The sequence below is a fragment of the Sporosarcina cascadiensis genome (assembly GCF_009650995.1).
GTDB lineage: Bacteria > Bacillota > Bacilli > Bacillales_A > Planococcaceae > Sporosarcina > Sporosarcina cascadiensis.
In genome coordinates this window covers 1-45853 of the sequence record NZ_WHVV01000021.1, presented here as the reverse complement: position 1 = coordinate 45853, position 45853 = coordinate 1, and the positions used below count along the sequence as shown (strand labels likewise).

Annotated in this window: 57 protein-coding genes and 1 riboswitch; of the genes, 20 read left to right on the top strand and 37 right to left on the bottom strand. The window is 45.6% G+C overall.

Annotated elements, in window-relative coordinates; translation table 11 throughout:
- The coding region (locus tag GDZ68_RS16410; protein ID WP_153722902.1) for a helix-turn-helix domain-containing protein at window positions 1-89 on the bottom strand (89 nt) is incomplete at its 3' end.
- 169 nt (window positions 90-258) lie between these two features.
- Between GDZ68_RS16410 and GDZ68_RS16405 the strand changes: the two genes are divergently transcribed.
- The 3 genes from GDZ68_RS16405 to GDZ68_RS16395 all read left to right on the top strand — a co-directional run bounded on the left by GDZ68_RS16405 (window position 259) and on the right by GDZ68_RS16395 (window position 1302).
- A complete protein-coding gene (locus GDZ68_RS16405) occupies window positions 259-492 on the top strand; it encodes a hypothetical protein (protein WP_153723397.1) in 234 nt (77 codons plus the stop codon).
- A gap of 123 nt (window positions 493-615) precedes the next feature.
- Window positions 616-816: a helix-turn-helix transcriptional regulator gene (locus GDZ68_RS16400; RefSeq protein WP_153723396.1), complete on the top strand. Its 201-nt coding sequence runs from the start codon at window positions 616-618 to the stop codon at window positions 814-816.
- Between the two features lie 60 nt (window positions 817-876).
- Window positions 877-1302, top strand: a complete 426-nt coding sequence (locus GDZ68_RS16395) for a hypothetical protein (protein ID WP_153723395.1) — start codon at window positions 877-879, stop codon at window positions 1300-1302.
- A gap of 88 nt (window positions 1303-1390) precedes the next feature.
- On the opposite strand, the gene GDZ68_RS16390 is transcribed toward GDZ68_RS16395, so the two are convergent.
- The 5 genes from GDZ68_RS16390 to GDZ68_RS16370 all read right to left on the bottom strand — a co-directional run bounded on the left by GDZ68_RS16390 (window position 1391) and on the right by GDZ68_RS16370 (window position 5015).
- Window positions 1391-2059, bottom strand: a complete 669-nt coding sequence (locus GDZ68_RS16390) for an ABC transporter ATP-binding protein (RefSeq protein ID WP_153723394.1) — start codon at window positions 2057-2059, stop codon at window positions 1391-1393.
- Window positions 2060-3130: an ABC transporter permease gene (locus tag GDZ68_RS16385; protein ID WP_153723393.1), complete on the bottom strand. Its 1071-nt coding sequence runs from the start codon at window positions 3128-3130 to the stop codon at window positions 2060-2062. It lies immediately after the preceding gene.
- 18 nt (window positions 3131-3148) lie between these two features.
- Window positions 3149-4024, bottom strand: a complete 876-nt coding sequence (locus GDZ68_RS16380) for a methyl-accepting chemotaxis protein (RefSeq protein ID WP_153723392.1) — start codon at window positions 4022-4024, stop codon at window positions 3149-3151.
- A complete protein-coding gene (locus GDZ68_RS16375) occupies window positions 4000-4431 on the bottom strand; it encodes a protoglobin domain-containing protein (protein WP_153723391.1) in 432 nt (143 codons plus the stop codon). The genes GDZ68_RS16380 and GDZ68_RS16375 overlap by 25 nt, the downstream gene beginning before the upstream one ends.
- Before the next feature lie 131 nt (window positions 4432-4562).
- Window positions 4563-5015, bottom strand: a complete 453-nt coding sequence (locus GDZ68_RS16370) for a hypothetical protein (RefSeq protein WP_153723390.1) — start codon at window positions 5013-5015, stop codon at window positions 4563-4565.
- Window positions 5016-5070: 55 nt separating this feature from the next.
- On the opposite strand from GDZ68_RS16370, the gene GDZ68_RS16365 reads away from it, so the two are divergent.
- The gene (locus GDZ68_RS16365) at window positions 5071-6027 is read left to right on the top strand and encodes a MerR family transcriptional regulator (protein ID WP_153723389.1); all 957 of its coding nucleotides are present in this window, start codon (window positions 5071-5073) and stop codon (window positions 6025-6027) included.
- Here GDZ68_RS16365 and GDZ68_RS16360 read toward each other — a convergent pair.
- The 7 genes from GDZ68_RS16360 to GDZ68_RS16330 form a co-directional block, all read right to left on the bottom strand.
- The gene (locus GDZ68_RS16360) at window positions 6024-7436 is read right to left on the bottom strand and encodes a cryptochrome/photolyase family protein (RefSeq protein WP_153723388.1); all 1413 of its coding nucleotides are present in this window, start codon (window positions 7434-7436) and stop codon (window positions 6024-6026) included. The two genes, GDZ68_RS16365 and GDZ68_RS16360, sit on opposite strands and share 4 nt — an antisense overlap.
- A gap of 214 nt (window positions 7437-7650) precedes the next feature.
- Window positions 7651-9345, bottom strand: coding sequence for a DUF2207 domain-containing protein (locus GDZ68_RS16355; RefSeq protein WP_153723387.1), 1695 nt, complete (start codon window positions 9343-9345; stop codon window positions 7651-7653).
- Between the two features lie 61 nt (window positions 9346-9406).
- Window positions 9407-9901 (bottom strand): DUF1648 domain-containing protein, encoded by a 495-nt coding sequence (locus GDZ68_RS16350; RefSeq protein ID WP_153723386.1) that lies wholly within the window; start codon window positions 9899-9901, stop codon window positions 9407-9409.
- Between the two features lie 17 nt (window positions 9902-9918).
- A complete protein-coding gene (locus GDZ68_RS16345) occupies window positions 9919-10305 on the bottom strand; it encodes a hypothetical protein (protein WP_153723385.1) in 387 nt (128 codons plus the stop codon).
- Window positions 10306-10400: 95 nt separating this feature from the next.
- A complete protein-coding gene (locus GDZ68_RS16340) occupies window positions 10401-11594 on the bottom strand; it encodes a class I SAM-dependent rRNA methyltransferase (protein ID WP_153723384.1) in 1194 nt (397 codons plus the stop codon).
- Window positions 11595-11734: 140 nt separating this feature from the next.
- Complete coding sequence (locus GDZ68_RS16335) at window positions 11735-12640, bottom strand: PhzF family phenazine biosynthesis protein (RefSeq protein WP_153723383.1); 906 nt, start codon at window positions 12638-12640, stop codon at window positions 11735-11737.
- A gap of 39 nt (window positions 12641-12679) precedes the next feature.
- Window positions 12680-13033, bottom strand: coding sequence for a hypothetical protein (locus GDZ68_RS16330; protein WP_153723382.1), 354 nt, complete (start codon window positions 13031-13033; stop codon window positions 12680-12682).
- A 163-nt stretch (window positions 13034-13196) separates the two neighbouring features.
- Here GDZ68_RS16330 and GDZ68_RS16325 point away from each other — a divergent pair, with 163 nt between their 5' ends.
- The 5 genes from GDZ68_RS16325 to GDZ68_RS16305 all read left to right on the top strand — a co-directional run bounded on the left by GDZ68_RS16325 (window position 13197) and on the right by GDZ68_RS16305 (window position 16193).
- Entirely contained in the window at window positions 13197-13934 is a 738-nt protein-coding gene (locus GDZ68_RS16325) for an MBL fold metallo-hydrolase (protein ID WP_153723381.1), read from the top strand.
- Window positions 13935-14336: 402 nt separating this feature from the next.
- Window positions 14337-14825: a hypothetical protein gene (locus GDZ68_RS16320; protein ID WP_153723380.1), complete on the top strand. Its 489-nt coding sequence runs from the start codon at window positions 14337-14339 to the stop codon at window positions 14823-14825.
- 13 nt (window positions 14826-14838) lie between these two features.
- Window positions 14839-15066, top strand: a complete 228-nt coding sequence (locus tag GDZ68_RS16315; RefSeq protein ID WP_153723379.1) for a hypothetical protein — start codon at window positions 14839-14841, stop codon at window positions 15064-15066.
- A 142-nt stretch (window positions 15067-15208) separates the two neighbouring features.
- Entirely contained in the window at window positions 15209-15727 is a 519-nt protein-coding gene (locus tag GDZ68_RS16310; protein ID WP_153723378.1) for a GNAT family N-acetyltransferase, read from the top strand.
- Between the two features lie 184 nt (window positions 15728-15911).
- Window positions 15912-16193, top strand: a complete 282-nt coding sequence (locus GDZ68_RS16305; protein WP_194841212.1) for a hypothetical protein — start codon at window positions 15912-15914, stop codon at window positions 16191-16193.
- A 163-nt stretch (window positions 16194-16356) separates the two neighbouring features.
- Here GDZ68_RS16305 and GDZ68_RS16300 read toward each other — a convergent pair whose 3' ends face one another.
- The 6 genes from GDZ68_RS16300 to GDZ68_RS16275 form a co-directional block, all read right to left on the bottom strand.
- Window positions 16357-17187 carry an undecaprenyl-diphosphate phosphatase gene (locus GDZ68_RS16300; RefSeq protein WP_153723377.1) on the bottom strand — a complete coding sequence of 277 codons (831 nt, stop codon included), beginning with the start codon at window positions 17185-17187 and terminating at the stop codon, window positions 16357-16359.
- Window positions 17188-17455: 268 nt separating this feature from the next.
- The gene (locus GDZ68_RS16295; protein WP_153723376.1) at window positions 17456-18088 is read right to left on the bottom strand and encodes a response regulator transcription factor; all 633 of its coding nucleotides are present in this window, start codon (window positions 18086-18088) and stop codon (window positions 17456-17458) included.
- On the bottom strand, window positions 18066-19106 hold the full coding sequence (locus GDZ68_RS16290) for a sensor histidine kinase (protein ID WP_153723375.1): 1041 nt from the start codon (window positions 19104-19106) through the stop codon (window positions 18066-18068). The genes GDZ68_RS16295 and GDZ68_RS16290 overlap by 23 nt, the downstream gene beginning before the upstream one ends.
- Entirely contained in the window at window positions 19103-19804 is a 702-nt protein-coding gene (liaF, locus tag GDZ68_RS16285; protein ID WP_153723374.1) for a cell wall-active antibiotics response protein LiaF, read from the bottom strand. The genes GDZ68_RS16290 and liaF overlap by 4 nt, the downstream gene beginning before the upstream one ends.
- 50 nt (window positions 19805-19854) lie before the next feature.
- A complete protein-coding gene (locus GDZ68_RS16280) occupies window positions 19855-20490 on the bottom strand; it encodes a PspA/IM30 family protein (RefSeq protein WP_153723373.1) in 636 nt (211 codons plus the stop codon).
- A 14-nt stretch (window positions 20491-20504) separates the two neighbouring features.
- Window positions 20505-20852 carry a lmo0954 family membrane protein gene (locus GDZ68_RS16275; RefSeq protein ID WP_153723372.1) on the bottom strand — a complete coding sequence of 116 codons (348 nt, stop codon included), beginning with the start codon at window positions 20850-20852 and terminating at the stop codon, window positions 20505-20507.
- Between the two features lie 127 nt (window positions 20853-20979).
- Between GDZ68_RS16275 and GDZ68_RS16270 the strand changes: the two genes are divergently transcribed.
- The gene (locus GDZ68_RS16270; RefSeq protein WP_153723371.1) at window positions 20980-21147 is read left to right on the top strand and encodes a hypothetical protein; all 168 of its coding nucleotides are present in this window, start codon (window positions 20980-20982) and stop codon (window positions 21145-21147) included.
- Window positions 21148-21157: 10 nt separating this feature from the next.
- On the opposite strand, the gene GDZ68_RS16265 is transcribed toward GDZ68_RS16270, so the two are convergent.
- The 5 genes from GDZ68_RS16265 to GDZ68_RS16245 form a co-directional block, all read right to left on the bottom strand.
- Window positions 21158-21619, bottom strand: a complete 462-nt coding sequence (locus tag GDZ68_RS16265; protein ID WP_153723370.1) for a DinB family protein — start codon at window positions 21617-21619, stop codon at window positions 21158-21160.
- Between the two features lie 60 nt (window positions 21620-21679).
- Complete coding sequence (locus GDZ68_RS16260) at window positions 21680-22030, bottom strand: hypothetical protein (protein WP_153723369.1); 351 nt, start codon at window positions 22028-22030, stop codon at window positions 21680-21682.
- 151 nt (window positions 22031-22181) lie between these two features.
- Window positions 22182-24392, bottom strand: a complete 2211-nt coding sequence (locus GDZ68_RS16255) for a sensor histidine kinase (RefSeq protein ID WP_153723368.1) — start codon at window positions 24390-24392, stop codon at window positions 22182-22184.
- Window positions 24392-24571, bottom strand: coding sequence for a hypothetical protein (locus tag GDZ68_RS16250; protein ID WP_153723367.1), 180 nt, complete (start codon window positions 24569-24571; stop codon window positions 24392-24394). Before GDZ68_RS16250 ends, GDZ68_RS16255 begins: the two co-directional genes overlap by 1 nt.
- Entirely contained in the window at window positions 24549-25238 is a 690-nt protein-coding gene (locus GDZ68_RS16245; RefSeq protein ID WP_153723366.1) for a response regulator transcription factor, read from the bottom strand. The genes GDZ68_RS16250 and GDZ68_RS16245 overlap by 23 nt, the downstream gene beginning before the upstream one ends.
- Before the next feature lie 288 nt (window positions 25239-25526).
- Here GDZ68_RS16245 and GDZ68_RS16240 point away from each other — a divergent pair, with 288 nt between their 5' ends.
- Together GDZ68_RS16240 and GDZ68_RS16235 are read left to right on the top strand one after the other, a co-directional pair.
- Window positions 25527-25715, top strand: a complete 189-nt coding sequence (locus tag GDZ68_RS16240; RefSeq protein ID WP_309296354.1) for a hypothetical protein — start codon at window positions 25527-25529, stop codon at window positions 25713-25715.
- A 248-nt stretch (window positions 25716-25963) separates the two neighbouring features.
- Window positions 25964-26539 carry a hypothetical protein gene (locus GDZ68_RS16235; RefSeq protein ID WP_153723364.1) on the top strand — a complete coding sequence of 192 codons (576 nt, stop codon included), beginning with the start codon at window positions 25964-25966 and terminating at the stop codon, window positions 26537-26539.
- A gap of 102 nt (window positions 26540-26641) precedes the next feature.
- Here GDZ68_RS16235 and GDZ68_RS18130 read toward each other — a convergent pair whose 3' ends face one another.
- Window positions 26642-26818 (bottom strand): hypothetical protein, encoded by a 177-nt coding sequence (locus GDZ68_RS18130; protein WP_194841211.1) that lies wholly within the window; start codon window positions 26816-26818, stop codon window positions 26642-26644.
- A gap of 160 nt (window positions 26819-26978) precedes the next feature.
- Between GDZ68_RS18130 and GDZ68_RS16230 the strand changes: the two genes are divergently transcribed.
- Window positions 26979-27209 carry a hypothetical protein gene (locus GDZ68_RS16230; protein ID WP_153723363.1) on the top strand — a complete coding sequence of 77 codons (231 nt, stop codon included), beginning with the start codon at window positions 26979-26981 and terminating at the stop codon, window positions 27207-27209.
- Window positions 27206-28696 carry a glycine betaine uptake BCCT transporter gene (locus GDZ68_RS16225; protein WP_153723362.1) on the top strand — a complete coding sequence of 497 codons (1491 nt, stop codon included), beginning with the start codon at window positions 27206-27208 and terminating at the stop codon, window positions 28694-28696. Before GDZ68_RS16230 ends, GDZ68_RS16225 begins: the two co-directional genes overlap by 4 nt.
- Window positions 28697-29435: 739 nt before the next feature.
- On the opposite strand, the gene GDZ68_RS16220 is transcribed toward GDZ68_RS16225, so the two are convergent.
- From GDZ68_RS16220 to GDZ68_RS16190, 7 genes are all read right to left on the bottom strand, one after another.
- The gene (locus GDZ68_RS16220) at window positions 29436-30725 is read right to left on the bottom strand and encodes an O-acetylhomoserine aminocarboxypropyltransferase/cysteine synthase family protein (RefSeq protein ID WP_153723361.1); all 1290 of its coding nucleotides are present in this window, start codon (window positions 30723-30725) and stop codon (window positions 29436-29438) included.
- Window positions 30726-30834: 109 nt separating this feature from the next.
- Window positions 30835-30938: riboswitch (SAM riboswitch) on the bottom strand.
- Between the two features lie 90 nt (window positions 30939-31028).
- Entirely contained in the window at window positions 31029-31811 is a 783-nt protein-coding gene (locus GDZ68_RS16215) for a sulfite exporter TauE/SafE family protein (protein WP_153723360.1), read from the bottom strand.
- 35 nt (window positions 31812-31846) lie between these two features.
- Window positions 31847-32074, bottom strand: a complete 228-nt coding sequence (locus GDZ68_RS16210; protein ID WP_153723359.1) for a sulfurtransferase TusA family protein — start codon at window positions 32072-32074, stop codon at window positions 31847-31849.
- A gap of 37 nt (window positions 32075-32111) precedes the next feature.
- Window positions 32112-33233 carry an MBL fold metallo-hydrolase gene (locus GDZ68_RS16205; protein WP_153723358.1) on the bottom strand — a complete coding sequence of 374 codons (1122 nt, stop codon included), beginning with the start codon at window positions 33231-33233 and terminating at the stop codon, window positions 32112-32114.
- Complete coding sequence (locus GDZ68_RS16200; RefSeq protein WP_153723357.1) at window positions 33230-33808, bottom strand: sulfurtransferase TusA family protein; 579 nt, start codon at window positions 33806-33808, stop codon at window positions 33230-33232. Before GDZ68_RS16200 ends, GDZ68_RS16205 begins: the two co-directional genes overlap by 4 nt.
- A 46-nt stretch (window positions 33809-33854) precedes the next feature.
- A complete protein-coding gene (locus GDZ68_RS16195) occupies window positions 33855-34334 on the bottom strand; it encodes a DsrE/DsrF/DrsH-like family protein (RefSeq protein ID WP_153723356.1) in 480 nt (159 codons plus the stop codon).
- A gap of 88 nt (window positions 34335-34422) precedes the next feature.
- On the bottom strand, window positions 34423-34686 hold the full coding sequence (locus GDZ68_RS16190; protein ID WP_153723355.1) for a metal-sensitive transcriptional regulator: 264 nt from the start codon (window positions 34684-34686) through the stop codon (window positions 34423-34425).
- A gap of 245 nt (window positions 34687-34931) precedes the next feature.
- On the opposite strand from GDZ68_RS16190, the gene GDZ68_RS16185 reads away from it, so the two are divergent.
- Window positions 34932-35153, top strand: a complete 222-nt coding sequence (locus GDZ68_RS16185; protein ID WP_153723354.1) for a DUF2187 family protein — start codon at window positions 34932-34934, stop codon at window positions 35151-35153.
- 136 nt (window positions 35154-35289) lie between these two features.
- Window positions 35290-36165, top strand: coding sequence for a LysR family transcriptional regulator (locus GDZ68_RS16180; RefSeq protein WP_153723353.1), 876 nt, complete (start codon window positions 35290-35292; stop codon window positions 36163-36165).
- Here the strand turns inward: GDZ68_RS16180 and GDZ68_RS16175 are convergent, their stop codons facing one another.
- Window positions 36166-37044 carry a DMT family transporter gene (locus tag GDZ68_RS16175; RefSeq protein ID WP_153723352.1) on the bottom strand — a complete coding sequence of 293 codons (879 nt, stop codon included), beginning with the start codon at window positions 37042-37044 and terminating at the stop codon, window positions 36166-36168. It abuts the gene before it with no gap.
- A gap of 146 nt (window positions 37045-37190) precedes the next feature.
- Between GDZ68_RS16175 and hutG the strand changes: the two genes are divergently transcribed.
- From hutG to GDZ68_RS16155, 4 genes are all read left to right on the top strand, one after another.
- Window positions 37191-38150, top strand: coding sequence for a formimidoylglutamase (hutG, locus tag GDZ68_RS16170; RefSeq protein ID WP_153723351.1), 960 nt, complete (start codon window positions 37191-37193; stop codon window positions 38148-38150).
- The gene (gene gltS, locus GDZ68_RS16165; RefSeq protein WP_153723350.1) at window positions 38147-39337 is read left to right on the top strand and encodes a sodium/glutamate symporter; all 1191 of its coding nucleotides are present in this window, start codon (window positions 38147-38149) and stop codon (window positions 39335-39337) included. The genes hutG and gltS overlap by 4 nt, the downstream gene beginning before the upstream one ends.
- Window positions 39338-39630: 293 nt before the next feature.
- A complete protein-coding gene (gene pepT, locus GDZ68_RS16160) occupies window positions 39631-40857 on the top strand; it encodes a peptidase T (RefSeq protein ID WP_153723349.1) in 1227 nt (408 codons plus the stop codon).
- Between the two features lie 4 nt (window positions 40858-40861).
- Entirely contained in the window at window positions 40862-41809 is a 948-nt protein-coding gene (locus GDZ68_RS16155; protein WP_153723348.1) for a DMT family transporter, read from the top strand.
- Window positions 41810-41849: 40 nt separating this feature from the next.
- On the opposite strand, the gene GDZ68_RS16150 is transcribed toward GDZ68_RS16155, so the two are convergent.
- The 4 genes from GDZ68_RS16150 to GDZ68_RS16135 form a co-directional block, all read right to left on the bottom strand.
- Entirely contained in the window at window positions 41850-42743 is an 894-nt protein-coding gene (locus GDZ68_RS16150; RefSeq protein ID WP_153723347.1) for a DMT family transporter, read from the bottom strand.
- Between the two features lie 299 nt (window positions 42744-43042).
- Window positions 43043-44113, bottom strand: a complete 1071-nt coding sequence (locus GDZ68_RS16145) for an ABC transporter substrate-binding protein (RefSeq protein ID WP_153723398.1) — start codon at window positions 44111-44113, stop codon at window positions 43043-43045.
- 40 nt (window positions 44114-44153) lie between these two features.
- A complete protein-coding gene (locus GDZ68_RS16140; RefSeq protein WP_153723346.1) occupies window positions 44154-44933 on the bottom strand; it encodes an ABC transporter ATP-binding protein in 780 nt (259 codons plus the stop codon).
- A 5-nt stretch (window positions 44934-44938) separates the two neighbouring features.
- Window positions 44939-45757, bottom strand: a complete 819-nt coding sequence (locus GDZ68_RS16135) for an ABC transporter permease (RefSeq protein ID WP_153723345.1) — start codon at window positions 45755-45757, stop codon at window positions 44939-44941.
- Window positions 45758-45853 lie beyond the last annotated feature (96 nt).

Here is a 45853-nt window from a genome sequence, read left to right as displayed (position 1 = left end):
AAACGACTACATCCAATGGTTTTAGCGATGAGGACTGCCTGTTCCTTGGTTGGATAGATACGAAACTTATAGGCTTTATTGACGAGCATTGTATTCACCTCACTTCATATAGGAATATACGTTCCTATTATATCACAATTGGAATCACTTTGGCTATTGCCAACCGGCATTCATCTCCCCTTTATCGTTGGGCTTTGCCCTTCACACGATTGAAGAGGGAGTCTTCTGCCGGGAAATGATAAAAAGGAGCCGGTTAAAATGAAGGAATTCAAAATCACCTATTTCTTTGACGAAATCCACTACATCAGGCGATTTGTCCATTTAAATTCATTCGAAGAAGCCCGGCAGCTTGTACAGGATGAACGCGGCGGCTACGTCTCATTCTGCGACAGCCGCGGCATCTATCACGAACTGGATACGCGCAATGTGCGTGTCGTGCAGATTTCCGAATATCACCGGACGGATAAGGATGCCGAGAAAAAGATAGAATAAATTCATTCAGCATCTCAACCGAGGTGCTTTTTTATTGCCTGTAAAATATCTTGATGTTATCTTGACTTAACATTTTGTATACTCTACTATACATACAAGAGGATATTCCGGAGGGGAAGTAAGTTGATAAATAACCGAGTGAAAGAGCTGCGGGCCCGGTTCGACTTTACGCAGGGAGAACTAGCAGAACGAGCAGGCGTTACCAGGCAGACGATCGCTGCAATGGAAAAAGGAAGCTACATTCCCTCCCTGCTGCTTGCGATGAATCTTTCTGAAATATTCGGATTGCCGATTGAAGAGATTTTCTGGAAAAGCGAAAAATGATTTTGCTTACTGGCGAGAAAACCGACAGATTACTACTATATTTACGGGGAGGAATCAGCAATGAAACTATTAACAAACGCCATATTATTGAGGATTCTCTTAATTCTCTCCTTTGCTTTAAACATGTATGGCACCGTGACGCAATCTGCCTACCATTTTTACTTTCAAAGTTTGTTCTACCTTGCCATCGTGCTCTTAGTCTTTGAAATGTTTGCACACAGGAAAAGAAATGACGGCCGGATTGTATTTAAAGGCAACATCATACCGGATCTTGCACCAAAAGATGAACGGGAAGTACAGATTGTCGGGGAAGCATACAAAATAGCCTTTTCTACGGTTTTTGTGCTGTCCTTTATTCTGATTATCGCCGCTGCATTCCTGCTCGTTTTCGGCCCTGTGCATCCGCTTATCGTCCTGCTCGGAATAGCTATTCTTCCAATCTCAGGCTTTATCGCCTTTTATCTGTCTTATCGTTATAATTATTAAAATGAAAAAATCCCCAACTCAAATAAAGATAATCGCATAAAAAAACGTGAATGTTTAAACATTCACGTTTGTTTTGCGCACAGGCACCCTATTGAAGCTCCAACACGCCGTCCGTCATTTGATACACCTTGTCAAAATACTTGATCAGCCGCGTATCGTGCGTGACGACAATCGTCGCTGTCTGCTTCGACTTCGTTTCATCGCGCAGCAGCTCCATCACTTCAAATGCCCGGTCCGAGTCTAACGAAGCAGTTGGCTCATCCGCCAGAATAATGGCCGGATTGCTGTATAGGGCTTTTGCGATTGCGACACGCTGGCGTTCCCCACCCGATAAATCAGAAGGATATTTTTTATGCAGTTTTGCGATTCCTAGATCTTCATACAACTGCTGTCGTTCCTCTTTCGGCATATTATTCTTCTTTACTTTATTCAGCAGCTCAAGCTGTTCATCGACGGACAGGAACGGCACCAGATTCGAGGCCTGTAAAATAAAACCAATTTCCTGAAGTCGAATTTTCGAGCGTTGTTTTTCATTGAGCTTCGATAGCTCGTTGCCGTTAATAATGACCTGGCCTTCACTCGGGGACTGTAATCCGCCCGCGATCGTCAGAAATGTACTTTTTCCTGAACCCGAAGGACCGATGACCGCAACCAGTTCGCCGCGTTCAACTTTGAAGTTCGTTTCCTTCATCGCTTCCACAAGCGTATTTCCTTCGCCAAACGTCTTCTTTGCATTTCGCAGTTCCAATACCATCATTTACCCTCCTATCGCTTCTAGCGGATCAATCCTAATGATCGTCCATACTGAGATGACGGCTCCTAAAATAGCCACCGCAATCAAAATCAAACCGTAAATGATCATCGTCGGCAAATCAAATTGCACAGGCACCGCGCTCGGCAGGAAGCTTCCAGCAAGCAGTGTCAGACCGAATCCCACAACAACCCCTATCAATGCCAGCATGAATGTCTGGGCAACCACGGATTTTGCCAAATAACTACTTGAAATCCCCTGTGCCTTCATTAAACCGAACATACTGATTTTCTGCACAGTCAGCACATAAAGGAAAATCGCTACGATCGCTGCTGAAATGACGAACAGGAAGTAGATCATATACGTCAGCGTCAGATTCTGCTCGGTGTAGCCAGGCAAATTCTCAATGAATGTTTCCATTTCAATGATCTCCATATCAGCCGGTACTTCCAAACTGTTCCAGCTCTTATCTTTAATGACCACCGCACTGACAATATCCGCGTTGATCTCTGCTGCATCACCGAATTTAAGCTGCTGCAGGTCTTCCAGATCCATATACAGCACTGGTGACGCATTAAAACGCGCTTTGTCAGTAAAGCCGACGATCTCCAGTTCTGTATCACTGGATGACAACTCCAGTTTATCGCCAATTTTAAATCCGTCATCTTTCAGCGCATCGGACGCGATGACTCCATTTTCCACTGAAAATTCGGCAGCACCATCGGTTACTTTGGGCATAACAAATTCCTCAGGATCTATTCCGAACATAATGACATTCTTTTTGACGTCCCCATTGTTTGCGATGGAGCCCATCTGACCGACTATCGCAGTTTCATCTGCACCGAGTGCATCGGCTTCCTCTTTGTTGAATGCAGACTGATAGAGACTCTTATCGGATTCCTCCGTCAGTAAAACTGCGTCGGCATCCCATTTATCCACTGCTTCCCGATTCATGCTCGCCAGTCCGTTTGCAAGTCCTGATAAAAAGAATACTAAAAATGACACTAATAATAAAATAGACGTAATCAATAAAAAGCGTAATTTATTGCGCTTAATTTCACTCCATGCTAAAAACATTCATCATTCACTTCCTTTTTATAAGATATTGATTGCTTCTTCGAGCTCATGTGAGGTAGAAACAACTTCTTTCGATACGTTCCCGATGGACGCAATCACTTCCTGCAGATTATTCATATGATCGGAGAAATGATTACTATCATCGATCGTCAAATGAACGGTGTCGGTAATTGTCTGGAACGTAACCTTGGTAGACTCCGTTTCTTTCATTCCCAGATCCGCATATTTTGTCACATGCTCAATTGCCTTATGCACTGCCAGCGTCTTCGCCTTAGACTGCGAGACAAGTTGGGCGATATTATCCGTCGACTGTTTCGTTTGATCTGCCAGATTTCGCACTTCATCCGCTACAACTGCAAAACCCGCGCCGTGAACGCCTGCTCTTGCCGCCTCGATTGCAGAGTTGAGAGCCAGCAGATTCGTCTGGTCAGCAATCGTTTTGACAAGCTGCACCACCTCTTCAATTTGGACCGACGCCCGGTTCAGCTCATCGATCAACACCGCCATTCCGGCCGTTTCCTTCACAATCGTTTCTGACGTATAAACAAGCTGGGCCATTTGTTCGATTCCTGACTGCGCCTGGTTCGCCGATGCTTCAGAACGCTCGATGCTCTTCTGAATCTTGTCGTCCAGTTCAGCCGACTGCTCAATCAATTCATTGACAACGGAATATGTCGATTCTGATTTTTCTTCAATTTCATGTGCAATGCTGCCGATCTGCTGCTTCACGCTGTCCTTCACTTCCTGCTGTTTCCGCTGCATTTCTTCATTTGTGCTCTTTTCAAAAGCTTCAATCACCAGCTGTTTCTCAAAATTCAGGATCTTGCTCAGCGCTACAATCATTTCCTGTTCTTCTGCACGGTCAAGTTTCAATTCGAATAAAATGTCCAGCATCGTTGCATGCAAGTTTTAAAATGCGGCTTGGGCTCAAGTCCGATACGCATATGCGCATGCGCCACTTTACTGCGATTTTCTAAGTACTTCTCATCTATCACACCATCAAACAAACCGCCCAGATGAACAGCCAGCATTTTACTCAGATAATCCGTATTGCTGTGCTGCCGAATCAGATGAGATAAATGAGGCACGGCTGTTACGCTGTCGTAGAATGCTTTGACAATATCATCGATCCGCGCATGCATCGGTTCTTTCAACGCCCGGAGCAGCTGCAGATCCCGCTCTCTTAATTTAATGGCGTCCAGCTGTAATTGTATTTCCCTTGTCGATACCTGCAGCGTAACAGGAACAGAGGAAGCAGGCTGAATTAATGACGGGGGTTTGCGCTTTTTTATGATCCACATAGCTGTAGTCTCCTTTTCCTTCCACTAAAGCAGCCAAACGGTGTTTCACTTTCTTGTTCATACTTTGTATAATGATTGTCGCAACTAAGTATACAGACGGTCTGTCGAAAACACCAGAAATAATCCTTAATTTAAATAGGTTTCTTTTTCACTGTCCAATTTTTCAGCATCCATCCAGCCAGCAACCCGTATAACGCATGCCCCGCTATCCACCAAAAAAGAGCCGGCATGTCTGCGGTATCTGGAGTACGATCAGAAAACGATGTGGTCGGGTACAGCAGCAAGCCAATAAACACATTAACCAGCAACGAAGTCCAAATGAATTGTTTCCTAATGACGCCTCGGCTGCTTTTATACAGAATAACCAGCAGTAAACAGAGAATAACCGAGATGATTAAGTGGAAGGATACTTCTGCAGCTTCAGGAAACTGAAACTCTTTTATAACCGGGATATAGTCGACGTTCAGCAACAGTGTATACACTTTGCGGCCTGTAACTGCCTGGACGCCTTTCAGGAATAGTGCTAATATTAGACCTGTTATTATACCGGACCATGCAGCTTTCCAAATAATCTTAGCGTTCATAGAGTCACCTTCTTTTACGATAAAAATAACAGATTTGACTTAACTCGTCAAATCTATGTATAATGTTAGATATCTAGAACTTAACGGAAAAAAGTACTCCATATCAGTCAGTACAGAAAGGTTGATTGCTGTGAAGCCGTCATCTGAAACCCCCTCCTATACAATTAAACAGGTTGCGGATCAAACAGGTTTGTCGAGGCAGGTCTTGAGGAAATGGGAAGAGCGCTACGATATTGTTGTGCCGCAGCGTCTGGAGAACGGCTACCGTGTATACCGGGAAGAAGACATCCGTCTCTATCTATTGATGAAGCGTTATGCAGAGGATGGTTTTGCGCTTGCGCAGGCCTCTGAGATGGCAAAATCCCAGCAGCATTCCGACTTTTCTTCTGAACCAGCAGAATCTTACACAGATCAGGCACTCCAGGAGCTTCTGCGCCATGGAAAAAAATGCGACGAACTGGAATTGAACTTTTCATTGCTGGCCGCCTATCATCGTCTTGGCCTGGAACGCTATCTGAAGCAAATCGTCATTCCATTCCTGAAAAAAGTCGGTGATAACTGGGCCACTGGTGAGTGGGACGAATACCAGGAGGCGTTATCAAGTCTGGTGGTGCGTGATCAGCTTGTTCAGCTGCGGCGCAACTTCCAATACCGGAATGATGCACCGCTCATTCTTGGCGCCTGTCTTCCAAATGAATCACACGAAATTCCTGTGCACATCATCCTGCTGCAACTGATGCTGAAAGGCTGGCGTACAGCGATGATCGGCGCATCGCCCGCTCCTGGAGCCATTCAATCCTTCACTGAAAGCATTAAACCTGCAAAAGTGCTGCTGTCCGCATCCACCACTACGCCATTTGAGGAAAATCCGATGCTGATGAAGGAACTGGATGATTTCGCAGGCAAGCATCCCGACACGGAATTTTACCTGGGCGGATATGGTGCGCATATTTGGGCAGATCAGCTGGAAATGAAATATATACGCCTGCTTGAGTCAATTGACAATATTTAATCATCGGCTGATTTCTTAATTTCTTCATAAGCAGCCAGTGCGAGCATGCGGGCTGCCCGGTGATCGACAATCGGAGCCGGATAGTCATCACCGATGTTAACGCCGGCCGACTTTAACACTTCTGCAGGTGCGTCTGCAGGCTGCCATATATACTTTACCGGCAGTTCTGCGAGCTCAGGCACCCACTTCTTCACATATTCCGCTGCCGAATCAAATTTTTCTCCCTGTATAATCGGGTTGAAGATCCTGAAATAAGGAGAAGCATCAAATCCGCTGCCGGCAACCCACTGCCACCCCATCGCATTATTCGCTTCATCCCAGTCCACCAGTGTCTGTTCAAACCACCTCAGTCCAACCCGCCAATCCACTAATAAATGCTTGATCAGAAATGAAGCGGCGATCATCCGCACACGATTATGGATAATACCGGTTTCCCAAAGTTCGCGCATTCCCGCATCAACGAGCGGATAGCCGGTCCGGCCTTTCTTCCACGCCTGAATTTGCTCCTCTTGGGGTTTCCATGGGAAGCGTTCAAATTCAGGACGCACCGGTTTTTCACTCATATCCGGAAAATACAGCAGCTGATAATGAGCAAAGTCCCGCCAGGCGAGCTGGCGCAAGAAAGCTTCTGCCTGTTCATCACCGGCTTTTTCTGCCGCAGTAAGCACTTCATACCAAAGCGACCGCACACTGATATTACCGGCAGCCAGGTACGGAGACAAACGCGACACAAAAGATTCTGCCGGCAAATCCCGTCCTTCTTTATAAGATGACAGTCCTTTTTCACTGAACAGCTGCCAGACTTTTATCGCGGCTTTTTCCCCCGGCTCCCAATGCGTATCGAGCTTTTTCGGCCAGACATGGTCAGGCAGCAGATTCCATTCGTCTGCATCCAATGAATCCAGTGTAACTGACGACTGAATCAATTCCGGTACAGGCAATGGCTGTGCGATCGGTTCCTGCCGCAGTCTTTTCCAAAACGGAGTAAATACTTTATACGGCACACCGGTTTTATTGAAGATTACGTCGGGCGGCACGAGTAAATTCCCCTGGAAAGAACGCACTTGTATTTCAATCTTTTCAAAAGAAGCTGCCAGCTCACGTTCCTGTTCTCTGCTGACCCGATCATACAGTTCGTTGAAAACGAGCTGGCCGGCCCCGCTCTCTTTTTGAATGATTTGCAGCTGCTCCACAGGATTACCTTTTCTAACAATGAACTGTATCTTTTGATCCGAAAATTTCTGCTGCAGCTCAAGCAGACTGTAATGCAGCCACCAGTCTGAAGCTGCGTGAGGTTTTTCAGGCAAAATGAAAACCGGCAGCACTTCCCCGTGTGCTGCCGCCTCTGTTAACGCCGGATGATCGTGCAATCGTAAATCCTTTCGAAACCAGACAATCGTTTTTTGCATAAGTTTCCTCCTTTTAGCGGCTTAAGTCAGCTGATTGAGCGGCAGTTTGCTGTTTTGGTGCGGCGCGATTGAGTTTTGGCGCGCTGCCCTTCAGGATTGGCGCTCTTGCCATGTGTTTTGGTGCGCTGCAGACAGTGATTGGTTCGGCTGCCTTTCTTTTTCGCGCGGTGACGGGCAGTTTTGGCACGTTCTGCCCGCCTGGTTTGCGCAATGATTAGAAAGCTCCCGATCCGCCGCCTCCTCCACCGGTTCCTCCGCCGCTGCTTGAACTGCTGCTTGGCGCATTGGACGATACATTTGAAGAAGCCTGGTTGAATGAGCCAGTCAGGAAGACCGGATTGTGAACATAGAAACCATCGCTGCCGTATTCCGAGCCGGATACCGATCGATGTGCCGCCAGCTGCTTCTGCGCCTCGGCAAACTCTTCGTAATACGCTTCCAGCTCAGGGTGCTGGATACCCACCCCGTAAATCAGTACACGGAAACGGTCATCGGTAGTCAAAGCATCCCATTTATTCGGCTCCATATTGTTCATCCAATCCTCCACTTGCTGCCATTCCTGAAGCATCAATGTGCCTACGTAACTTCGCGGGCTGTAAAAAATCGCAAACAGCAGAGAAAGTACCGCAAGAACTATAGCAAATGTCATCAGCATAAACAGCTCATATACACCGAAAAAGATCGCGAGCGTGATGCCCGCTAATGTGATTATACTAAATAGGGAACGAATACCTGCACTGGATTCCTTCAGATCATACTGCTTTCGTTCGTTCAACAGCAACTGGCTCCACATAGTAAAGGACTTCGACCACTCCTCATAATTCTTCTCTTCTTTCGTGTATGCTTTCAGCTGTGACAATGTGAAGCGCGTGTCATCGCCGACCTGGAAAAACAGCAGCTTGATCAATTCCTGTTCGTGGTCGAGCTCCGCATTGACGTCAATTAATTCGAATTCGTCATCGGCAATCTGGCGCACATTGCCTTTACGCACCAGATCGAGAAGCGCGGCTGACATAAGTTCAACAGTCGCTGCTCCCTTTTTAAATAAAATAGTCGCCGGCAGACTGATGTCATAAGACGGAACAAAGAAACCGCTCGATGCGATTTGCGCTTTCACTTCCCGAATGTAACGCTTTCTCCTGAGGCCGGCAAATAGGCTGGCCATTGCAACACTCAGTGCACTGACGCCAAGGACAATTCCCCCAATAAAGTTTGTCTTCTCTTTATTGGCCGCAAATTGCGCCCGCTCAATTTCCTGCAGCTGCAGATCCGCTCTGACAGCCGGCCGGACTTTTCTGTCCACCGCAGTCAGAGCAGGAAATAGCGATGGTTCATATACGACACGGATATCGCCATTCGTTCCTTCTGCGACTTCACCGAGTGCAAATAGTACACTTCCGTCATCTTGCAGGGATCCTTTTTCTTCTGCACTGTTATACCCTGCGAACAGCACATCATGAGCCCGATCAGGCGGCATAATTGTAATTGTCATATTGCCATAGTCTGTTTCATTACGTTTGTCGAAAAATGGCCAGTAAAATTCTGCACCGTCTTCATATTTTGTCATGCCATCCTTAATTTCATAACGCAGATCGAATACATACGTGCCCTTCTTCCCTTTCCGCTGCACCCGGTATTCATCTTTCTTCTTCTTAACATCTAACTTATTGCCGTTTTCAAAGGCCTCAAACCGCTCAATCGCCGACCCTTTTTTCGGCACAATTTCCCGAATAATCCCTTTAAATTTCGAATCAAATTCATACGTATGCTTCTCATTCACCCGCACTGTGCCGTCCTGCTGCAGCTGTGCATCTATCTGCACATCCGGTATGCTGAAGTCGACTGCTCCGGCCGGTGTCGGGAATAAAATAAGTACCAGCATCGCGACTGTTAAAAGTCTCCACTTCATGAAAATCACCTCTTACCATGTCTATACGGTAAGAGGTGAAGGATGGTTTCAACTATTCTGATTACAACTTCATCACACGATACATATAATAGCCTATTGAACCAAAAAGCAGCACCATAATCCCAATAAAAATGGGCATGTTCAGTGATTCTGTCAGTCCCAGCGCGATATCAGTCATTTGCCATATGATGAATATGAACAGCAAAGTACTGATGTTTTTTACGATATTCATGAAAATTACACCGTAGCGGTATTGGATTTCGACATTATCCGGCTTCAAGTTGATGTAGTTGTATACATGAGGATATTTTTCCAAAAACCATAAGCCGATCCACATCGCAACGGCTATAGCAGGCAGCAGCAACAATTCGAACCTGGAGCCGAATCGATCCACTTCCCCGTCGGCGCCAAAATGAGCTGGGATTTGTTCGGGCAGCTGATTCCACTGCAAAAACAAGTAAAGCAGGCATGAAGCGAATAACGCGATGATCAATAAATCGAAGACTTTCGCCATTACGGGTTTGGCTATATTCACTTTCGGCTTTTCAGTCTGCATACCGCTCCCTCCCCTGTTTATGAAGCAGGTTCACTCGTCATTTCGAACAAATCAAAGACGTTTTCGCGAATGTTCAGAGACATGATTTTTCCATTCTTCTCGTAGAAATGAATGGCTCCTCTGCGATCATCGACCCTCTCTGTCCAGCCCCATTCTTCAATCGTGCGCAAATAATGAGCTGGCGGATCTCCTTCTTCATCGCCGATTCCCTGAAGTTTATATTTCGCAGCCTTCGAAATTTCATCCGTACATTCTTCCGGTTTCACTTCATAAGCATTTTTCGGCACAGGAAACCCCTGATTGATCACCGCCATACGATAGCCGTCTTCCTGACTGTAAACATTGGAGCATCCCGCCAGAAGAAGCAGTCCCGTTACAGACAGCAGGGCCAGCAACTGTTTCATCTCATTACCTCCCGTTTCACAACTTGTTACTCCAAGCGTACTAGGAAATATTGTCACTGTCACCCGACGTTTCTGTGACGGTTTCATCAGGCTGGTTATCGAAGTTTCTTCACGATCACGACTTTCAGATAATTGAACTCCGGATAGTCTCGAGGCGTGCGGAAATCCTTCGGCAACGTGGATTCTTCAAGTACTTTGTAGCGGATATCCGTTTCTTTGAACGCCTGCTCAATGAAACCTTTAAACTTTTTCATACTGAAACTTGCGTTGTTCGTAGACGCTACGATAATTCCGTTTTTCTCCGTCACAGCAATTGCTTCTTTCATCAGCATCGGGTAATCCTTCGCTGTGCTGAACGTATATTTCTTGGAACGCGCAAAGCTTGGCGGATCCAGCACCACAAGGCCGAACTTCATGTCATGGCGCTTCGCATAACGGAAATAATCAAAAACATCCATCACTTTAATATCTTGCTGCTCATAATCAATGCCGTTGACACTGAACTGTTCAATCGTCTTCGCCACACTGCGTTTAGCTAAATCCACGCTCGTCGTTTTCGTAGCACCGCCAAGGGCCGCCGCCACTGAAAATGCTCCTGTATAAGAGAATGTATTCAACACTTCGCGGCCTTCGGAATAATTGTCGCGGATGGCCTCGCGCACATCACGCTGATCAAGGAAAATCCCTGTCATCGCACCGTCATTCAAGTCCACTGCAAACTGCATGCCGTTTTCCTTAATAATAATCGGGAAATCCCCAGGCGTCCCCTTAACAAAGTCATCTTGCTCCACGTACTGCCCTTGTGTATCAAAGCGTTTCTTTTCATAAACCGCTTTGTATTCTGCACGTTTATCAAGCACATTGTAAATATGGTGACGGAATGCATAGATCCCCTCACTGTACCAGCTGACCATATAATAACCATCAAAATAATCAATTGCCAGACCGCCGATACCGTCCCCTTCTCCGTTAAACAAACGGAATGCCGTCGTATCGGGATCCTCCATAAGCAAATCACGGCGTTGAAACGCAGCCGACATCTTCTGGTCAAAGAAATCAAAATCGATCTCTTCCTGTTCATTCGAAGTCAGCACCCAGCCAATTCCTTTATTCTGCTTGCCGTAATAACCCTTACCCAAAAATTTATGATAGCGGTCCGTCAATTTAATCAAACTGCCTTCTTCCGCATGAACATCACTCATCACAGCATCCTTCAAAATCAACGGATAGCCCTTCTTCAAAGCCACTGTCCCCTGTGCATTTAACTGTATTTCCACTAATTTACCCATATCGTCATCCTTAGAATGTATTTTCCTTATTATCGCATGGATGAACCAAAAGTGAAAGGTGGCGCTTAGAGGCGGCAGGCATAAGGCGAAGAGACGACTGATCTCTTTGGCAACGTGATGTAATGAGCAATATGCTGCTCTTATTCACCTTCTATTAAAACATCAAATTTCGTAACAAAAACAGTATTTCCTGATATTCCAACCTCATAGATCTCATCTCTTTTTGAGATATGCACCATTACCCTGCCGTCCTTCCCTATTTCCTGCCCCTGTTCTACGACAAGATTCATAGTTCCATCAAACAAATCCTTCTTTATATAGCTGGCAAAATAAGCACCCATCACGCCGGAAGCGGTTCCCGTAACGGCATCTTCGACGGTTCCTGAGTAAGGAGAAGAAAAATGCCTTGCATGCATATCGACAGTTGGATCATAGGTTTGTAGACAGAACGGATGAAGTGATGTCTTCGGCATTTCTTTTAGAATTGAAGGAAACTGCTGATTATTAGGACGCATTTTCTTAAAGCTCTCCAATTTCTTGATGGGGATCAACAATGTCCATGTGCCCGTGCTGCCATATAGTATGGGAAGACTGTCATCAATATCTGATGCCTCTAACCCGATTGAATTGGCTAAATCTTTTTTAGACCCGTTAAACGCTTCAAATTGTGGAGGCGCTTGTCTCATTTCGATCTGTATTTCATTTGCAGTAGAGGTATGGATGTTGATCGGTAAAATTCCGGCTTTGGTTTCTATGGTTAATTCTGTTTTATTGCCTAAGAGCCCTTTTGTTATCAATGCATAGATTGTTGCCATTGTTCCATGACCACATAAATTCATTTCATGCCCGGGAGTAAAGAAGCGGATTCTCAAGTCGGCCACATCAGACCTTATCGGAAAAGCCGTTTCATTAAAGCCCACTTTAAAAGCAATTTCTTGCATCTCTGTATCTGTTAAATCTTCACCATTCAACACGACCCCTGCAGGATTGCCTTTATTCGGCTCTTTACTGAATACATCGTAATGATGAACTTCTATCGATTTCATTTTACCATTCCTCCAACTAATAAATTCACAACATTTTCCTCAATCCACACCGCTGATCTTATCCACAACTTCCCCATTCGAAATATCAATATAATATTCCAAATCTCCCAGCATGCCTTCCATATACTCCCGGTCATCCGTCAGAAGCCGGACTGCCCACACTTCGACGTCTTGATCCAGTTTCTTCGAATAATGAAAAGCCTTCACCGTTTTCGTATCGTACAATGTAAATAATCTGGGGTTGCTGTAACCTTCCGCAGTTGCTGTATCAATGGCAATTTTTTCCGCTTGTTTTTTCGAAATTTCATTCGCATTTTCTTTCATCAAGATCGGAGAACAGCCAAATAAAATCAAACTGCACAGCATAAAACCTATGATTTTCACCTTCATCATTCTCTCCAGCCGGCTCCCCTCCAAACTGTTCGACTATTCAATACACTTCATTATACTTCTTCACACCATACAAGGAAACAGCAGGCCAGCATAAACTTCTGCGACTTTTGCATGCTCATCCCTTACAATAAAGGAATAATCACAAGGAACAGGAGGAATTCTCATGAACATCATTCCCCTCGGCATCTGGGGCGGCTATCCGAAAGCGAACAGTGCGACGTCTTCTTTTCTTATCGAACATGAAGGATTTCATTGCCTGATCGACTGCGGCAGCGGCGTGCTTGCATCCCTTCAGAACTATATCGCCTTGGAGCAGCTTGACGCCGTCGTCATCAGCCATTATCACGCCGATCATATCGCGGATATCGGCAGCCTGCAGTACAGCCGTCTGATCCAGTATTATCTCGGACAGCCTTCTCCCGTACTGCCGATTTACGGTCACGCGCGGGATAAACAGCAGTTCGCAAAACTGACCCACAGCCAGCAGACCCGGGGCATCGAAATTAAAGAGCAACAGACAAAACAGATCGGACCTTTCACCGTCACTTTCTGCCCGACTGTCCATCCCGTCTACTGCCTCGCCATCAAGTTTTCTGTAGGGCATCAGTCCGCCGTCTTCACCGCAGACACTGAATGGTCGGACAAGCTCGTTTCATTCGCAGAAGGTGCAGACCTGCTGTTCAGCGAAGCCAATCTTTATGAAGAACATATCGGCGTATCGCCAGGACATCTAGCCGGCAGCCAGGCAGGAAAACTGGCGAATGAAGCCAAAGTCGGACAACTGATCCTAACCCACCTCCCGCATCACGGCAACATAGAAGATATTTTGCAAGAAGCACAAAATGTCTTCAAAGGCCCCGCAGAGATTGCAGAGGTAGGGAAAAATTACTCTTTTTCATAACGGGTTCGGAACACGGGAAGAAAACATAAAATTGTATACCAACCGGGGACGCAATTCGCATATGAATTGGTGTCCCTTTTTTTGTTGCTGTATCAACGATGCGGTTTGAAATTCGAGCGAATCTGCAGTGCCAAGAAAAAAATAATTCACAACTTCCTATAATTTTTGTCTTGTTATAAATTAAAGTACTAATTGTAATGCTATTAAATATATTAATTGAAGATCGGAAAATTGTTTTGGAAATAACTAAAAGTATTAAAGAGGACAAATAGTTTTGTGCTAGAATAGGGGTAGTAAGAAGTGGGCTTGTTCAAGAAACAGGCCATTTAATGGAACACAGCCTTGCCACAATCGGAGCCTTTTATAGTCTGAAATCAGTAATCTGCTGGGGGGCAAAAAGAATTGAAAAAGAAAGTTTGGATATCGTTTTCAATTTTGACAGTAATTATTGCTTGCATTTACTTCTTTTTAAGATTCAATCCCCCATTGGAGATAGGTACACTTGCATCGAGTGGGGATAGTAAATCAGTTGTTGTTGGAGTCGGCAATAAAGGCTTTCAAAATGTAAAGATATTAGATGTTTTAGTGAATAACAATGACATTCCTGCGGAAACAAAAATACAAGTCAGTAATGCATTACAAGGGTTTGTCATAACGGATAACTACAACAATGAAGAGGCGAAAGAGTATAGATTTATGAATGTAAATGATGTAACTATCAAAGCAGGTACATCGTCTTCTTCTAATTTCGAAAAGTTGGATGATGGAACTGCATCTGAGAAAGATGAAATTTATGGCGTTAGTGTTTTTTTTGACAAAGAAATAAATGCGGTTACGATAAAATATAGCTATCTTGGAATCCCGTTTAAAGAGACTGTTGTACTCCACTAAAGGGGGCTATTAGTTGAACCATGTTGGACATCTGAAGCATCCGACTATAGAGGGAGGGCTTAATGATTTGAAATGGATCTTTGCTATACCATTTATTTTATTAGGGGCTTTTTTATTTTCATTAACCATTGATGGTTTGGGAAATGTAGGCAATATAATTATGAAATCTATAGGGTTTGGATGTATTTTCTTTGCTGGTCTCATTGTCAGAATCAAGAAAGAAAAAAGACGACCATCTTAAACCATCGGGGGCGATTGTCTTACAACGTAGTGCTGCAATCGGGCCATTATAAGGAATAACACTTATTGAGCAAACTGGGGTTGAAGAAAGAATGTAATAATAAATTTCATTATTTTACTGTTTTACATTGGAGGCACTTAACTTGGAAATTAGAATAGCAAGTAAAGAAGATATAAAGGGCTTATCAAGAGTTTATGTTGATAGTTGGAGGAATACTTATCAGGGGCTAGTACCAGCCGATTATCTGAAAGAATTATCGTACGATGATGTAGAAAAAAATTGGATTGATTTTTTAAATAACGAGATTGAACCTTTTATTTATGTTGCAATTAATGATATAGGGAAAATTATAGGTTTTGCATCAGGTAAAAGTATTGATGAGAAGAGTTTTGATGGAGAACTATATTCGCTTTATCTCTTACAGGAATGTAGAGGATTAGGTGTTGGTAGGCAGCTTGTTTCAGCTATTGCTAAGCATTTTAAAGAAAAAGGTATTTATTCTATGATGGTTTGGGTAATGAGACAGAATAAATCTGGACTTGGTTTCTATGAACGTATGGGAGGAAAAGAATATATTCATAGAACTAGTACGTTTGGAGGAACCGTAGTAGAGGATGTTGCGTATGGATGGAAGGATATTTCGGTATTATGTATTGAGTAAGAGCAAAAAAAGATTTACTCTTGTGGCTTTAGTAAAGTGTTCTTTTCGAATTTCATACTTTCGTTATTCAAGAATAGGGCGCTTTAACTGAATAAAGAAGTGCCCTGAATTGCATTATCGGAACATTATCTAGAGTGGATTAGTAAAGTAATCAATTTTTTTAAAAATGGAGGGATTGATTAGAATGATGATTTTAGCACCATTTCTTGGGGCTATTTTGTCGGGAAGCATTGTATTGTTGATTACTTGGGGCTTAACAAAAAAAGGTTTTTCTGTACTTGTAAGAAATCTACCGGGAGTCGCTACAGTAATAGCTGCGATAATCCTATTTCACTTCGGCTTTGTAACTGTTAGAGGATTTGAAGGTGCAGCGTATTTAATTCTTGCTCTCTTTTTAGTTGGTTTTGCACTAGCTGCTTTTGTAATGACAAACGTAATGACAAAAAAAGTGGTTATCACAAAGTAATAATAACTTTTGTCTTTTCAGGAATCGCGCGCGATTGCGGGAAAGCGGATTGCGTCCGTTCTGCAATCGGGTGATATTGAAGATAGAATTTACTCACTCTCTTATTAAATTAACGATAAAAAAACGACCTAGCCGCATACTAAAGGCCAGGTCGTTTCTTTTCTTATAAAAACACAATAACCGCTAAAACAGCAGCCAGCACAATCCGGTAAATCGCAAACGGCACCAATTTAATTTTCGAAATCAACTTCAGGAAGAAGCGGATTGAAATGAGCGAGAACACGAACGCGCTCAGGAACCCGACTACATAAAACCAGATATGGTCCATCGACATATACTCCCAGTTTTTCATTACAGACACAAGACTGGCACCTGCCATGATCGGCACCGCCATGATGAACGTAAAATCCGCTGCTGTCCGGTGATTCATTCCAAACAGTACACCGCCTGAGATGGTCGCCCCGGAACGCGAAAATCCGGGCCACAGCGACAGACACTGCACGAGTCCGACAGTGAATGCCTGCCGGTATGTAATTTGATCCAACGTCTGAATCCTCGGTTGTTTCGGACCAAATTTATCCGCCGCAATCATCAACAGCGCTCCTGCAACCAGTGCATAGATGACGGTTTCGATTCCAAATAAATAATCATCGATCAAGTCTTTAAATGCAAAGCCTAAAATAACGGCCGGCAGCATCCCGACAATCACATGAAGCAAATTGAAGCGCTCGCTCATTTTCACATCGCTGTCTACTTTATACAACCCGACAAGACTGAATAATCGCTTCCAAAATACCACGACAACCGCCAAAATTGAACCCAACTGAATGACGATCTTGAATGTGATCGCCGGATATTTCCCTAAAAACTCCTCTGTTTTCAGCCACATATTATCCACGATAATGAGATGGCCCGTTGAAGAAACAGGAGCAAACTCTGTCATACCTTCTACAAAACCTAAAATTAATGCTTTAATTAAATCGAATAATTCCATAGAACTCTCTTTCCGCGAAGGCTGCCCTTCCGCTATGCTATTTTCTGCTGCACGGCAGTACAATCATGACGCCGAGATCAGTGGATAAGTTTCCGCAATAACTTATCCACATGTGCATACTAAAATATTTACTAGCCTTAATATACAGTTATACACAATGTCAGTGGATAGTTTGTGGAGAAGTTCGTAATTTCTGACTATTTAACTCTAGAAATCTTCTTTATCCACAATATGTATTATAGGTTACACATATGCACATTATTATCGATCAATCCGCCAGCTTCTTCTGAAACGCATAAATAACCGCCTGTGTGCGGTCCTGGACTTCCAATTTCGATAAGATATTGCTGACATGCGTCTTGACCGTCTTCAGCGCAATAAAAAGTTCATCCGCTATTTCCTGATTAGACTTTCCTTTGGCAAGCAGCAGCAGCACCTCAAGTTCCCGGTCAGTTAACTCTTCATGCAGTTCATGAGTTTGTCCGCCGCGCATTTTACTCATCATTTTTGACGTTACTTCCGGCTCGAGAACCGTCTGTCCCTGCATCGTCTCCCGAATCGCGTCTGCCACCCGCTTGGCATTGGACGTCTTCAAAATATAGCTGACCGCGCCTGCCTCGAGAGCCGGATATAACTTATCATCATCCAAAAAGCTCGTCACAATAATAACTTTTGCTTCCGGCCACTTGGCAATGATGGCAGCGGTCGCTTCAGCACCGTTCATTTCGGGCATCACCATGTCCATCAAAATAATATCAGGCCGCAATTCGAGCGCCTTGTCCACGGCTATCCTGCCATTCTCTGCTTCCCCGATCACTTCTATGTCCGGCTGCATCTGCAAATAAGCCGACACTCCAATGCGAACCATTTCATGATCATCAACCAACAATACCCGAATCATCAGCGGTCACTCCTCTCTCTATCGGTAATTGAACTTCTACAATCGTCCCCTGCGAAGGCACCGACACAATTTTACAGCTACCGCCGATTTCAATCGCCCGTTCCTTCACATTCTGAAGACCGTAGGAACCGCCCTTGCCGTCATCCTGCCTGAATCCTACACCGTTATCCTGCACACGTAAAATCGCCAGGCCTCCGCGCTCAATCAATAATACTTCCACTTCCGTCGCTTTCGCATGCCGCAATGTATTGGACAGCGTTTCCTGCGCAATTCGGAATAAATGGTCTTCTGCCCCTTTTGAAAGCTCAATATCCTCCAAACGATGCGTAATATCGAATGTCACTTTTTCCTTTAATTCATTCAATAACTCTTCAAGCCCCTTGGAGAGCGACTGATTATGCAAAGCCGCCGGACGCAAATGAAGCAGGAGCGCCCGCATTTCAAGCTGGGCCTGCTGCACCATTTTTTCCGTCTGCAGCAGCGGTTTCCGGATCGGTCCTTCTTCCGCCTGTTCCGCAATGGCAGACAACAGCATGGACGCCGCAAATAATTGCTGGGAAACCGAGTCATGAAGTTCTCTCGCCAGACGCTGCCTTTCTTGGACGATACGTTCCTGAATAATCTGATCCTGTGCTTCAGAACGTTCATCAGTAATACGCCGCAGGCTATTGCGCTGCGCGTGGAGTACGTCATATAACTGCTCGATTGAATGATTTATCTGTTTGTTCATCTTTTTCGACGGAACAAATTCCTGTTTCGAATAAAGATTTTCAAGCTTCTGCTTAATAAACAGCTCTTTTGTCCGGCTGCTCGACGTCATCCAGACTGCAATCATCAGGCTGATCACGAAAATGGTCATCAAAAGCCACGCAGCCAAAGGCATTTCTGCAGCCTCTGTTTCCATCAGCATGATGCCGTAGCCTTCCAGGGTCGTATCAATAAATAAATAGAAAAATCCAGCAACCAAACTGCTGAATATCAGTGTCAGAAGTATCGTACGGCTAATGATTGATCTCATTTTCTCCGCACCTCCACATCACCGATCCACGTAAACAGGGAAATAATCAATTCAGGGTCATTCGGCTGCTTCGTTTCATAGCCGTCCGTCTCCTGCATCGATTCATTCAGCAAACGGCGCGGTCCGCGGCCCAGCACATCCGCTTCGCCATACAGCGTCGCATAATGAAAACGCACCGGAATATCGTACGGCAGATCAATAATAATTTTGCCGACACTCTGCCGAATCGAAATAAAGGATGCCCCTTTAGGAAGCACCGTATCTGTCACATCTACATGAATATTTCCGAACAATCCCTGCATATGAACGTCTTCCCACTCATACGCGGAAAACGGTGTGGACTGGACGGAAAACAGACGATTTCTCCATAGACCTTCCGAACCTTGCGCACGCTCTGTCCGCAGCGTACCGAAGATTTCATTGGAAGGCGTTCCTTTCCACATCTTCACCAGCACATATACAATGGCAGCAAGAAAGAGCAGCCGCAAGCTCCAGAGACTCATCAATGCGAGAAAAATAAAAATACTGGCGATGATGACCGTCCATTTCTCACGTTGCTTATATCCATAATAGAAGAAAACTCCACCGAGAAGGAGAAAAATAATATTGCCGTTTCCAAGAAGCACGGATTCCACGAATGCCAGCGCCAGAAAACCGAGCACGAGCATCGCCACTTTATTCGAATCATTGCCGTTCATTTCATTCTCCCCCTTCTCGATGAAGGAAGCAAAGCGCTTCCTCCTCTAGTTTACACAATTTCCTCTTGTTTTGCGCTGCTTTTTTCCAATGAATCTAAACGCTGCTCCATTGAAGAAGCAGATGACGCCGAACGTTTCGAACCGCCCAGATTTTCGATGTAGGAATGCAGGTCGTCGAGCGTCGAGAATAGAGTCTCCGGAGCTGCAAATCGATCCATCTTCTCCTGTGCCCGCGTCACGTTTTCCTTACCCATCAACTGCAGCTGGCGAACCCGCATATCTTTCACGCGATGCTTCATTTCTTCAAACTTCCGCTCCAATGAAAGCAATTCATTCGTCGCTTCCTGAATGCTTGCAGACAGACGCGCCACACGTCCTTCATAAGCTTCCGTTTCCGCTTTCGCGAATGAAATCAGTTCTTCCTCGCCCGTTGCTTCTGCCAGTTCAAGCTGACGGCGGCGTTTCATTGCCATCAAATCCGCGTCCTGACGTTCCTGCTCAAGCTCCTGTTTCAGTCTTCCCTGACGTTCGAGCAGCTTGCCGATTTCCGCCGTTTGCTGCTGTGCGTCCAAAAAATATTGATTCAGCTGCTCAATCGGGTTCTCATTCCCCGTCTTCTTCTTGTCCATCAAACTATTCAAATCTTCCTGTACCGTGTATTTTAACCGATGCCAAAATGCGTTCATTGTCCATCTCTCCTTTACTTAGTCATTTCATTCCATTGGCGTTCGAAATTTGTGAATGGATCATTCGAGTCTGTGATATCCGGATTCACAGTGCGCTCATTCCATTTGCGCCACACATAGTAGATCCCGATCAATGCGATAATACCGATGAAAGCGGGAATGTTCGAAATCGAGCTGATCAAACTTACAATCAAAACAATCATCCAAACCGCCTTCGCGAATGCGGATTGACTCTTTCTCCAGTAATGAAAGCTGACAAATGCAATAGCTCCTGACACTGCGAGTGCAATCATCGGTCCTATATTTATCCCCAGCATAAACACTGCCGCAATTCCCAGCAGTACAAGTCCAAGTTTTTTCATGTGTATGTCCTCCCTTCATTTGTAACCTTAGTTTATAATGAATTTCGGATTTCTCCGACGGTCGCATAGCGGATTTCCGTCTCAGACTTAAGGCTGAGAAGTATGTAGGGCTTGGTTTGGTGCGGTTATGAACGGGTTTCGCTCGGTCTCGTTCCGGTTTGGCGCGCTTCAGGCTGACTTTCGCTCTCTATCACATGTTTTTGGCGCGGTGGAAGTTGTTTTTCGCTCGGTCATCGCCTATTTTGGTGCGGCAGCCAGAAATGTGCGCGCAAAAAAACAGCCAGATATTATCTGACTGCCTGCATTTATCTATTTACTCTGGCCAACCCGTCAATCAGTCCGGCATGAATCCCTTCGTGCCACGCAAGAAAACTTAATACCTCGTCTACTGTATACAATGTAATAAATTTGCCGATTTCAATAGGCGTATCCGGTGCCCGCCCCAATTGCTCATCTGTCAGCTCTGAAATGAATTTGCCCTGGTCTTTCATTGCCGCAAACAGCTCTTCTTCCGACGGAGGAAGCTCGAGCCAGTCTGATGGGCTCGTGCCTGCTTTGAAATAGCCCGCCCATTCACGATGCTGTACTTCATAACTCTCCAAAGCCTGACTTAATAAATAATCGGCCAGATTATATATATGTCCGGCATTCCAGCGAATCGTATTGGAAAATCCTTCCGGCTGTCTGTCCCACGCGTCTTCATCCGCTTTCTTCAGCAAGTTTAATGTGTAGCCCCTTGCCAGATATAACTGTTGAACTGTTCCCATTTCATCCCGCCCCTTATATTCTCTATCTAAAAACAGCCGCGCAGATCAGCGGGCTGGTCATTAGGATAAGTCTGTCGGCTTCTCAATTTTCTTATGTTCATTCCATTGTCCGTGTGCTTCTTGGTTAAACTTCCGGTTATACTCTTCCTGATCACCGAACGGGAATTGCTCTCCTGGTTTCAGGTCATGATAATTTTGGCTTGGTGATTTATTCTGGCTGTATGCAGAAGGCTTATGCTCGCCTGTCTCACCCTGCGCATTTTCCCTGAATACAGCCGTTGAATCCGAATCAGCGGGATCAGCCAATGGAAGTGCATCCGGATCTATAACTCTTTTATTTTTATCTGACATGTCTTTGACTTTAGGTTCCAGATCTTTTTTGTTTGGGTATTTACCGTCAATAATTGTCATCGTAACATTCCTCCTTCTAAAGATGTCATCATTTTGAAGAAACTCCACTCCTTATACATACCCCAATTCGCCGCCGCACAAACTGCTTCCTTCTTTAATTTAAAAATTCAGAGAAAGACAGGAGTTTCCTCCCGTATTCCCCTGAATCCATTTACCCAACTGCTATATCAATGGTCACTTTGAATAAATCACCGTCGACTTCCACATCCATCCTGCCGCCGTGCAATTCAACAATCGACTGCGCAATGGCAAGGCCGAGGCCTGATCCTTCCGTCTGTCTTGATTCATCGCCGCGTTTAAACCTTTCGAATAATTCATCAGTATTGCCGCCGATTTCATATTTCGCAATATTTTTCATGGTGAACCTTGCCTGATTTGCTGTTTTTTGAAGACTGACATAGACACGGGTACCAGGCAAAGAATACTTCAATGCATTGATCAGCAAATTATCCAGCACTCTCCATAATTTTTGTCCGTCAACGAGTGCATACACCGGTACTTCCGGCAATGAAATCCGCACGTCCAGGTTTGCATCAGAAAAGTCCTCCGCATGTTCGGCAAATGCCTGCTGCATCAGCTGATTCAAGTCCACATGCTGCTTCACCAGCTCCAAATTGCCGCTCGCCATTTTCGATACTTCGAATAAATCTTCAATTAGCGTTTTCAGACGCTGTGATTTCTGATCGAGCACGGCAACATACTTCGCACGCTCTTCTGCAGACAGCGTTTCATCTTTCAATAAATCCGTATACGTAATGATTGAAGTGAGCGGCGTCCGCAAATCATGGCTGACATTCGTGATCAGCTCCGTTTTCAACCGTTCACTTTTCGCCTGTTCATTCGTCGAGATGCGCACGCCATCACGCAGATTGTTCAGGTTCCGTGCATGTTTTGCCAGCGGCGACTTGCCTTTGACCGGAATCTCCTGCGTCAAATGACCCGCCGCCATGGCATCCGTCGCGGATAAGATACGATTTAAGTATGCTCCTCTCCGAACAAATAAGAATAATGCAGGCAATGCAACAAATACTACACAGAAAGCGTAAATAACAGCCAGTTCCGGAGCAAAAAACATTCCCACGAAGCCAATACCCGCCAAGAAAAAGATGATTAACAATGAAAATAGCTGCACGCCAATTGTCCGGTTGCTGAATAATTCGTTAACATTCCGCAAAAGTCCGGCTGCGTAACTGTCTTTCATCAGAGCTTCCACATCGCGTGACTGTTTCAGCGTTTCCGTCAACGAGACGAACTGAAATGCGGTAAACCCGGCAGGCAGATAGCCGAAGATTGTGAAGATCATAATGTTTGATGCATACCGTCCTAGTGAATAAGGATATAATTCGTGAGGCAGGTTAAATGCAACAGATTGCAGATAGACAAATAAAATGGCGGCAGACAATAAGAGCAGCACAATCCGCAAGTCTATTTTCAAACGACTATACTTTACCGCTTCCTTGGTTCCGATCACCCAGTCCTTTTTAAATTTCACCACTGTCAGCAGGGCGATGATTGCCAGTACGGTGAGGATCCAAAAACTATATAACAAGATTTTTTGTAAATTAAAGTCATGTACTCTCTGCTGTAGTTCTCCCCCAGCCAATGCAGCTTTTGAAATGATAAGCGTTCCGGACAATTTACGCACGGGATTTTTCACTTGCTGCAGATTTTCTTCACTCAATACTATGTGGTCATCTGAAGCATACTCCATTGTCTGAGTGTTATAGTTGGCGCCATCTGGCAGAGAATCCGCACGGAAATAGCCGTTTACTTCATTATATACTTTCTTGAACGCTGCCGGATCGGAGACATCCCCTTTCGTGAAGCGTTCGCCAGTTTCCGTATCCACGAAATCATAGGCGACCGCAAACCCTCTTGAATAGTTTTCTTTCTGCAGTTCCAAGTAGCCGGTTAGCTGCCGTTCTTTTTCCTTCCTGATTTTCCGTTCCACATATTCATCATTATTGAAGTTTTCCTGTATATCCTCCAGCTTATTGTCACGTTCTTTGACAAGAGCCAGCAGCAAGGTTTCATTTTTATTTTCCTTCGCTTCCGCTATTCTCGTACGATATTGCCTCTCGATATTATCGAGCTGTTCAGCCAGTGTACCGTATTGGAAGCGATAGTCATCGATTTCTTGCTGTGTGACGATCAGTTTCTCCTTCGCTTCTTCCGGATCAATCCGATTCAATACGTTGACGCTTACATCTTCATAAATGGATTCTAACTGCCAGTTGAAATCCTCAGTTTCAAACCAGGTCTTGCCTGTATATTTTGGTCCGGTATAAAAAATCGACAATACACCGACCAGGGCAATGACGACTAAAGCTGGCCATAATGCGAACTTCAGCTGCTTTCTCATCAAATGACATCTCCTTTTACAATTCTTCCAAAGTAATCAACAGCCAGACTCAAGCGTTCCCATCCGTTTACAACTAATTCGGCCGCAAACGACGCACAATATAGGAGACTGACGACAGCAAAGGCAATAGCGATCAGTGACCAGACGAGCCCGCTTTTATTTCTCGATTTTGTAGCCAACGCCCCACACCACCTTTACGTACCTTGGATTTTTCGGATCTGCCTCAATTTTCTCCCGTATTTTCCGAATATGCACCGCCACGATATTTTCCGCATTATACGCTTCTTCATTCCACACACGCTCGTATATTTCATTGATGGAAAACACCCGGCCCGGATGCTTCATCAGCAGTTCTGTGATCTTATACTCAATCGGAGTGAGCCGAACCGGTGTCCCATTCACCGTCAGCTCCTTCGCCTCTTCATTGAGGACGAGTCCGTCGATTTCAATCATTTTCTGTCCTTCATATGTCCCGAGCTGCACATAGCGCCGAAGCTGCGATTTCACACGCGCCATCAGCTCGAGCGGATGAAACGGCTTCGTCACATAGTCGTCCGCTCCGACTGACAGTCCGTGGATTTTATCCGAATCCTCGACTTTTGCACTCAACATGATAATCGGGATATTCTGCAATTCCCGAATTTTGAAAGTTGCCGTAATGCCATCCATATTCGGCATCATAATATCAAGAATGAGCAAATGCACTTCATTGGAAGCAAGCAGTTCGAGCGCTTCCCTGCCGTCCTCCGCCTTCAACACATCATAGCCTTCATTTTTCAAATAAATCTCAATTCCTTCACGGATTTCCTTATCGTCATCCGCAACCAGTACTGTAAATTCCGCCATTCCCTTCACCCCGTCTCACTTATGATTTTATTCTATCATCCAACTCTGAATAAAGATTCATGATAAGTATGAAGAAATTCTTAAGGTTTCATTGCGGCGTGATCATAGAAACTGCACAGTCGCTCATAAACCCCGGTTGAATGATCATAGCGCTGCTGCTCGTGATCATACGGCATTCAAAGGTGATCATTCAACCTTCGCGAGTGATCAAAACCATCCGTCAGCCGCTCATAGCCACCGCATAATCCGCAGAAAACGAGCCACACTTCTATAATGGAGGTGAATACAGTGCCGAATAAAGACAAACCGAAAAAGGATAATCGCAAAATGAGGGAAGAGTACGGCTACGGTTACGATCTCAGCCCCGATGATCTGGACGTAATCGGGCAAAATGATGAAGCAAAGAAAAATAATGCAAATTCACAAAAAGACAAAAAGCGTGTGCAGACAGGCGACGACTACACTGTCAATCCATAATTTCTAAAGCCCGCGGATGCGGGTCTTTTACATAGCAGGAGATGGTGTTTTAGATGTGGAATTAATGAAGGAAACAAATAGGGAAGGTGACTTTCATTGGAAGCATGGCAACCTATACGATGATGAAATGTGAAACATATAGCCAACTTCTCATGAAACTCTCATTTTTCTCACAGCGTCCTGTAAATCAGCTCCTTTAATATGTAGTTATGCAACAACCACTACTTATCCCAAAGGAGAGATTCATTATGAAAAAACAAATCATTTCTACACTAGGTGCGCTAATGCTGACAACAGGTGCGCTTCACGGAATTAACGCAGAGGCAAGCCCGAACAATACATCTAGCCACAAGGCTGCTGTTTCCCATTACCAGGGCGGCTACAACAATCAAGCAGCGAAGATGGATGTTACGAAACTTCCTGAATATGCAACGATCGCTTCAAAAGTAAACGCATCTGCATTCAACTTTAGAGTAGTAGAAGATCAAAAAGTTATCCGTAAAATGCTGCTGAACGACGCACAGGGGCGCACGCAGTATAAAACGATATTCAATAAAACAACTAAGCAATTAAAAATCATCAACACACGCGGTGGCATGGTGTTCAACCAAGTTATTAAAGAAAAGCCGGCTGCTCAGGCAAAACCGGTCAAACCAGCTGCGAAACCAAGCCAACCGTCAACAGACTTGAGCAGCTACACTGCACGCGTTGTCTCCGATAACTACAATACACGCGTGACTGTCTACACAGATGCACAAAACCGTGCACAGTATAAAACGATTCTTGTGAAACGCACAGGCGCAGTGAAAACGATTCGTTTATAAGAGAACGCAAAAGAGCAGCCTGGACAATTTGTCCGGCTGCTCTTTTTCTATACTTTTTCCTGTCATACTGCCGCTTCCTCTAACAAGAATATCTCCGCTCCGTCACAGCTCCTGATAATCCCGCTGATATTTCCCTCCGTCTTTTACTTCCGCATGATACAGAGCTTTCAGAGCAAAACTCTTCTCCAATTCATGCTCTTTCATGATCGACTTTAACTGTCGGTTGAGCTCCGGGCTTTCTTTGACGAGCTGCAGCATTTTAGGCTGTGAGTATTGCATGAAAATCCTCTCCTTCTCAAGTTAGTTTCTCTAGTATAGCACGCTGACGCTCAGAATAATTACGTGAACAATGAAAATAGACCGTTCCTTTAGAAACGACCAGTCCAACTCATGTGCACTGCATAAGTTTTTGCTATATTTTCTTAAAGGAGTCTTTCAAATGAATGTCAAAGCACTGACCATCAGCGATATTATTGCAGCCCTCTATACAGCCTGCCTCTGTCTGTTCCACTTCATAAATTCCTTTTGCTATCTAGCCATTATGATGTTTGCACCCTGTCATTTTTGGGTAAAATTACGTGTATATGCGCAATTATTCACTCTAACTGTGCCAGGCTATTTTTTCGCCCGGCATCTTTTAATAATACGTTCAGATCAGGAGGCTTTATGAAAAAGATATCCATTACATTTTATATTACGCTCGTCGCTGTGGCCTTAGCTGTAGGATATGGCGTAATAGCGCCAAAACAATTTGAAGGGGTCACTACGTCAGCCAAGAACTTTATTGCTGATTCATTTGGGTGGTATTATCTTCTGATTGTCTCCATGCTGTTTTTCATTTCGATCTTTTTGATTTTCAGCCCTATTGGGAGAATTCGTTTAGGTAAAGACCATGATCGTCCTCAGTTCTCTATGGTTTCTTGGCTGGCTATGCTCTTTTCGGCGGGCATGGGCATCGGGCTGGTATTTTACGGAGCAGCAGAGCCTTTGTCGCACTATGCAGTGGACCCCGCCACTGCTGCCCCTGAAACAAAAGCCGCTTATAAAGAAGCAATGCGGGAAACATTTTTCCACTGGGGCTTCCATGCCTGGGCAGTCTACGGTATGACAGCTCTTACACTTGCCTATTTTCAGTTTAGAAAAGGTCAAACAGGTTTGATATCCGTTACACTGCGCCCGACTTTTGGGGACCGGGTAGACGGGCGCCTTGGTATAGTCATTGACGGTTTCGCCATATTTGCCACAGTATTCGGTGTCGCCACTTCGCTCGGCTTTGGTGCCGTGCAAATTAATGCGGGGCTTCATTATTTATTCGGCATTCCTGTCGGTTTCGTATCGCAGCTGGTCATCATCGCAATCGTAACGGTGCTGTTCTTGATTTCAGCATGGAGCGGTCTTGGCAAAGGCATCAAGATTTTGTCCAATACCAATATGGTCCTGGCTCTTGCACTGCTGCTCTTCATCATTGCGCTTGGTCCGACGCTGCTAATTTTCAATATGTTTACCGATTCAATTGGCGGTTATTTGGAAAACCTGATCCGGATGAGCTTCCGGACGGCGCCGCTTACTCCCGAGAACCGAGTATGGCTGAATGATTGGACACTCTTCTATTGGGCCTGGTGGATGGCTTGGTCGCCTTTCGTGGGTATGTTTATTGCACGTGTCTCAAAAGGACGGACAATACGTGAATTCATGATCGGTGTGCTTGTCGTGCCTACTGTGCTGAGTGCTGTTTGGTTTGCGGCTTTTGGTACTACAGCTATCGAAACACAAAGAGCGGGAATCATTGATCTGGCATCCACTGCTACAGAACTGACGATTTTTGAAATGTTCAGCGGGCTGCCTTGGTCGTCATTCATTTCCGGTATTGCCATTCTGCTGATCATTTCATTTTTCATCACATCTGCAGATTCTGCAACATTTGTACTCGGCATGCAGTCTTCTTACGGATCACTGACACCCCCAAACAACTTAAAAATCATTTGGGGTGTTATTCAATCATCTATTGCGGTTATTTTACTATTTGTAGGCGGTCTGGATGCTTTACAGAACGTCATCATTATTGCCGCACTGCCTTTTTCCATCATCTTGATTATGATGGTCGTCTCCTTATTCAAATCACTGAAAGAGGAACGAAAGAAGATAAAGCGGCCGTAAAAAAGAGGAAACCATTTCGCAGTTGAAATGGTTTCCTTTTTTTGAGTCTGCCTAAAATCGATCCTTGCCAACTTGTCATGTATGTGTTGCGAAAATTATGCTACAGTTTAAACCCGCTTCGGCGCTGGGGGATTACCTTACGCGATAAGCCTACTGGCGAAGGGCATGCCAGCAGTCTCATCGCAACGGCCGACCCCGCAGTTGCGCCTTCGCTGGTGTGGGAAATGTATGTCATGTTGCTTTTTGGCAGGATGCGAGCTTAGTTGGTGTATTTTTTTCCGACCTTGCAAACGCATTGATCAAAAGAATCTAATATGTTCATACTCCAAATCACATAAAAATTATTGAAACACCAGCCAGTGTACCGGAGTGAAAGCCGTCACGAAGAACGGCTTTTGCGAGTAAAAGCGCAGCGTTAGGAGCACTGGTTTTAGGCGACTCTGGGAGGATCAGCCCGACAAGTGAGACGACTTGCGGGAGCGAAGCAAAAATAGCGTGTAGAAGAAACTCTGTATTGCCTTAATTTTTGCAAAGAGCGCAAAAATACGGCAAAGCGAACCCTTCGCAGTTCGCTTGGCTCACCGCGGGCCCGCAAGACACGCGTCCGCCTGGAACGCAGGGAAACGTTCTTATACCCACTTACCATCCTATACTTTGCAATTACAGCAAGTCTCAAACTGCTCATGAAATAGACTGTCAAGCACATATTTTGGTGAAGAACCTCTTCTTATTTTACTTATTAAACGGTTTGCTTAACCGCTTTTTCGATTGCCTGCTTCAAGTCTGTAATGATATCATCAGCATTTTCCAGTCCTACAGACAGACGAATCAACTCTTCACTGACGCCCGAGTTCTTCAAATCTTCCGTGGAAAGTTGCTGGTGTGTAGTGGATGCCGGGTGAATGATCAGAGATTTCGCATCGCCGACGTTTGCAACATGCGACCAGATATTCACATTATCAATCACTTCACGCCCTGCATCACGGCCGCCTTTGATGCCGAATACGATAATCGAGCCGTATCCATTTTTCAAATACTTCTGCGCCAAATCATGCGTTGGGTGATCTTCCAGCCCTGTATATGTCACCCACTCTACCCCCGGATGCTCTTTCAGGAAATCCGCTACTTTCTGTGCATTTTCATTATGACGGGGAACGCGCAAATGAAGCGTCTCAAGTCCCTGCAATAAGTTGAATGCACTGTCAGGTGCCAGACATGGCCCGAAATCTCGCAGCAATTGAACGCGCAGCTTTGTTGCAAATGCGGCGCCTGCCGTGTCAATTCCGTAACGTAATCCGTGATAAGAGTTGTCAGGCTCTGTAAATCCAGGGAATCTGCCCTGCGTCCAATCAAACTTCCCAGCGTCAACCGCGACTCCGCCGATTGTTGTTCCGTGTCCGCCAATCCACTTCGTTGCAGAGTGGATCACGACATCTGCTCCATATTCAATCGGATTCAAGCCATATGGAGACGGAAATGTATTATCGACCAGCAACGGAAGACCGTTATCGTGTGCCACTTTCGCCACTGCTTCGATGTCCAAAACCTGCAGGCTCGGATTTCCGATTGTTTCTGCAAACAACGCTTTTGTTTTATCCGTAATAGCCGCTTCAAAGTTCTTCGGATCGGATGCATCCACAAATTTCACCGTAATACCGTAACGCGGCAATGTCACAGCAAACAGATTGTACGTTCCGCCGTACAGATTGCTGGCCGCCACAATTTCATCGCCGGCGCTTGCGATATTCATAATAGAGAATGCAATAGCCGCCATTCCGGAAGACAACGCGACTGCTGCCGATCCCCCTTCTAGCTCTGCGATACGCTCTTCAAATACGGCAACTGTCGGATTTGTGATGCGTGTATAAATATTGCCCGCTTCCTGCAGGGCAAATAAATTCTGTGCATGTTCCGTGTCTCTGAATACATAAGAAGTCGTACGATGAATCGGCAAAGCACGTGAACCTGTTACGGGATCGGGCTGCTGTCCTCCGTGCAATAATACTGTTTCCGGCTTAAAATTCGTCATTACTATTTCCCCTTCCAAAATGGAATTTATTATATTGAAAGATGCACGTCCGAATATACAAAAAACCTCTTCCTATAAATAAGAAGAGGGCTCTGCTTTCGCTCATTCCCTCTTATCTTCCAGACTGATCGTCTGCAGGAAGTAGCACCTTTGCTTACAAAGCCGGTTGCCGGGCATCACAGGGCCTAATCCCTCCGCCACTCTTGATAAGAGTCCGTCTATTCGTTTTCCATCTTGAAAAATAGTATAAAGCTAATCTCAGCCTATTGCAAGGGTTATTAATAGAATCTTTCGAAATGACTTTTATTTATAAAAGATATCCAGCCAGATTTTGACGGCTGATCCCATTATTAATACGGCAAGTACTCCTTGCAGTACTTTCACATTGATTTTTCGGCTTGCTTTTACACCTAAAGGAGCTGCCAGGATACTCGCCGCAATCATTACAAGTGCAGGCATATACGGCACTTGCCCTGTAAACAGCTTACCTGAAGCAGATCCGATTGACGACAGAAGTGTAATTGCGAGCGAAGTTGCTATCGTCACACGCGTAGGGATTTTTAATATAACCAGCATGATCGGCACCAGAATGAATGCGCCTCCAGCCCCTACAATCCCCGCAGCTAACCCGACGAGTAATGCTGCGATGGAGGCAACCCATTTATTGAAAGTAATCTCTTCAATCAACTGATCTTCCAATCCTTTTTTCGGAATGAACATCATAATTGCCGCCATGACAGCCAGTACGCCGTAGACAATATTGACTGCGTTTTCAGATAGAAAGCTTGAACCGGCACCGCCGATAACACTTCCGATCAATACACTAATCCCCATGTAAAAAACAAGCGGCTTCAATATCAGATTGCTTTTTCGGTATGCCAATACGCCAGAAAGTGATGAAAAGAATACCTCCACTGCTGTAATCCCTGATACGTCATGCGGCGAAAAGGCAGTGAAACCAAGCATAGCAGGAATAAATAACAGCATGGGGTACTTGACGATCGCGCCGCCAATACCCATCATGCCGGAAAGAAATGAGCCGACAAACCCAATGAGGAAGATGGTAATGATGAATGGTACGCTCATGATGTCCTCCCTTCTTCCTTGTCTCTGTGCTTAGTTTACCCTTTTTGAATCCAGAATTTAAAGACATTCGCCTCTTGCTGCTTTTCTTTCAGATCATGGCCGCCGGAAGCCGCCCAGGCCGTCAAGTCGGCAACGGAGCCTTTGTCCGTCGTATGAATTTCCAGGATGTCCCCTGTCTGCAGTTCTTTCATTACTTTTCTTGCCCGAACGATCGGCATCGGACAAGCCAATCCTTTTGCATCTAAGAATGTGGTTGTACTCATATTTATCTTCTCCCCTACTAAAGTTTTTTGTCATTCATCATCTCACTGCACAGCGGTTTGGACCAATCTCCATTTCACGCTGCATTTCTTCGTCAGGCTGGATTTTACCCATATTGGTCTGACGGATTTCCTGATAGGCATTTGGCTGCGGCGGCAGATTTCCTGTTACAAGCTCTCTGAATTCATCCTCATTGTCGATCTTCAGTCCGTGATTTTGCTTATATAATGCGCCTAACTTCTCCGAGACACTGCCGTTTTCATTCAACTCTTTAATCATCATGAAGTGAGCCGGAAGCACCGTCAGATCCTCTGATAGTTGAGGATAGCGGTTGTACAGCGATTCACGCAGATCGCCGACCCAGTCCTCCGCAAGTCCGGCTAAATCCGGACGGCCGATGGAATCGATGAACAGAATATCACCTGTCAGCAAATAGCTGTCATCCACGATGAATGACGTGGAGCCGATCGTGTGGCCCGGTGAATAAAGCGGCTGGATCTCAATCTTTGTACTGCCGACTGTAATCGAAGCCCCTTCTTCCAATGAAGCAAAATCAAACGTCACTTCTTCGGCGTCTTTCTGGGGCAGCCAGTACGTTGCACCTGTCGATTCCGCAAGCTTTCGGCCCCCGGAAATATGGTCTGCGTGTAGATGTGTATCCAATACGTGTATGATTTTCGCATCTAGGCCGTCCGCGAAAACCGTAAATACACCGGTCATGCGAACTGCATCCACAACCGCCGCTTCTCCCCCGGAAACAATCATATAGGAGAGACATCCTTTGCCGAGACGGACGAATTGATACAGCTCGCCGCCTGATTTCAGGTCACCAATTTTCACGGGCTCCAGATACTCGCTCCAGGCTTTCATTCCTCCCTGTAAGTAAGCAGCTGAACAGCCTTCCTCCTCGAGAATTTCCGCCACCATAATGGATGAACCTTCCTTTGCACAAACAACCATGATTTCCTGATCTTTCGGCAGCTGATCAACAATGGCTCCTGCACCGTCCAGCAATTCGAAATACGGCACATTCAAATGAACAACCTGCTCGCCTTCAATTTTCCAATCCTGAAACGTCTCTTCATTTCGCACGTCCAAAATAAATAACGGTTCTTTTTGTATGACCTTTTTTGCAATCTCACTTGCTGTAGCAATTCTCATCTCTTCATACCCCCTGCTGTATTTTCAGTATTACCATGCCACTTCGACATACCGGGCACTACATTTGTCACACACTCAAACCCTTGTGCTGCAAGCTTCTGGCAAGCCATATCACTGCGGTTCCCTGTGCGGCATACGATAAAGTATTTATGTTTTTTATCCAGATGTTCTATTCGCTCTTCCAGCTGACCTAGCGGAATCGACAGGGCACCGGGTATGTGATTGAATGTATACTCTGCAGATTCTCTGACATCGATCAGCACCGTACCAGGTTCCTCCAATTTATCTGTAAGCTTTTCGTTTGCAACGGTAAATGGATAGGTCCTTTCCTGCCATTCTTCTTTGTCGGACTTTCTGACGAAATGGCGCCAGACCCCGTCTTCCTGAACGTTTCCTATATATTGGTGGCCTGCACTTTCAGACCAAGCCTTCAAGTCCGCCGTTGTTCCTGTGTCAGTTGAATGGACTTCAAGCACCTGCCCCTCTGTCATTTCTTTGATCGCTTTTCTAGTTTTAACGATCGGCATCGGGCAGGCAAGATTTTTAGCGTCCAGTACCTTATCTGTTTGAATCATTGTATTCCTCCTATACGCCATGGGGTATATTTATTTTCAAAATTTTTTAAATGAACAGGTTTACCCGGCCCTCCTGCGCTTCACCTAAATAGGCTGCTACACCGCCGTACTCCACTTCATCAAGCAACTCTTCCTGTCCAAGTCCCAATAAATCCATTGTCATCGTGCAGGCGATCAATTTAACGTCCTGCTCAGCGGCAAGATCAATAAGCTGCGGTAGACTCATCGCTGAATGCTTTTTCATTACACGCTTGATCATCTTTGGTCCCATGCCCGCAAAATTCATTTGGGAAAGTCCCATTTTATCCGCACCTCTCGGCATCATTTTACCGAATAGCTTTTCAAGAATACCTTTCTTACTCTGAATCGGTTCATCTTTGCGCAGTGCATTCAATCCCCAAAATGTATGGAAAATTGTTACTTCATGATCATATGCAGCAGCACCGTTTGCAATAATATATGCCGCCATTGCTTTATCATAATCACCACTGAATAATACGATTGTCGTTTTTTTCTGTTCTGTCATGTTCTCTGCCCCTTTTATCTGTCATTTTCGTAATAAATACCTATAGGGGTATATTACATGAGTTAAAAAAAGAGTCAAGCGTAAATGCTTACCGACTCTTTACCAGCAATTCCACAGCTTCGTTAATAATCGATTCATGTGTTCTGTCATCTGTTTCATCCAGGTTTTCCATGCACGCAATTAAATTGGAACTGACGATTACGCCGATTGTCCGGTCGATGGCTGAACGGCTTGCAGACAGCTGAGTGATGACTTCTTTACAGTCCTTGCCTTCTTCTATCATACGCAGAACCCCTTTAATCTGCCCCTCAATACGCTTCAGACGATTCTTCACTTTATCATCGTATTCCATAAATCTCACCGCCCTTTATTATCTTCAGATTATACCCTGATAGGTATATTGTCAAATCAATTGCATTCGACTTCACCCTATATCTTACTCCAAAAAGTACGATCTACCATTCGACAGGTTTCTACTATTCTGAAATTTTTCCCGATATATGTTATACTACTTATAGTAAGCTATTGCACGTTTTCCGTCTTTTCTCTGCAGCATATGAAAAAGACGAGATTTTACTATTGAAGGAGTTGATTCGGTTGGCATTTCCACGCAAAGATCGTCCGATTTCTGATTTTGTGGCCTCAAGATATGTAGATGAAGTCATATCCTTCAACCGCAATGAACACGAAGTTTCCGGAACAATTCACAAGATTCTCGAGAACTCCGTAATTGTTAAGATTTCTGATTCAGACGCAGAACAAATTGGGGCAGCATCCAATATGACTGTTGTCGCACATAAAAATTATACGGTGATTTAATCCCCTACATGCCTTGCAGCTGATTGCAAGGCTATTTTTTTGCCTAAATTTTATACAAAGCATACTTTCCGTCCATCACAAAAACTACATGATATAGTGAATTCAATCAGTATTCATAATAACAGGAGTGAAAGCCATGCAAATTGAAGAGCTAAAGACATTTGTTGCCGTAATAGACCAGAAAAACTTCACAAAAGCAGCTGTCTTATTGAAGCTTGCACAGCCAACCGTCAGCCTGCACATAAAAAACTTAGAAGAAACGCTGCAGACTTCATTGCTGAAACGAACCTCACGCAGTTTTCAAGTCACCCCTGCGGGTCAGTTATTATATGAGCGTGCTGTGCAGCTGATTGATCTGGCTGACCGCACTAAAATGGAATTGACCCGGCCACAGAGTTCCGCAGCCGGCCTATTGCGGATTGCTGCTTCTCCGGTGATAGCAGAAGGTATTTTACCCGATGTGCTGACACGTCTGCACGCAAAGTTTCCAGAGCTTTATTTGCGTCTGGAAGTGATTTCTGCCCATTCTATCGACGACGTCGTTCATAATAAAAAAGCGGATATCGGATGTAGCGAAGTAACGAAAACTACTTTAGCCAACACATTTATGGAAGATGAGCTGTTATTGGTTGCTGTTTCAGGTCATCCATTGGCCAGGAAGAAGAGTTCTTCTATTTTGGATCTGCAGGAAACTCACTGGATTCTTCCAAATGAAGAAGACCCGGAACGAGATCTGATCGACAGCTCACTTACACAGTTTGGTGTCCATCCAAAGCACACCGTGATCAGCTCGCCTGAAGGCAGAAAACGAGCCGTACTGAGCGGTTTGGGCATAGCATTTTTGTCGCGCCACAGCTGCAAACGAGAGCTCGAACGCGGCGAACTGGCGGCGCTGAATTATAAGGTTGCACCGATCCGCCGTCCATTTTACTCTTTGGTCAATGAAAATTCGCTTGCCGCAACGGCGCTTCTTGATGAACTACATGCTTACTGCCGCTTATGGAGTATGTAATCAGGCAGGCAGCCGGCCAAGCTCCCGTTTACTGCGCCAATTGACAAGAAAAATACCCAGGCTGATGAGCAGACCGCCGGCAATCAGTGAATAAGAAAGCTTTTCGTCCAGCAAGAGCCAGCCGCTCAGCGTGCCGAAAAAAGGTGCCAGGAATAAAAAGGCGCTTGTTCTTTCCGGATTGCCGGTCTGCAGCAAATAAAACCAAATGGAGAATTGAATAATTGAAGCCGCAATAGCCAACCATGCTAGTATGCCAAGCGATAATGCGTTCACTTCAAAGAAAGGTTCTTCCAGTAAAAAGCTGGCGATAAATAATATTAAGCCGCCGAACAGCATCTGATAAGCGGTCATAACCCACGTATCAAAACGATAGCCGTGGACTTTGACGATCAGTGTTGAGCACGCCCAGGCGATGGCTGAAATAAATCCGAGCACTGTCCCGATTTTCAAATCCAGATGCGCACCCATCGTAATGAACACGCCGAGAAGTCCGCAGATGACGCCGATCCACTGCTGCAGCCGATAACGGATACGCAAAACTAGTGTGCCGATGACGACAACCAGCAAAGGATTCGTAAATGTCAGGATAGATGTTTCTCCCGACGTGATGGTCCGCAAAGCAATAAAGATACAGCCCATAACGGCCGCTGTCTGCAATGAACCGATCAATACCAGCCACTTCCACTCACCAAGCTTTTTGGGGTGCGGCTTCTTCAGAATCTTAACGACGATTGCCATGATTACACCGGCAATCGTAAAACGCAATGCCACCAATAATAACGGCGAGGAGTACGCGAGACCAATCTTGCCGATTGCAAATGACGAACCCATGAGAGCCGTCGTGACGATGACTAAAAAGCCAAATAAAAATTTATTCATTTATTCAATTCCTTTCCACTGACTGACAGTACACTCATTTTACTCACCTATAACTTTCAGGCATGAATCCATAAATAAGAAGTATTAGAGTTACGAAACAGAAAGTATTACAATATAGAGTATCACGCTTGAAAGGATGAAGTATATTGTTAATTCAAACAAATGAAAAATTCTGGTCAGGCCGGACAGACAGCGAAACGGACAGAGCCGCATTTCGCATGCATCAAATTGTACAGCTTTCCGCCCCAAGGGAAAGCGTTTCCAATAAATCTTGTACACTGATTGGATTTTCATCCGAAGAAGGCGTACGTCGGAACAACGGCAGACTGGGAGCTGCAGAAGGCCCGAATGCCCTGCGCAGCGAGCTGGCAAAACTGCCTTGGCGCATGGCGGCAGAATATCAGCTGATGGATGCGGGCACTGTCGTATGTGAAGATGACCGGCTCGAACAGGCACAGGCTGAACTCGGAGCCGCTGTTTGCGCCAGCTTGTCAAAACAGAGCAAGCCCGTTATTTTAGGCGGCGGTCATGAAACGGCTTATGGCCATTACCTGGGTGTCCGCGAATTCATCGGACCCGACAAGAAACTCGGCGTCATCAATATTGATGCGCATTTTGACTTGCGCAGCTATGAAGAACAGCCTTCTTCCGGCACGATGTTCAAGCAGATGCTTGATTCGGATCAGAACGTGGAATACCTCGTGCTTGGCATTCAGGAGTTTGGCAATACAGACATTTTATTCAATGAAGCTGATGCTAAAGGCGTAACCTATGTATTGGAACAAGAAATCACATCAGGTATATTGAACGAAACTTTGCAGAAAATCAGCTCTTTCATTGAAAAACAGGACTATGTTTTGTTAACATTATGCTCGGATGTATTGAATTCGGCAGTTGCTCCAGGTGTGAGTGCTCCTTCTCCATTTGGATTGGATCCGCTCGTTGTACGAACATTTATTCAAACCGTAGCTTCCCATGAGAAAACCCTTTCATTCGACATCTCAGAAATCAACCCGGCACTTGATCATCACAATCAGACGGTCAAACTGGGCGCCTACTTAACAAATGAAGCAATCGTTGCATTGCTGGGAGGAAGAAACACATGACGTTTGAGTTAAATCAAATTACCACGCTATTTCTGGCATTAGCTCTACTGACAATTGGAACTCTTCTCGTACGTAAAATCGGAGTTCTCCAAAAATTCTGTATACCCGCCCCTGTTGTAGGCGGGTTGCTTTTTGCCCTTTTAGCGACTATTTTGAAGTATTTCGATTTGGTAAACTTCAAATTAGACACATCTTTACAAAACTTATTCATGCTGACGTTCTTCACTACAGTCGGTTTAGGTGCGAGCTTCCGCCTTATACGTCTTGGCGGAAAATTGCTTATCATCTACTGGGTCGCCTGTGGTTTTTTGGCATTGGCGCAAAATGTGATCGGAGTATCGATGTCCTATCTGTTTAATCTGCATCCGCTTATCGGAATGATGGCAGGCGCGGTTTCGATGGAAGGCGGTCACGGCGGTGCGACAGCCTATGGGGAAACGCTTGAGAGTCTCGGGATTGATTCAGCGCTGTCCATCGGGATTGCGGCTGCTACGTTCGGGCTTGTAGCAGGCGGTCTTGTCGGCGGTCCAATCGTCAAATACTTGATTAATAAGTATGATTTGAAATCAACGGAAACCGAGCACGAGGAAGCTTTTTCTGCAGAGGCCCTGGAGGAACCAATCCACACGGATAACTTCTTAACCCAGGTTCTGCTGATTACGCTTTGTATCGCAGGCGGTACGTTCATCGGTGATCTGTTCTCCGAAATAACCGGTTTTGTCATGCCGGGCTATGTCGGTGCCATGTTTGTTGCGGTTATCGTACGGAATATCGTGGACCGAATCAAAGATGACGCTGTGCATATGAAGAGCATCAATCTGATCGGTGATGTTTCATTAGGAATTTTCTTATCGATGGCACTCATGAGCATCAAGCTGTGGGAAGTCGCTGATCTAGCACTGCCATTACTGGTCATCGTTTTTGTGCAGGTACTATTCGTCGTACTCTTTTCGATTTTCGTCTTGTTCCGCATACTCGGAAAAGATTACGATGCCGCCGTGATGATCGCCGGCTTTGCAGGCCACGGACTCGGTGCAACGCCGAATGCCATGGCGAACATGGCTGCAGTCACTGGCCGTTACGGTCCTTCGCGTAAAGCATTTTTGATTGTGCCGATCGTCGGTGCATTCCTGATCGATGTCGTATCGATGCCGATTATCATTACGACAATTAATATATTCAGCTAATCTGCAGTTGCCCGGAATTACATCCGGGCAACTTTTTTATTTGGCGCTGCAGTTATTCGTGTGGATGATCATGGACCTCGCACAAGTGATCATATCCGTCCCATATCCGCTCATACTGACTCTTCAGGCGCTCAATCCTCGCCCGCAGATGATCATATCCGTGCTGAGCATGATCATTAAGCATGCTTGCGTGATCATAACACCGTATCATTGCATTCATTTTCAGCGTATTCAGTCTGTTTTTCTGTTAAAATGAAAACAGTAATTCGCATCTTGGAGAGGAGTTTTTTCTAATGAAAGAACAATTGATTGAACGGTTCATTCGCTACGCAAAAATTGATACGCAGTCAGACGCGGCATCTGACACAACACCTTCTACAGCTAAACAATGGGATTTGCTGCACCTACTTGAAAACGAGCTTGCTGAAATTGGTTTAAAGGACATTTCATTGGATGAAAACGGCTATTTATTTGCGACATTGCCATCCAATACAGACAAAAAACTGCCGACAGTCGGTTTCCTGGCTCACGTCGATACAGCGACCGATTATACCGGGACAGACGTCAATCCGCAGCGCATCGACAATTATGACGGCAAGGACATCCAATTAAACGAAAATACTATCATGACGACCGCAGCATTTCCTGAATTGAATAATTATCATGGCCACACGCTCATCACGACGGATGGTACGACGCTGCTCGGCGCGGACGATAAAGCGGGCATCACAGAAATCATGACGGCCATGAAATATATAAAAGAGCATCCGGAAATCAAGCACGGCAAAGTACGCGTAGGCTTTACGCCTGACGAGGAAATTGGGCGCGGACCGCATAAATTCGATGTAGAACATTTTGGCGCAGACTATGCCTATACGATGGACGGCGGACCGCTCGGCGAACTGCAGTATGAAAGTTTCAACGCAGCCGGCGCAGAGATTGTTTTCCGGGGAACAAACGTCCATCCGGGCACAGCAAAAGGAAAAATGGTCAATTCATTATTGATCGCGGCTGAATTCCAAGCAGCAATGCCCGCGATTGAAATCCCGCAGGAGACCGAGAATTATGAAGGATTTATTCATTTAATGGATGCGGAAGGCTCCGTTGAAAAGACTGTATATCAGTATATTATCCGCGATCATGACCGCCAGGCGTTTGAAGCCCGTAAGCAGCTGGTAAAAGACACGGTCAAGCGTCTGCAGGAGAAGCACGGGGAGCAGGCAGTTGAGCTGACGATGGCTGATCAGTACTTCAATATGCGTGAAAAGATCGAGCCGGTCATCGAGATTGTCGATTTGATGGCAGACGCCTACCGGAGTCTCGGAATCGAACCGAAAATCGAACCGATCCGCGGCGGTACGGACGGCTCACAGCTGTCCTTTATGGGAATGCCGACACCTAACGTCTTTACAGGCGGCGAAAATTACCACGGCAAATATGAGTTTATTTCAGCAGATAGTATGGTAAAAGCGACAGAAGTGATTATCGAAGCACTGAAACTGCAGGAGCAGCGCGGCTGATCCGATGAAAGCTATCTGGATCGGCATTTTATCTGCACTCTTTTTCGCTGTTACGTTTGTCTTGAATCGATCGATGGAGCTCGATGGCGGCAGCTGGCTGTGGAGCGCATCGCTGAGATATTTCTTCATGGTACCATTCCTCGTGCTCATTGTCGCGCTGCGCGGAGGGTTATCCGGAATGAAACGCGAAATGACAGCAGCTCCCGTGCCATTTTTCATTTGGAGCTTCGTTGCCTTTGTACTATTTTATGGACCGTTGACATTTTCAGCCGGCTACAGCCCGGGATGGCTCGTCGCAGGAACATGGCAAATGACAATCGTTGCAGGCGTTTTGCTGGCCCCGCTCTTCACATTTCAGGCGAAGACCGGGACGGGTGAACTGCGGACGATTCGCCATCGGATTCCTGCGGCGTCGCTCATCATTTCATTGGTTATTCTGGCAGGTGTTGTATTGATTCAAATTCCGCACGCCGGCAGTGTATCGACGAAAACGGTTTTGCTTGGAACATTGCCGCTGGTAATTGCGGCGTTCTCCTATCCGCTCGGCAATCGTAAAATGATGAACCTGCTCGGCGGACGCCTCGATATGTTCCAGCGGGTGCTGGCGATGACGCTGATGACACTTCCTGTCTGGCTCGTCATGGCCGTCTATGCCACTGCAACAGTCGGTCTGCCGTCCGTGAGCCAAGTTGTACAGTCGCTGATCGTGGCGGTGAGCTCTGGCGTCATCGCGACTTCCCTCTTCTTTATGGCGACCGATATGGTACAGCATGACCAAGGGAAGCTCGCTGCAGTGGAAGCAACGCAATCCGTCGAGCTGATTTTCGCAATGCTCGGTGAAATGCTGCTGCTCAGCTTGCCTTTGCCTGGTGCACTTTCATTGGTTGGAGTACTGGTCATCATCGGCGGCATGTCGCTGCACAGCTATCAAACCTCCTCAGCGGCAAAATAAAAATCGGACTGCCTATTTTCAGAGGCAGTCCGATTTCTGGTTATACTTTTCGTTCTTTCACCCGCTGAATGCTGCGTTTTTTGAAAAACTGCGGCTTCGTCTCGGATATCAATATCGCAATGAATATTAGCAGTGCTCCGATAAACATCCGCCCCGTTAATACTTCATAAGCTAGCGCGACAGAGAATGCCATGCCCCATACCGATTCCGTCGACAGAATAATCGCCGCTTTCGTCTCGGATAAATGCTTCTGGCCGACTGTCTGCATCAAAAATGCGATCGTTGTAGAGAATATCGCCAAATACAGCACCGAACCCACGCCGGCCGGATGCATCGAAAACGATGTTTCTCCTAATCCAACGACTGTCACACAGGCAATCAGCGCCGCAGTTCCCATTTGCAGAAGTGTCAGCAAAATTGCATCTTCCGTCCGAACAAATCTTCCTGTGCAGAAAATATGGAATGCGAACAGGACTGCGCAGCCCAGTGTCAGTACGTCTCCGAAGTTAATACTCGACGACCATTGCAGCGACAGCACCGCAACGCCGACTAATGCCAAAACCGCTCCGAATAATTCAAACGTATCAAGCTTTCGTTTATATAAGATCAACGCAATGAACGGCACAATCACCACATTGACACCCGTCAAAAATGCATTTTTCGAAGGTGTCGTAAATTGCAGTCCGACTGTCTGCAGAGCAAATGCCGTGTACAGCAAGAATCCCAGCAGCATACCTTTCCACAAAACCGCTTTGTTCATCTGACGCAGTTTTTTATGGAATACTAATCCCAATAAAACCGCCCCCAGCGCAAACCGTACCGCTAGTATTTGATACGGCGTATAATAATCCAGCGCCAGTGCACTCATGACAAAGCCGCTGCCCCAGATGATTGCCGTAATCATCAGACCGATTTCCCCTATGTATCGTTTCAAGTTGTTCACCATTCTTCCACTATTCAGTCGTTTTAGTTTATCACGAATTTCATTGTGATTGTAGGTGGATTTTGTATTTTCAGGGTCTGTTCTTGGCAGGAATGGTGCGGCTCGGGGCTGGTTTGGCGCGGTCAAAGGGCTGTATGGTTCGGTAAAGCGGGAGAAATGTGCGGCAGAGGGCCGGTTACGCTCGGTTACTCAGCAGTTTGGCGCGGCTGGGCGGCCTTCATGATCACGCCGCCAGTCTATCCAAATAAAAAAGGGAGCCGCCCGATGGCGCCGGACAGCTCCCCTTCCTTTTATTCTTCGTACAAACCGATTTCCTCAATGGCCCGTTCCACAAGCGACGGATCGACCGACTTATCGAAATCGATTTCTCCGCGAATCGCGCCGTTTGCTTTATACGTTTCATATTGTTTCTTAATATCATCTATGAACATTTTACCGTTCGGATCAAGACCTGTTACGAAAACCCGCTCCCAAAGCTCAGGATCTTTCAGCGCCGTATGCTTCACCATGATATCGATGATTTCCGCTTCTCCCTCATCCTTAAAGAACGCATCGTTATAGTCGCGCACTCCTTTCAGATAGGCAGCCATGAAGCGCAGCGACAGCTCATCATTCTCCATAAATTGCGGTGAGGCGAGCACCATTGCGATTTGCGATTCAGGCGCATAATCTGTCGTATCTCCAAAACGAAGGTGGAAACCTTGATTGATTCCTTGGGCAATGAGAGGCTCAATATTCAGTGCCGCGTCAATCGTTCCTGAATCAATCGCGCCGAGCATCGCACCAAAATCGGCAATGTGTACATACTCGACATCTTCCTCCGTCAGACCTGCATGTTTCAGCATTTCTTCATAAATATAGCCATCAATCGAATTTCGGGAAGACACTGCAATTTTCTTGCCTTTGAAGTCACTGTACTCTTTAATTTGATCCTTCATATGATTTCCGATAACAAAACTGAAATACGATTCCCCAGGCATATTATGTCCTTTATCCGCTATGATCCGCACGTCAATGCCCTGTGCAATCGCGTTAAAGAAGGATGCAGTGGAAACGCCGCCTGCGATATCGACCTCTCCTGCTGCCAATGCCGGAAGCATGTCGTCACTATTGGCAAAGTCCGCAAACTCTACAGAAATATTATAGTCCTCAAAGTAGCCCCTTTCCTTCGCAATATAGAATCCCGCCCCTGAAGCCGCTCCATCTTCCGCAATGAAAATTTTCGCCGGTTTCTCAAGAGGCGACAAATCGCCGGACTTTGGTGTTTCATCAACTGGTGCCGGATTCTCCGCTTCTTTCTGCGTACACGCACCCATAATTAAGACCATAGATAACAGACCCGCCCAACCTGCTTTTTTCATCCACTTCCCCATACCATCGCTCCTTTGCACTTTTATTCGTCTACTCCCTGGATTTCCGAACCTCTTCCTGCAAATGATGCCAAATCTCGATAAACTTCGCAGCCATTTCAGCATCATTCCGAATATCCTCAATCTTTCTCGGCCGCGGTTTATCGATGACGATTTCTTCGATAATCTTTCCGGGCTGCGTTCCCATCACTAAAATCCGGTCGCTCAGCAGCAGTGCTTCATCAATACTGTGCGTAATGAACAGCACCGTCTTCTTCGTTTCTGCCCAAATACTCAGCAATTCCTCCTGCAAAATAAACCGGTTCTGTTCATCAAGCGCGCCGAACGGTTCATCCATCAATAAAATCTCTGGATCATTTGCAAATGCACGCGCAATACTCACCCGCTGTTTCATACCGCCCGACAGTTCTTTCGGATACAGTGAGGCAAACCGCTCCAGCCCCGTTTTCTTCAAATAAAACTCCGTCCGTTCTTCAATAAAAGCTTTTGGCAAATTGCGCATCTTCAGTCCAAACGCCACATTCTCCCTGACCGTCAGCCAAGGAATAACACCGCGTTCCTGGAACACCATCGACTGCAGCGGGCGGTCATGACGTTCCGTTTCAATCGTAAAACTGCCTGCACTCGGGTGCTCCAGCCCTGCTAAAATACGCAGCAGCGTAGTCTTGCCACAGCCGCTTGGCCCGACAAGACAGACGAATTCCCCTTCCTGCACAGTCATCGAAATATTCTCAAGCGCCACCACACTGCCCTGTTTCTTATAAAAAGCTTTCATCAAACCGTCTACTGTAATCTTTGGTTTCCCCTCCATTTCATTCACCTCCATGGCAATAATTTATTTTGAAGGGCGCGCAGGATGAGCGAAAATAAATAGCCAAAAAAGGAGATGAGTATTAACCCGACATACATTTCAGGCAATAAAAAGGCTTTATACGATGTCCAGATTAAATAACCGATTCCTGAAGTGGCCCCCATCATTTCTGCCGCTACAATTGTCAGAAGCGCAATTGCCTGCCCCATCTGAATTCCTTCGAGCATGACAGGCAAAGCGCCTGGCAATGCAATTTTAAAGAAGAAATTCCGGCGGTTCGTCTGATAATTATGTGCGACATCCAAATAGATTTTATCGATATTCAGCACACCCGCTGCCGTGTTGATCACAACGGGAAAAAAGACACTTCCTGCAATTGTCACTACTTTGGACAAATCCCCAATTCCGAATAAAATGATAATAATCGGCAATAACGCGAGCGTTGGGATCGGCATCAGCGCCATGACAATCGGCTGGACAAAGTGCCGGATCGGCGAATACAGTCCCATGAGCAGACCTATAATCATGCCCGGTATGACTCCCGCCAGAAAACCAAGGAAAATCCGGTACATCGAAACGCCTACATGCTGCGCCATCGTCCCGCTGACCACCATTTCAAAAAACGTCTGCAAAATGACGCTCGGCGGAGGGAAAAAGCGTATATCCAGCATGCCGGTCCTTGACAATACTTCCCATAGAAGCAGCATAAAAATTGGAGACACAATCGTCAGCAGCTGCTTTCCCCGTTCCTTGCGCTGCCGCCGTTTCCACTCCTGCTGCTCCACTTCAAATGACTCATTGTGTATAAGCTGTTGCTTCTCCACCTTTCACCACCTCTTCACTGCCTATAATATGTGTATGCCTAGTGAATTGGTTGGGCATGCCTAAAAAAAGCATCGGCTGATTTAGCCGATGCTCGT

Excerpts from the sequence above, each read along its gene's own strand:
- GDZ68_RS16405 (WP_153723397.1), top strand. The coding sequence starts at position 259 with ATGAAGGAATTCAAAATCACCTATTTCTTTGACGAAATCCACTACATC.
- GDZ68_RS16395 (WP_153723395.1), top strand. The coding sequence starts at position 877 with ATGAAACTATTAACAAACGCCATATTATTGAGGATTCTCTTAATTCTC.
- GDZ68_RS16390 (WP_153723394.1), bottom strand. The coding sequence starts at position 2,059 with ATGATGGTATTGGAACTGCGAAATGCAAAGAAGACGTTTGGCGAAGGA.
- GDZ68_RS16385 (WP_153723393.1), bottom strand. The coding sequence starts at position 3,130 with ATGTTTTTAGCATGGAGTGAAATTAAGCGCAATAAATTACGCTTTTTA.
- GDZ68_RS16380 (WP_153723392.1), bottom strand. The coding sequence starts at position 4,024 with ATGCTGGACATTTTATTCGAATTGAAACTTGACCGTGCAGAAGAACAG.
- GDZ68_RS16375 (WP_153723391.1), bottom strand. The coding sequence starts at position 4,431 with ATGTGGATCATAAAAAAGCGCAAACCCCCGTCATTAATTCAGCCTGCT.
- GDZ68_RS16370 (WP_153723390.1), bottom strand. The coding sequence starts at position 5,015 with ATGAACGCTAAGATTATTTGGAAAGCTGCATGGTCCGGTATAATAACA.
- GDZ68_RS16365 (WP_153723389.1), top strand. The coding sequence starts at position 5,071 with ATGTATAATGTTAGATATCTAGAACTTAACGGAAAAAAGTACTCCATA.
- GDZ68_RS16360 (WP_153723388.1), bottom strand. The coding sequence starts at position 7,436 with ATGCAAAAAACGATTGTCTGGTTTCGAAAGGATTTACGATTGCACGAT.
- GDZ68_RS16355 (WP_153723387.1), bottom strand. The coding sequence starts at position 9,345 with ATGAAGTGGAGACTTTTAACAGTCGCGATGCTGGTACTTATTTTATTC.
- GDZ68_RS16350 (WP_153723386.1), bottom strand. The coding sequence starts at position 9,901 with ATGCAGACTGAAAAGCCGAAAGTGAATATAGCCAAACCCGTAATGGCG.
- GDZ68_RS16345 (WP_153723385.1), bottom strand. The coding sequence starts at position 10,305 with ATGAAACAGTTGCTGGCCCTGCTGTCTGTAACGGGACTGCTTCTTCTG.
- GDZ68_RS16340 (WP_153723384.1), bottom strand. The coding sequence starts at position 11,594 with ATGGGTAAATTAGTGGAAATACAGTTAAATGCACAGGGGACAGTGGCT.
- GDZ68_RS16335 (WP_153723383.1), bottom strand. The coding sequence starts at position 12,640 with ATGAAATCGATAGAAGTTCATCATTACGATGTATTCAGTAAAGAGCCG.
- GDZ68_RS16330 (WP_153723382.1), bottom strand. The coding sequence starts at position 13,033 with ATGATGAAGGTGAAAATCATAGGTTTTATGCTGTGCAGTTTGATTTTA.
- GDZ68_RS16325 (WP_153723381.1), top strand. The coding sequence starts at position 13,197 with ATGAACATCATTCCCCTCGGCATCTGGGGCGGCTATCCGAAAGCGAAC.
- GDZ68_RS16305 (WP_194841212.1), top strand. The coding sequence starts at position 15,912 with ATGATGATTTTAGCACCATTTCTTGGGGCTATTTTGTCGGGAAGCATT.
- GDZ68_RS16300 (WP_153723377.1), bottom strand. The coding sequence starts at position 17,187 with ATGGAATTATTCGATTTAATTAAAGCATTAATTTTAGGTTTTGTAGAA.
- GDZ68_RS16295 (WP_153723376.1), bottom strand. The coding sequence starts at position 18,088 with ATGATTCGGGTATTGTTGGTTGATGATCATGAAATGGTTCGCATTGGA.
- GDZ68_RS16290 (WP_153723375.1), bottom strand. The coding sequence starts at position 19,106 with ATGAGATCAATCATTAGCCGTACGATACTTCTGACACTGATATTCAGC.
- liaF (WP_153723374.1), bottom strand. The coding sequence starts at position 19,804 with ATGAACGGCAATGATTCGAATAAAGTGGCGATGCTCGTGCTCGGTTTT.
- GDZ68_RS16280 (WP_153723373.1), bottom strand. The coding sequence starts at position 20,490 with ATGAACGCATTTTGGCATCGGTTAAAATACACGGTACAGGAAGATTTG.
- GDZ68_RS16275 (WP_153723372.1), bottom strand. The coding sequence starts at position 20,852 with ATGAAAAAACTTGGACTTGTACTGCTGGGAATTGCGGCAGTGTTTATG.
- GDZ68_RS16270 (WP_153723371.1), top strand. The coding sequence starts at position 20,980 with ATGAACGGGTTTCGCTCGGTCTCGTTCCGGTTTGGCGCGCTTCAGGCT.
- GDZ68_RS16265 (WP_153723370.1), bottom strand. The coding sequence starts at position 21,619 with ATGGGAACAGTTCAACAGTTATATCTGGCAAGGGGCTACACATTAAAC.
- GDZ68_RS16260 (WP_153723369.1), bottom strand. The coding sequence starts at position 22,030 with ATGACAATTATTGACGGTAAATACCCAAACAAAAAAGATCTGGAACCT.
- GDZ68_RS16255 (WP_153723368.1), bottom strand. The coding sequence starts at position 24,392 with ATGAGAAAGCAGCTGAAGTTCGCATTATGGCCAGCTTTAGTCGTCATT.
- GDZ68_RS16245 (WP_153723366.1), bottom strand. The coding sequence starts at position 25,238 with ATGGCGGAATTTACAGTACTGGTTGCGGATGACGATAAGGAAATCCGT.
- GDZ68_RS16235 (WP_153723364.1), top strand. The coding sequence starts at position 25,964 with ATGAAAAAACAAATCATTTCTACACTAGGTGCGCTAATGCTGACAACA.
- GDZ68_RS18130 (WP_194841211.1), bottom strand. The coding sequence starts at position 26,818 with ATGCAATACTCACAGCCTAAAATGCTGCAGCTCGTCAAAGAAAGCCCG.
- GDZ68_RS16230 (WP_153723363.1), top strand. The coding sequence starts at position 26,979 with ATGAATGTCAAAGCACTGACCATCAGCGATATTATTGCAGCCCTCTAT.
- GDZ68_RS16225 (WP_153723362.1), top strand. The coding sequence starts at position 27,206 with ATGAAAAAGATATCCATTACATTTTATATTACGCTCGTCGCTGTGGCC.
- GDZ68_RS16220 (WP_153723361.1), bottom strand. The coding sequence starts at position 30,725 with ATGACGAATTTTAAGCCGGAAACAGTATTATTGCACGGAGGACAGCAG.
- GDZ68_RS16215 (WP_153723360.1), bottom strand. The coding sequence starts at position 31,811 with ATGAGCGTACCATTCATCATTACCATCTTCCTCATTGGGTTTGTCGGC.
- GDZ68_RS16210 (WP_153723359.1), bottom strand. The coding sequence starts at position 32,074 with ATGAGTACAACCACATTCTTAGATGCAAAAGGATTGGCTTGTCCGATG.
- GDZ68_RS16205 (WP_153723358.1), bottom strand. The coding sequence starts at position 33,233 with ATGAGAATTGCTACAGCAAGTGAGATTGCAAAAAAGGTCATACAAAAA.
- GDZ68_RS16200 (WP_153723357.1), bottom strand. The coding sequence starts at position 33,808 with ATGATTCAAACAGATAAGGTACTGGACGCTAAAAATCTTGCCTGCCCG.
- GDZ68_RS16195 (WP_153723356.1), bottom strand. The coding sequence starts at position 34,334 with ATGACAGAACAGAAAAAAACGACAATCGTATTATTCAGTGGTGATTAT.
- GDZ68_RS16190 (WP_153723355.1), bottom strand. The coding sequence starts at position 34,686 with ATGGAATACGATGATAAAGTGAAGAATCGTCTGAAGCGTATTGAGGGG.
- GDZ68_RS16180 (WP_153723353.1), top strand. The coding sequence starts at position 35,290 with ATGCAAATTGAAGAGCTAAAGACATTTGTTGCCGTAATAGACCAGAAA.
- GDZ68_RS16175 (WP_153723352.1), bottom strand. The coding sequence starts at position 37,044 with ATGAATAAATTTTTATTTGGCTTTTTAGTCATCGTCACGACGGCTCTC.
- gltS (WP_153723350.1), top strand. The coding sequence starts at position 38,147 with ATGACGTTTGAGTTAAATCAAATTACCACGCTATTTCTGGCATTAGCT.
- pepT (WP_153723349.1), top strand. The coding sequence starts at position 39,631 with ATGAAAGAACAATTGATTGAACGGTTCATTCGCTACGCAAAAATTGAT.
- GDZ68_RS16155 (WP_153723348.1), top strand. The coding sequence starts at position 40,862 with ATGAAAGCTATCTGGATCGGCATTTTATCTGCACTCTTTTTCGCTGTT.
- GDZ68_RS16145 (WP_153723398.1), bottom strand. The coding sequence starts at position 44,113 with ATGAAAAAAGCAGGTTGGGCGGGTCTGTTATCTATGGTCTTAATTATG.
- GDZ68_RS16140 (WP_153723346.1), bottom strand. The coding sequence starts at position 44,933 with ATGGAGGGGAAACCAAAGATTACAGTAGACGGTTTGATGAAAGCTTTT.